We start from the raw sequence: 57,671 nt of genomic DNA, 5'->3' as shown, positions 1-57,671 counted from the left end.
TATGGGGTTAATACAAAACGGATAATTACACTTTTTGATCTTGTACTTTATTTTGTAACATCTTGATTTCATCTCTTAGTCGTGCTGCGGTCATAAAGTCAAGTTCTTTTGCTGCTTTTTCCATTTCTTTTCTTACATTTCTAATCCTTGTCTCCAACTGTTCTTTAGTATAATACGCAGTTTCTTCCTCCGCTGCTTGTAAAGAAGGTGCAGTTTCAAAAGTATACGGTTCTACTTTTTTACCAGCCAATGCATTATCCAGGGATTTTTTGATAGCGGTTGGGGTTTGACCATGTTTAGTATTGTATGCTATTTGTTTTTCTCTACGATACTCGGTTGCTTCAATAGTTTTTTGCATACTTGCAGTTATTTTATCAGCATACATAATGGCTTTTCCATTAACATTTCTGGCTGCTCTACCAACCGTTTGCACGAGAGATCTTTTGTTTCTAAGAAAACCTTCTTTATCTGCGTCTAAAATAGCAACTAAAGATACTTCGGGTAAATCCAAACCTTCTCTTAATAGATTAACTCCGATTAAAACATCAAAAATACCTTTACGTAAATCTTGCATAATTTCTACACGCTCTAGCGTATCTACATCACTATGAATATATCTACAGCGTATATCAATTCTTGTAAGGTATTTTGTTAATTCTTCGGCCATTCTTTTAGTAAGCGTAGTTACTAAAATTCGCTCATCAACATCAATTCGTTTTTGCATCTCTTCGATAAGATCATCAATTTGATTTAAACTGGGTCGAACTTCAATAACAGGATCCAATAGACCGGTAGGTCTTATGATTTGTTCTACGAATGTACCTTCACTTTTTTGTAATTCATAATCTGCCGGAGTGGCACTAATATATAATACTTGATTTTGGATAGCTTCAAACTCTTCAAATTTTAAAGGCCTATTATCCATAGCCGCAGGAAGTCTGAATCCAAACTCGACTAGATTCTCTTTTCTAGAGCGATCTCCACCATACATAGCATGAGTCTGTGGTATAGTAACATGACTCTCATCTATAATCATCAAATAATCATCTGGGAAGTAATCTAGTAAACAAAAAGGTCTTGTGCCAGGATTTCTACCATCTAGATAGCGAGAATAATTTTCAATACCCGAGCAATACCCTAATTCTTTAATCATTTCTAGATCAAAATTAGTGCGTTCTTCTAATCGTTTTGCCTCGAGATGTTTTCCAATTTCTTTAAAATATTCAACTTGTTTTCCTAAGTCAAGTGCTATTTGATCTATAGCATTATGTAAGACTTCTGGAGAAGTAACAAACATATTAGCAGGGTAGATATTTAACCGATCATATTTTTCAATTACTTTATTGGTTTGGACATCAAAAGCCTCGATTTCCTCAATCTCATCACCAAAAAAATGTACTCTAAAAGCATCATCTGCATAACTCGGGAAAATATCAACAGTATCTCCTTTAATTCTAAAATTACCGTGCTTAAATTCTGCCTCAGTTCTAGAATAAAGACTTTGTACCAAACGATGTAATAGTGCTGTTCTAGATACAAACTGTCCTTGTTCAATTGAGATTACATTTTTTTGAAATTCTGCAGGATTACCGATACCATATAAGCAAGATACTGAAGCGACTACCAATACATCTCTTCTTCCTGATAATAGAGATGAGGTTGCGCTCAGTCTCATTTTTTCAATTTCATCATTTATAGAAAGGTCTTTTTCTATATAGGTGCCCGAAGTGGGGATATATGCTTCTGGTTGATAATAATCATAGTATGAAACAAAATATTCTACAGCATTTTCTGGAAAAAATTGCTTAAACTCAGAATATAATTGTGCAGCTAATGTTTTATTGTGCGCCAAGATTAATGTAGGGCGCTGCACTTGTTCAATAACATTTGCAGCGGTAAATGTTTTTCCTGATCCAGTAACTCCTAATAGCGTCTGATATTTTTCATTAGACGTTAATCCATTAACTAATTGTTGTATGGCTTCTGGTTGATCTCCTGTAGGTTTAAATTCAGATTTTAACTCAAACTTCATGTACCTCTTACTTTTTAAGAATAAAGATACATAATACGAATAATAGATTTATAGATTTGAGTATAAACTTCCGTTAAGAATTTAGATACAAATTCAGTTTTATAAAACTAAGATTAGCATGAGATAAATCATGATCGATATTTTTTGAAAATTAAAAAGAAAGATTTATAAATCTCTCTTTTTAAGAAGCCAATATGAAAGCCTTACAAAAATGGCAGTCCACACTAGAACGATTACAACTTCATACCAATGCACGGCGTAATCTCTTTGAAAATTTTCTCCTAATTGATTAGCAGCAGATTGAATAAAGTTTAATCTACTAAAAGGCTCATTAACCAAATTACTCATGCTTTCTAGAGGGAGAAACGGTATAATTTTATCAACAAAATCTGTTTCAAATTTCCATTTAAACAACCCAGAGACTAATCTAAATAGACCTTCTATAATTTGCCAAAAGATTAAAAAACCTAATGCGAAAGCCGATCTTTTGATTAGAATCCCTAAAAACATACAGAAAGAAAAGAAGCCTACAAGTTTTAAGAAATAGGCGAAGATAAATTCTAAACCAGAAAAGATAATCGAGAATTCGTTATAATCTGAGAATATCAACCCTAGTACTAATGACACAAGAAATAAAAATATAGTAGATATCAATGAAAAAACAATAACCGTAAGAAATTTTGAAGCTAAAAACTCCTTCTTGCTTAGTCCATCTATTAGGTTTTGTTTTAGGGTACGGTTTGTATATTCGTTAGCCATTATAGATACAATCACAATAGCCAAAAACAGTTTTAGCCATGCCGCTATAAAAGCATTAAAATGCCATATATATGGGAAATTAAATATTCCTTGATCTGCCAATCGGAAATTTACACCTCCAAAACTAAATTCGTAAGAAGCAATTAATGCGATGGCAGTAATAAGTATAAAATAAGTGATAGTTAAAACCTTAGCAGCTTTATTGTATCTTAATTTTTGAAATTCTATATTGAGTAGTCGTAACATGTTTTTAGTTTAAGTTGCTGGTTAATTGTAGGAATTGCTCTTCGAGACTTTCTTTTCGTTTTACAAGATATGTAAGAACGATACCTTCCTTAAACAATTGTCTATTAAGACTTTCTTCATCTAACTCATGAGCCAAAAAGGCAATGATTTTATCTCCTTCTTCTTTAAAACTTTTAAAATCTTTGTGTTTGGTTAACCACTCTTTTAGAATAGAGTTTTGATTACTTTTTAACTCAAAGAAACCATAACTAGCATTCATTTCATCTACTGGACCGGAGTATAATTTTACACCTTTTCTTATAATCACAACATGGCTACATACTTTTTCTACTTCGTCGAGTAGGTGAGAAGCCAAAAGAATAGTAGTCCCTTGAGATGCAATTTTTTTAATGATTTCACGAATCTGATGTATCCCTTGTGGATCTAAACCATTGGTAGGCTCATCTAGGATTAATATTTCGGGATCGTTAAGTAATGCCGAGGCAATTGCTAATCGTTGTTTCATTCCTAAAGAAAACGTTCTAAACTTGCTGTCTTTGCGATCTAATAACCCAACGAGTTCTAGTTTTTCGTCAATCTTGTCAGCGGGAACCTCTTTAATTTGGCACACCAACTTTAGGTTTTGAGAAGCAGTCATATAAGGATAAAAGTTAGGGCGCTCTATAATGGCACCTACTTTTTTTAAGGCATTATGTGTTGATGTATTTCCGTCGAACCAAGTAAAATCTCCTGATGTCCGGTTTACCACATTTAATACAATCCCTAGTGTTGTTGATTTCCCACTTCCGTTTGGCCCTAATATGCCATAAACATTTCCCTTTTTTATAGTAAAAGAAAGATCTTTGACAGCAGTGATATGGTCAAATTTCTTTGTGAGATTATTTAACGTGAGTATATTTTCCAATTGTGATTATTTTTGGCAGTTATATTAAACAAGACGATCAGTATGATCTTTTGTTACAATTTCTTTTGACTTTCAAGAGGATAAAAGACAAAATATAAAGATGTTGAAAATGTTAGAACCATTGAAGCTATTAATCCTTTTGGGGTTTCATAATTGTTATTTGTAACTTGCCTCTTGAAATGATTGAAGGTTATGGAAGAAAAATTAATGTCGAAAAAAAAACCGACGTACCCTATAAATGATCAACTAGATAGGTATTTAAAAGAATGTAATCGAAAGATTAAAATTCCGGTGTTTTATGATGATTTACTTAGATTTTCGGGCTCAGTAGTTGTGTATGATAGTAATGATGAAGATACTTTATGGGTTCGACTATATTATGAGGAGCATGAAAGACCTGAGATAGAATCTAGTCTTAAAAAAGTATATACAATTCTACATTCTGATGGTAACGAGGATGCTATTGAGTTCTTGAACATTGACGCAATCGATTATTGCACTTTTGGAAATTCGAAACCATTTCGAATTAAGGTTAGAAATATTCTAAATGATAACTACACATATATTTATGTGAAAAAGGCAGATGCTTCGCGTATTTATGGTTTAGAGTTAGAGCATATGTTTTCTCCTAATCGAATTAATTTTTTGGTGTACAAAAACACACTAATAGAAGAGCATATTGCTGGTATCCCTGGAGATGTATTTATCAAGGATTTTCTTCCTGATCTTAGTGATCAGGCAAAATCACAAATTGCCAAAGAATTTGTGAAATTTAATGAACGCTGTCAAATGCGATTATTAGGAGATATGCGTTCTTATAATTATGTAATCATACCTATTCATGATTTTGATCATGTAGAATATAAGATTAGAGCTATAGATTTTGATCAACAATGTTTTGAAGGTAAATTAAAAGTCTACCAACCGCAGTTTTTTAAAGAGAATTATACCATGGTAGATATTGTAATGAATAAATTGCAACCTAATTCTATAGAACAATATAAAAAAGAAGAGCGTTCAATATTGGCAAAACGAATTTTGGCTTCTAGGTCTCGATATGAAACTTTGGTAGATTGTATGTGTTCTGATCAGATTTCTACAAAGGAAAACCTAATAGAATTGAGGGAGCATTTATATAATTTTACCTTAGATTTAAATTTTAGACGTAGTAGTTCGATGGGAGAAGTGCTAAAGACGGCTATGGACTTTGTACGACGCAACTATGAGAATGTAAACATGAAAAATTTATTGGATAAGTAAGCGTTTTGATTTTAGGTATACTATTACATCGTTGATTATAAAATCCCAATTCCAAGTAATATTGAAAAAACAATAAGTAATACCCCAACAACAATTTGGATGGTGTTGATGGTGATTTTTTTTAGGAACTTATTGCCTAAATAGGCACCTACAAATGCCATAACTGTTGCAGTAACAAGCATAGGATAATTAAGTTGATCACCTAATGAATAAATATCTTTGGCATAGACTGAAATTCTAGAAACATCAATAAAACAAGCTATAGATACTCCTGTAGCGATAAAAGCTTCTTTGCTTAATTTGGTTCGTATTAAAAAGGCAGTTCGCAGTGCTCCTTGATGACCCGATAACCCACCGAAAAAACCACTTAAAGCCCCACCTAAAGGTAGATATTTAGTGTCAATCTCTAGTCTTTTAAGTTTAGGGATAAGATCAAAAAGAGAAAAGAAAATTAATAATGATGCTATACAGATTTTAACAACAGTAATTTGATATAATTTATTTTCGATATTATACGAATACAAAGGTTTAATATTTGTTAATGATCCCAATATGTAAGCTCCTAAAAAAGCAAATAAGATAGCGGGTAACCCAAATCGTAATACTGTTTTGAGGTTAGCTTTTTTTCCTACAAGTGTTAATTTAAAGATATTGTTTAGTAAATGAACTATAGCGGTTAATGCGATGGCAATATCAATAGGAAAGAACAATGCGAATACCGGCATTAATAGTGTTCCTAATCCAAAACCAGAGAAAAATGTTAATCCCGATCCTAGTAAAGCAATGACACCAACAAGAATGTAGTCCATTGCCTATTATGTTTTTTGTTCTTTATTAAAGTATACCAAGTAATAATACATCTGTTTTTCTTCATCCCAACCTTTTTCTACAAATTTCTCTGCAGATTCGGGATTAATGAAATCCATTTTTATTTGAACATTAGTATCAAGATTGATTACATTTTTGATTTTTTTTCTAGCTGCAGTAACTGCATTATTTGCAATAGGGAAAGAAGTAAGGTCTTCGATTTGATATTTTGGTGCCTTTTCTACTTTATAATGTTTAAATTCGGGGATTAAATCTGGATTATCAATTACGTCATTTAAAAATGCCGATTCTTCAAATTCATCATTTTTTGCAAAGTGATTTACTGCACGATTCATGAACATTACCTCTTCCTTTTTATCTTCTGCGGGTAATACTACATCTTTGGCAAAATCTTGGCAAAATTTCATATACTTTTTGGTATAAAAATTTTCATCGGCAAATGCTTCTACTCCTAAGAAATTTTCTAACCAATACTTGGTGTCATATCGGTTAGAGTCTACAGATAATACTTTGTATCCCTCTTCTTTTTTATGATTAAAAATTAGACACCCTTTATCAAGCTTGTTTAGATTAACTCCTTGCTGGATTAATAACTCTATGTCTGATTCTCTTTCTTCAAATTGAAGAAAATCGTGTTTTAATTCGGATTTAAAAATCCCTAGAGCAGATACTTTTTCATTATCGATTGTTACATTTTCAAGATAGGTTACATAAACTTCTCCACTTTTGATGTGCGGGTGATTTGATTGTTCATACAGGAGAGAAGCAATTCGTTTAGATTTTTCATGTACTCCAGATGGGTTTTCAAAAATTTCTGTGACAACTTTATATAGAGGATTAAATTCAAAATCTACTTCATTGGCAAACTGAAAATAATTTTCTTCTTTTTCTCTAAAAGGTTTAAAAAAATATTCTTTTAGAATAGCAGTAAGTTCATCATTTACTTGATAAGGAGAGTCTGATAAAAATATGCTTTCCCCTTTATTTTTATTACCTACTTTATGAACAGATAACGATTCGATTTGGGTGCTATATAGGTTAATCATATTCTTGTTTTTCTTACTGTTATAATTTTATCGAAATGTTTTATTGTTTTAGTTTTTTGAATTAATTCCAATTCTCATCAAAACCTAATTCATCATATTCATCAAGATCCATGAATCCATCGTCATTTCCTTCGTCGAAATTTTCAGATTCATCAGATTTAAATTCTTTATCTGGTGCTTTATCTGGTAACTGACCATGAACGAACATAACATTAGGGTATTCCATACCGCCTTCGTACTCTGCTATTTCTGCTAATTCTACCAGGAAAGTCCACATACTCAAGAAATCGTAAACATAAATCAATTTAGGCGAAGCTTCATGTACAACATCAATCAAAGTAGTTTCATTCATTAACCTAACGGGTTGGCTACCGTCACTCATGTCAAACAAAGATATTTCTTCACCTTGGCTCCATTGATCATCACTAACATAAAAAGAAGCCATTTCTGTACCATCAAATCCGAAAGATTGCGTAATCACATTATGAAATTGTTCTAATGTTGCATCTTGTTCGATTTCGATATCTCTAAACACATCTTCTTCAGTGTCTAATATAATTCTAAAGCGATAAATCATTCTTAACTAATTTTGGAACTGCAAAGATACTATAAATGAGATGTTATTTACTAAAACGATGTAATGAAAAAGTCATTGCCCCAAGTAATAAAAATGCTACCACTTGATGTAAAACTCCCAATGTAAGAGGTACTCTGTATAGTAATGTGAAAACACCAAGTAGAAATTGAATGCAAACAGCAATTAGTAATATATTCAATGACCAGGATTGGATGTTGTTTTTTTGTATTTTTTTACTTCTGTACCAGATCAAAATAATTAATCCAACCACGAAGTATGCTAAGTATCGATGTATAAATTGTACTCCGCTTTTTCCTTCAATAAAATTTTTAATTAAAGGGGATTGTTCTATATATACAGATTCATGTATTACCGATCCATCATTCATTAGTGGCCAATGATTGTGTAATAAACCTGCATCTAATCCGGCTACAAAAGCACCGTAAACGATTTGCAACAAAAGCAATCCTAAACCCCATCGAATAAGGTTTCTAAATTTAATGTTGATTGTCTTTTTATCTGGATACATAAGATCTAGTGCAACCCATAGTGTGTAGGCAAAAGTGATAAAGGCCATAGAAAGATGCATTGCTAATCGATAGTGACTTACATCGGGCCGATCAATTAAACCACTTTTTACCATAAACCAACCTAGGAAACCTTGAAAACCTCCTAAAACCATTAATATTATTGATTTTTTTATGGTGGGCTTAGTAAGTTGTTTCCGAATTAAGAAATATATAAAAGGAATAATAAATACAATACCTATAAATCTTCCGATTACACGGTGCAACCACTCCCAGAAATAAATGTCTTTAAAATCTTCAATAGTAAATTGATGATTTATTTTTTGGTACTCGGGATATTGTTTGTACAACTCAAATGCTTCATTCCATTCTGAATCATTCATAGGAGGTATAGTGCCAGAGATTAGTTTGTAGTTAGAAATAGATAGTCCTGAATGTGTAAGCCTGGTAATTCCTCCAACAACTACCATAACGAAGATTAACATACACCCCGCAAGTAGCCAATAAATTACTTTTTTATTATCCTTTTTCATAAAGTTGTTAATCTGTTAACTCATTTTTAATCCCAGTTCCTTTCCTTTTTCTATCATAAATTGATAGGCTGCTTCATGTTCGTTAGGAATTTCTCCTTCTAGAATGGCTTCTTTTATTGCTTCTTTAATAATTCCGATCTCTCTCGACGGTTTTATGTTGAAAATTTTCATTATTTCTTCACCAGTAACTGGAGGCTGAAAATTGCGAATATGATCTCGTTCTTCGACCTCTACCATTTTTTGTCGTACAATTTTAAAATTGTGATGGTATTTTTTAAAACGTTTAGGGTTTTTAGTAGTAATATCTGCTTCGCAAAGTGTCATTAATTCTTCAATATAATCCCCAGCATCAAATACAAGTCTTCGTACGGCAGAATCAGTCACGCCACTAGCAATTACAATAGGTCGCGAACTCATTAAAACCATTTTCTGAACGAATTTCATTTTTTCATTTAATGGCATTTTTAATCTTTTAAAAAGTTTAAAAACCATTTTAGAACCCACAAATTCATGACCATGAAAAGTCCAACCTACTTTTTTGCTAAACTTTTTAGTAGGTGCTTTACCAATATCATGTAGTAATGCTGCCCAACGTAACCATAAGTCATCAGTGTTTTCGGCAATATTATCTACTACTTCAAGAGTGTGATAGAAATTATCTTTGTGGCGTTGTCCTTCAATTTCGTCAATACCTTTTAAGGCAATTAATTCTGGAAGAATGTATCTTAATAGCCCTGTGCTTTCTAATAATATGAAGCCTAAGGATGGTTGATCACTTAAAATAATCTTATGAAGCTCATCGACAATTCGTTCTTTTGTAATGATTTTTATACGATCTTTATTTTTTGAAATAGCTTTAAGTGATTTGTCTTCTATTTTGAAATTTAATTGAGAGGCAAATCTAATAGCTCGCATCATACGTAGGGGATCATCAGAGTATGTGATATCTGGATCTAAAGGAGTACGGATAATTTGCGAATTTAGATCTACGATCCCATTAAAAGGATCGAGTAATTCTCCAAAATTTTCTTGAGATAAATTTAATGCAAGTGCATTAATAGTAAAATCTCTACGATTTTGATCATCTTCTAAAGTGCCATTCTCAACAACAGGATTCCTACTGTTTTCTGAATAAGACTCCTTGCGTGCGCCCACAAATTCTACTTCAATATCTTCAGTCTTGAGCATCGCAGTACCATAAGTTTTAAAAACCTGCACTTTAGGATTATTAGGTAAAAGTTTAGAGACTTCTTTTGCTAATTGTATTCCATTACCAACGGCAACAACATCAATATCTTTAGCTTTTCCTCTTTGTAATATATGATCTCTTACATATCCTCCTATGACGTAGCAATTTACGTTTAAGTTTGCTGCGGCTGTAGTGATAGTTTTAAAAATAGGGTGTTGTAAGGCTTCTTTAAAATTTTTGGCGTCAGACATGAATCAATTTACTTCCGGATAATTTTTACGGTGCTATCATTTCCAATTTTAATAATCGAAGAGGGTTTAACACCTTTTTTTTGTAAAGGCAAATTTACGACATAGTCTACGCCTTCCAAAATGACTTCAGATATTTCTTCAAAGTTTTTTGGAGTAGGCATGGAACTAATGTTTGCAGATGTAGAAACGATTGGTCGTTTAAATTTTCGGATTAATTTTCCGCAAAAAGGATCTCGTGCTACTCGTATTGCCAGGGTGTTTTCATCTGTAATAAGGTTTTCGGCTACTCGAAGAGGTCTATCGTATATTATAGTTGTCGGTTTAGAAGCATATTTTAAAATGTCGTATGCAACTTCGGGTACTTCTTCTACGTACTGCTGTAACATTTTAAAATCACTCACTAGAGATATCATAGATTTATTTTCTGCTCGTTTTTTTAGTGCAAAAACTTTATCAATGGCTTCTGCATTTGTTGCATCACAACCAATTCCCCATACAGTATCTGTAGGGTATAAGATAATACCGCCTCTTTTTAATATTGATATAGTTTTTTCGATTTCTTCTCTATAATCTGTCATGATTTCTGGTTAAATATCAATAGATATAATCTGTTGTTTGTGTTTTAAAGATTTTGTTAATGGCGCCTGAAGAAATAAAGTATAAAACAAAGGCCAATACTTTGGTTTTACGATACTACTAAAGAAATAACGTATTTGTAAATATGTCAAAAGAATATAAAATGGTATAATGCCGTAATGCTTCTTTATAACATACATTAATGATATTTTTAATTCGGTTTTGATTGTAACAGATCTTTCTGTACTTGCTCCATGATAATGTATAAATGTAGCATGAGGCACTAGAAAAGCAAATTTGTTAATTTTTGCTAAACGTTTACATATATCAGTTTCTTCATAATACAAAAATATGTTTGTGTCGAACCCTCCAATATCATTAAAATTATCAGCTCTAAAAAACATAAAACTCCCTGCAACAAATTGAGCTTTTTGAGGGTTCGTATATAGCTTTTTGCGTTTAGGGTATTTTTTTGGATTCAACATTTCTAAGAACTTTCTTCCAAAAAATTCTCTTTTTAGAGAGGCAAAATGATCGATAGTAGGAAGAATTTTTTTGTCCTTTGTAAAGGATTGTGGAGCACAAACGCCAGCATCTTCTTTTTGATTCATAAAATCTTTAAGGACAGAAAGGCAATCACTTTCAAGTATGGTATCATTATTAATAAAGGCCAGGTATTTTCCTGTAGCTTTTTGCACACCTATCATATTACCACCACCAAAACCGGTGTTAATATTACTGCGTATCAATTCGATTGGTGCAGTTGCTGTAATAGAGTCAATATAATTTTTTAGTGTAAGATAACTCTCTTTTTTAGAGCCATTATCTACTATGAAATACTCACATGTTAATTTTGGAGAAGTATGTAGTAGTAATGACTTTATGCAATTAATAGTATACTCCTCAGAATTATAATTGATGATAATAATCGAAATATCCGGCATAGTTTAATTTTTTAGATATTGATCTACTCCTTTTTCGATATAGGTAACCTTTTTTTCTGTAGTTTCTCTTTCAATTATTTCATTAACATGAATGTGACTTTTGTCTTGTTCATGATGGTAGATGTGATATACGATCCCCTTAAATTTTAATCTTTTGCCTTTGATTCCTATATTAAGTAAACGTTGTATCATTTCACTGTCATCGATTCCCCACCCAGTTAGAGATTCATTAAAGCCATTAACTTTTAAGAAATCTTCTCTCCAGAAAGACATATTGCATCCTCGTAACTTAGAAGATCTTTTGTCTTCTTTTTTGTATCTGTTTGCCAAAAAAGGAATACGTAGTGTGCGCCCTCTTTTTTTAATGCCTTTAGATAAGAAATGAAAATGGGTTTGTTTTGTAGCGAAAAGAGTTTTTAAATAATCCTCTTGTATGTTTACCCGACTCCCATATAGATAAATTCCTTTTTCAGCCAAAGAAAGATGATCCTTTACAAAATCCTTGTGCATGATAATATCTCCATCAATCTCTACAATATATTCATATTTGGCACTGGCAATTGCCTTATTCATAATTGCCGGCTTCTGGTTTTTATTGTCTTCGTGCCAGATATGATAAAGAGGGACAGGAAAATCTTTTTGCATTCTTTTAATTAAAGTAGCAGTCTCATCTCCAGAACCATCATCAGCAATAATTACTTCATTTGGTAAATGTGTTTGCTTCTTTATACTTAAAAGTAGTAATTCTAAGGCTTCGGGCCAATTGTAAGTAGGGGTAACCAAAGAACATTTAGGATATGCTGTCATCTAAAATAATTTGTTTTGCAAAGTAACGGATTTTCGAGATAAGAATTTGATGGCAAAATTAATAATTAATGATTCTATATTTATATATCTATACAATAGTGCTCTTTATTTGAATATATTTGTAAAAATTACAACGCATGGATTACGAGCACAAACCTGAAGGATATTATGATAATATTCGTCATGAAATGATAAAATATTTACCAGATAACCCTAAGAAAATAATTGATATTGGTTGTGGAAACGGAGCCTTTGCAAATATGCTTAAGGAAAAAACAGGAGCAGAAGCATGGGGAATTGAATACATGGATGATGAAGCTCAAATAGCAAAAGAAAAATTGCATAAAGTGTTTTCTGGGAAATGTGAAGATTATCTAGACGAGTTGCCCGATGGTTATTTTGACGTGGTTTATTTTAATGATGTTTTAGAGCATTTGGTTGATCCTTATATGGTTTTAGAGAAAGTAAAACATAAGTTAACACCCACAGGAGTGGTGATCAGTTCGATTCCAAATGTGCGATACTATGGTACTTTTTTGAAAGTATTGTTTAAAAAAGAATGGAAATATGAAGGTCATGGAGTTATGGATAAAACACATCTTAGATTTTTTACAGGTAAAAGTATACGTAGAATGTATGAAGAGTTAGGGTATTCTGTGCTTACTCACGAAGGGATAAATAGAAGTAAATCTATTAGACCGTATTTGTATAATATCCCATTACTCTTTAGTCATTTAGATATACGATACCCGCAGTACGCAACAGTAGCCACATTTAAAAATTAGCGTTTCTAAAATGCAAAATAATTTTGTAGTACATCCTGATTATAGTTCAATTGAAAACAAGATAAAATCAACAATAGTTAATTTTGATGATTATTCTGAAATCCTTGGTGATCCAGGACGTAATGTAATTAAGATTGTAACGATAGATGGTAAAAAACATACTATCAAATCTTTCAAAATACCTAACGCAATTAATCAAATTGTATATCGATTTTTTAGAAAATCTAAAGCTCAGCGATCATTTGAATATGCGAATAGGTTATTAGAGCTGGGAATTGATACTCCTTATCCCGTGGCTTATGAATTACGTACAACTCCTTTTTTGTTTAAAAAGAGTTACTATGTTAGTGAATTAGAGAATGCTGATCTAACATATAGAGAGTTGACTACCGATTTTGATATTTCTGATCATGAAAATATACTTAGATCTTTTACTCGTTTCACATACAAATTGCATGAGAACGGAGTGAACTTTTTGGATCATTCCCCAGGGAATACGTTAATTAAAAGGGAGGAGAGTGGATACAAATTTTCTTTAGTTGATTTAAATCGTATGGAGTTTGGGAAAATGGATTTTGATACTAGAATTAAAAATTTCGCAAAACTCACCATACATGAATCTATGGTGCGAATCATGAGTAATGAATACGCAAAATGTACGGGTGAAGACGAGCAAAAAATATTTGATTTGATGTGGCGATATACCGAAGAGTTTCAATATCGATATTACAGAAAAATAAGAATCAAAAGGCGGATTTTTTTCTGGAAAAAGAAATATAAAAATTAAGTTGAAAAAGCTAAAGCGAAAGCCATTTTTTAAACTTCCCTATTTTTTCTATTGCTAAGAAAATGTTGTTTTCTCCAGGTGCTGGGTGTAGTGATATTTTTATTCGTGACTTAGAAGTATAATACATTTCTTCAATAGATTTTAAGTGAATTATATACTTTCTATTAATTCTAAAATAATCTGAAGGGGCTAGCTCCTGTTCTAACTTTTTTAAAGAGAAATCGACAGGTATTTTTTTTCCACTCCAAAGCATGATAAATGTCAATTTTTCCTCTGTAAAGAAATAAGCAATTTCGTCAATTTCAATAGTTTTTAAACTATTATTGATCTTTACCAAAAACCTTTTTTTATATTCTTTTCCATTGTGAAGAAATAGATTTTTATACTCCGGTAGCTGATCTTTATTAAGTTGAAAATATTTATGAATGCTTTTGGATAGTGTAGCTTTAGAAACAGGTTTTAGTAGGTAATCGATGCTGTTTTGCTCAAAAGCTTTGATAGCATACTCAGAATAGGCGGTAGTGAATATTATTGGAGTATTTATTTCGAGTATTTTGAAAATTTCAAAAGAATATCCATCAGATAAATTAATATCGAGAAAAATTAGATCAGGATTTTCTGTCGATAAATATTCTATCGACTCGTTTATAGAAGTAAGAACTTTTACAATCATTATTTGATTATTAACTTCCTGGATTAAGTTTTGTAACCTAATCGCAGCAATGCTTTCGTCTTCTATGATGATTGCTCTGGTCATATTTCGGGTTTTATTAAAGGAATTATGGCTACGTAATTATCGTTTAATACATGGAAGGTAGGGTGCTTAGAATGTATCATTTTGTATTGGTTGATCAAGTTTTTTTGACCGATACCTAAAGATTTTTCATAATCATTATTTTTTGGTTGAAAATTATTAATCACTTTAATAGTATCGCCATCGCTAATAATGGATATTTTTAATGGGGTGTTACTTGCGATTATATTGTGTTTTATAGCATTTTCAAAGAGTAGTTCTAGTGTCATTGGTGGTATTAAGAATTTTAGTTGTGATTCTTTGATTTGATTTTCAAATTCTATATTTTTTCCAAAACGAATTTTTTGCAGCGATATATATGAATGTATTAACTGCAGTTCTTTTTTTAAGGGCACAACAACCTCTTCGCTTTGGGTCAAGTTATATCGATATACATTTGATAATTCTTGTAAAAAATATTCTGCTTTTTTAGTATCCGTACTTATTAACCCGGACAAACTATTAAAACTATTAAACAAAAAATGGGGATTTAACTGATTTTTTAATGCTAAGTATTGTGCAATGGATTTTTCACTTTGATATTGAGTGAGCTTTATTTTTATATCTTGTCTTTCCTGCTGAGATTCCAGAAAGATCTCTACAAAATATACAAAAGCAATAATGGCAAAATTAACTAATAGAACCGACCAAAAGCCCAAATCGAAAAATGATTCATTAACCTCGTCATCATCATTGAAAAAAAAATGAGATAGTAATTTCAATACAAATGTTAAGGAGATGGTCTTGACTACGATAATACCTGTCCATAAACTTAAATATTGAGATCTATTTGCTGTGTCAATAATTCTGGGTGCCAGTTTTTCTTTTATATAAACCCTAGACCAGAATATGATTAGAGTATAAACAAAGCTAACTGGTAGTAATATTAAGGTTTCAGAAAGCCCCTCTTCTAGATCACTACTGTAAACTTCACTTATCAAATGAAATGCATTAAACAAAAGAATAATGAATAGATAAAAATATACTCGGTTAGTGTTCAATTTTATGAAATTTAGTTTTCTGTAATGGTGATCGTATCTTCTTCAATATCTACTGTATAGAAATATCCCAAGGCACGGTTATTTGAATTGCTTAAATTTATTAAATTTCCACGAATAGATGCAGGAGGAGGGTTACCGATTATTGGGTTACCTAGGTTTCCTGTTTGAATAAATAATTCCGTTAAGAAATCAAAATATGATTCTGATATAGACAATTGCTGGGCTTTAGCGATATCTCCAATTTCGAAAGCTATTTCATCGTTTGGGTTTACTCCTAAACGTTGTCGTCCATCAAAGAATTTGTCGGATACAATTAAAACTTCACTGTTTCCGGGATCGGGAACGATCACAAATTCGTCGTTTTTAAAAAGGCGATAATGATAAAAATTAGGAATATTGATTGGGTCTGTAGTATCAAATTTGACAAAATAACCAGCATCTGTTACCAAGGTTTCTTCTTCAAATTCGAAATAAAAATCATCAAATTGCGGTACTTCGATTAGTGTATCAAACCCTTCATAGATTTCTCCATTCCAGTTTATGGTTATAGTGTACGTATTTCCAATTTCAGGGGTGATTTCTGAATTTTGGTAAACCCCATTACCAATGTGAGTAAAGACCCAAGAATTAGTGCCATTAGTAACTGTAACCGATGCATTACTAATAAAAGGTTGATCCTCGGTAGTTAAAAATGATGCTGTAGTAGTTAGTTGTATCTGTTGCGATGTTAAAGGTGTTATAGTATTTCTTTCGAGTCCACCATTGATGACTAATCTCGGGGTAGCATCGTTTAATGTAATGTCATTAGTTACATCAGTTTCACAAGATGTAAAAAAAAGCGTTGTTATGATGATTACGAATATGTTTGCTATATTTTTCATTAGATTTTGGTTTTAAAATTTAAATTCATAAGATATACTAGGTACAATGCCAAAAAAAGATAATTTGGTTGCCTGTGTCATTCCAGTTGCTATTTCTTGATCACCAATTTCACCAACTTCATTAAAATAGATTGAAGCTGCGTTTTGTCTATTGTAGACATTTACTAGACTAAAAACCCATTTCCCATTTTTTCCTTTTTTGGGATTTAGGGTCGCAGAAACATCCATTCGATGATAAGCGGGTAGTCGATTACCGTTTCTATTATTGTAATCAGCAACTACTAATCCGTTTTGTTCATATCTTCCGGTAGGGTAGGTTACTGGTCTTCCTGATCCGAAAACGAAGTTTAATCCGAAATCCCATCTTTTATTGAGTTTATAGAATCCAACTAAGTTTATCTCGTGTAATTGATCACTGTTCGATGGGTAATATTCATTATTATTAATACCAAGAACTTTTGTTTCTGATTTGGCAAGAGTATAACTTAACCAACCGGTAAATTTCCCTTCATTCTTGGTAAGTTGAACTTCTAATCCATATGCTCTTCCTTTACCCTGTGCGATTTGGGTTTCTATTTCTTCTGTGAATAATAGATCAGCCCCATCAATAAAGTCAGTAACATCGCCTAATTTCTTGTAATACGTTTCTAGGTTTAGATCGTATTTTCCATCTTTAAATGATTTGAAATACCCAAGCGCTAGCTGATCTGAATATTGGGGCTTTAGATAAGGTCCGCTGGGAGACCATACATCAAGAGGGGTGGGAGAGGTGGTATTAGAAATTAGATGTAGATACTGATACATCCTGTTATAGCTTAATTTGAGTGAATTAGATTCATTTAACAAATATCTTACAGAGGCTCTAGGCTCTAATCCATTAAATGATTTTATGTTATCCCCAGAGCGATAATTTGTAGCGCCAATAATTTCGTTTTCTTCATAAATATCTTGTTCTGGATTGTATGTTAGCGGGGTTCCAGTTTCATATTGTCGTATTTCTTCAGCACCTAATCTATTAAAGTTAGACCATCGTAACCCATATTGAAGACTTAAATTATTAGAAATTTTTTGTTTTAAATCGACATAGACCCCGTTTTCTAATCCAAATTTATTACTGAACTCTTCTTCATTAATGCTGGATCCTCTTAGTGAGGATATTTTTCCTGGTTTGAATTTGTAGTACGTAACATCGACCCCCGTTTTAAGAGTATGATTATTATTTATAAACCAAGTTAATTTCGGTTTTATGTTATAATTGGTAATACTTGATTTCCATCTAAACTCTGAGCCCGTTCTTAAATTATCAAGGTTATATTCATAATTACTAAAAATAGCAGATGACTGTAAAAATAGTTTTTCATTAAGCACACTTGTCCAGCGTAGTGTCGCAGAGGTGTTTCCCCAAGTTGTTCCTAATAATCCATTTAACTCAAATTTATCCCTACCAAAATATCCTGAAAGAAAGAGTTTATTATTTTTGTTAATATCGTAATTAGCTTTGAGGTTAAAGTCATAGAAAAAAAGTGAACTGTCTTTAAAATCATCTAAAAGAAAGGAGAACAGATCTATATATGATCGTCTTCCTGCTAACATAAAACTTCCGGGAGCCTCTTCATTATCTCTTTTTAAAATAGGCCCTTCAATCAAAGCTTTGGCGGATATTAGACCTATACCCACGTTACCGCCGAACTTTTTTGTATTCCCTTCTTTTTGTTTTATATCTAATACAGATGATAATCTTCCTCCATAAGTAGCGGGGATTCCTCCTTTGTATAATTTAGCATTTTTAATTGCGTCAGAATTGAATACCGAAAAGAAACCAAATAAATGCGAGGCGTTATAAATGGTAGCGTCATCGAGTAGTATTAAGTTTTGATCAACAGATCCTCCTCGTACATTAAATCCAGAAGAAGCTTCATTAACACTAGATACCCCAGGTAATAATTGTAATGATTTTAATACATCGGGTTCACCAAGAATTGCAGGCATTTTTTTGATGGTTTCACCCTTTAATGATATGACACTCATCTCGGTTGATTCTATTTTTTTTCTGGCCTTATTAGAAGAAATAACAATTTCATCAAGCTCAGCTAGTTCTTCGGATAAATCGAAATCTATTTTTTGATTGCCATTTATGACAATCTCTTTTTGAATAGTTGTATAGCCTAAATAACTAATTTCGATTTGATGAACTCCTTTCTCTAGATTAATAGAATAGAAACCATAATCATTGGTTGTAGTTCCAATAGAGTTGTCAATAATAATGTTAACTCCCAGTAGCTTTTCTCCAGAGTTATTGTCTTTTACGTATCCACTTATGGTTTGTTTTTCTTGGCTAAAAATTCCAAGAGTGCATAAGAAGAAGAGGTATGCAAGTCTTTTAGTCATGTGTAGTATGATTTTGAACAATTGATATTCAAAACTATACTAGAGATGTCCTTAAATGATATGAATTAGGATAAGACTGGATAAAACCTGATAAACCATTATTTTTTTAAATAAACAATATGGATAAAGATGGTGATAAGAAGAAAAACAAAAACTATTTTTTCTTAGTCAACTCTCTTAATTTGATATATTTCAAGAATGTAAGGTTTGCGGTTTGAACACAAATAACAAAACCATTTACACCATCAAGAAAACCTAATCTTAAAAAATAAGCCTTAAAAAAAGCCCAAGAAGGATTGAATAGAATTTTCCATAGTGAAGCTTTTTTTCCGAGTTCTAAATATGATTGAGCTGATATTGAAGAAAACTTTTCGATTTGTATGTTGTAAGCACTATATGTTGGATAGTTCCAGTGAAGAATATCACCTTTCAACTTGCCACAATTTTTAGGGTCATAAAGTTTGTAAGAGTCGTGCGGATTAATTCCTTTCCATTCGCCTTTACCTTTTACAAAAGCTCTTAGTTTTTTGTCGGGATACCAATCAGAATGATTAATCCACTGCCCGCAAAAATTATTATAACGATTCATGAAATATCCTTCATGTGTCCAATTAGATTTGAGCTTGATTAATGATTTTTGTAATTCGGGTGATAAAGCTTCATCTCCATCAAGAGAAATAATATGATTATGAGTAGCCTGATGAATAGCAAAATTCTTTTGCTCTTTGTAACCAAGAAATTTTTGCTTTACAAATTTAACGTTATACTTTTTGCAAATTTCTTCTGTAGCATCTGTAGAAAAAGAATCTACAACTACTATCTCATCGACAACTCCTTGTAGTGATGCGAGGCAAGTTTCAATTTTTCTTTCTTCGTTAAATGTTATGATAACTCCAGAGAGCTTAACCATAGTTGATTGTTTTGTCTTTAAACTAGATTACCGGCAAAAATAACTAATTTTTATAGTAACTAAGGGGTAATATTAGTTTGATTAATGATTTTGTGTGATGAAGAAAAGTCATCAAATTATGTGCCAATGGGTAAAAAATGTTATTCAAAATTTTGAGCCAAATATCCTCTTAATTTTCGGATAATAGATTCTGCAGAGAATTGCTGGTATAATTCTAGAGATTGATCTTTCATTTTTTTTGAAGGACCGTCACTGTATAATTCAGGTTTTACATCTGCAAGATGAATCGAATCATGGTCTATTCCATCTTCAAACATATTCCAATCTTTTTTAATGATCCAGGGTGAAAAAATAGTGAAAGTGGATAGTTCTAAAGCTTTAGCCATATTTACAGCACCACCTTCATTTCCAATTAAAGCATTACAACAAGACAAAATAGCGATAAAACCTCTTAAACTTTTTGCGTAAACATTAAAATGTATACGTTGCTGAGTTCTAGGAAGCGTAAGGTCATATATGGTTTTCGCGTCTTTTTCTTGATCGGGAATATAGTTAAAAAGAATATTGGCTGCAGTTGTGCTTACAATTTCATCAATAACTTTGGCCATAGCATCAAAAGGAAGGGTTTTCCTTTTTTCACTACCTAAAACACTAATCATGATCAAGGGATCTTTGGTATGAATACCATTAGATTCTAAAAACTCTTTGGCTCTGGCTTTCTCTTCTTGGTCAAGAAATATTTTAGGTTTAACAATTTCTGAAGCGATACGATGTTCGGGAAGAACAAGTCGTAAGCGATTTTCAATCGCCGTACTTGCGTTGGTCAATGGATTTGCTTTTCTGTAAACAACCTCAGTATATATAAGTTGAGTATACCATTTGTAAAAAGAAATTCGTTTTGGAGCATTAGAAAATAACGATATTAAGTTACTCTCTAATTTTCCAAAGGCATCTATTACTATACTATATCTTTGTTTTCTGATTTGTTTTAAAAATAAGTAAAAAGCCTTTTTGTTATTTCTATATTCTTGTTTGAATTCTATAATATTATCAAAAAACGGATTGTTTTTGATGACAGCTTTAGTGTTAGAATATACCAAATAATCGATAGTAGCATCCGGATGTTCCTTACGCAAGGTCTCGCATATAACTGTGCTAGCGAGTACATCACCAATCATTTTTTGCTGAATAACTAAGATTCTCATATATTACTGACTATCAATTAAAAATTGAACTTATCCTTATCTCTTATAGACAAGTTCAATTCTTTTTTCATAAACTATACCGCAACGTCGTATTCACGAAGAGCATCATTCAATGAAGTTTTCTTATCTGTACTTTCTTTACGCTTTCCAATAATTAATGCGCAAGGTACATTGTATTCTCCTGCCGGGAATTTCTTGGTGTAGCTTCCAGGAATAACCACTGATCCTGCAGGAACGATCCCTTTTCTTTCAATTGGTGTTTCTCCTGTTACATCAATAATTTTTGTAGAGGCTGTTAATACTACATTGGCACCAAGTACAGCTTCTCTCTCTACTCTTACACCCTCTACAACGATGCAACGAGATCCTATAAAAGCATTATCTTCTATAATTACGGGAGCAGCTTGTAAAGGTTCTAATACTCCACCTATACCTACACCACCACTAAGGTGAACATTTTTACCAATTTGAGCACAACTACCTACCGTAGCCCAAGTATCTACCATGGTCCCTTTGTCTACATATGCACCAATATTCACATAACTTGGCATTAAAATAGTACCAGGAGATATGTACGCTCCATGACGAGCAACGGCATTTGGTACAACTCGAATACCTTTAGCTTCGTATCCTTTTTTTAATGGAATTTTATCATGATATTCAAAAATACCTGCCTCTAAGGTTTCCATTTTTTGGATAGGGAAGTATAATACAACTCCTTTTTTTACCCATTCATTTACTTGCCAGCCACTTTCTACAGGCTCTGCTACTCTTAGTTCACCCGCGTCAAGTAAGTTAACAACTTCTCGTATGGCACTTTGAGTTGATGATTCTTTTAAAAGCTCTCTATTATCCCAGGCTTTTTCTATGGTTTCCTTTAGTTGGTTCATCGATTAAAAATTTTGGTAAAGATAATAGCTTCATTCGAAAAAAATACGGATAAACCATATTTTAGGAAACCATTAATAAATAAGGTCTTTTTATAATAAAATCATATTTTTGCACAAAAAAATGAATGGCGCGGATTTTGGCAATAGATTATGGAGGGAAACGTTGCGGTATTGCAGTTACTGACGAATCTCAGATAATTGCCTCGGGATTAACAACTGTGAGGACGATGGACCTGTTGTCATGGTTGAAGAATTATGTGACCGAAGAAGAGGTAGAACTTTTTATCGTGGGAGAACCAAAAAGAATGCATGGTGAACCTTCAGAGAGTGAAAAATTGATAAAACCTTTTTTAGAAAAATTAAAAAAGGAACTTCCTGATATTCCGATTAAGAGAATTGATGAACGATTTACTTCAAAAATGGCATTTGATACCATGATTGCAAGCGGCATCTCTAAAAAGAAAAGAAGAGATAAAGCGTTGGTAGATCAAATAAGCGCAACGATTATACTACAAGATTATCTGTATAATCGATAAACCAATTAAAAACAAGTAACTAAAAATATGATTTTTCCCATTGTAGCATACGGTGATCCTGTATTAAAGAAAAAAGCTAAAGATATAGATAAAGAATACCCAAAACTTTCTGAGCTTATCGAAAATATGTTTGAAACCATGTATAATGCGCATGGCGTTGGATTAGCGGCTCCGCAAATTGGACTACCGATTCGATTGTTTGTTATTGATGCAGAACCTTTTTCTGAAGACGAAGAGTTGTCTGAAGAGGAGAGAGAACAATTAAAAGATTTTAAAAAGGTTTTTATTAATGCTACTATTCTTGAAGAAAAAGATGAAGAATGGGCGTTTACAGAAGGGTGCTTGAGTATTCCCGACATTCGTGAAGATGTTTTTCGTAATGAAACGATCAAGATTAAATATTTTGATGAAAATTTTGTAGAGCATACAGAAATATATGGAGGGCTTGCAGCTAGAGTAATCCAACATGAATATGATCATATCGAAGGTATTTTATTTACGGACAAGTTGTCTAGTCTAAAAAAACGTTTGATAAAAGGAAAATTGGCTAATATTTCGAAAGGGAAAGTCAATGCAGACTACAGAATGCGATTTCCATTAGCAAAAAAAGGAAGATAACTAATTTTATACATGGCAATGTTTGATTTTTTAAAACGAACTATAGATATTTGCCAACCTTGAAAATACAATATATGAGTTTAGATAAAATATTAGCAATTTCAGGAAAACCTGGTTTGTTCGAATTGAAAACACAAACCCGAAGTGGTTTTTTGGCAGAATCTTTATTGGATGGAAAAAGATTATCTGTAAGTATACGACACAATGTTAGTGTACTTAGTGAAATTGCAATCTATACATTTACAGAGGAAGTTCCGTTAAGAGAGATTTTTCAAAAAATCCAGGAAAAAGAAAATGGAGAACAAGCTATTAGTCATAAAGAATCTAAAGGTAAATTAGAAGCTTATTTTAGCGAAGTACTTCCTGATTATGATGAGGACAGGGTGTATGCCAGCGACATGAAAAAAGTGATTCAGTGGTATAATATTTTACAATCAAAAGGTATTACAGATTTTTCTGAACCTGAAGAAAGTACGGAAACTGAAGAAGAGGAATAACATATTTTTAAAACATTAATAAATCCTGTCATTCGGCGGGATTTACTTTTTACAAAAAATTAATTTCATTTTTTTAGTTGTTAATGGAATATGAATAAGTTCGTAAACATTGCATGGTTTTGAGTGCAACTTTTCAGTACTTCTTTGTATTTTTGCGCAAAATTTAAGCACAATATTAAAAATATTTAGTGTACATGGCTAATACCAAATATGTTTTTGTTACTGGAGGTGTTTCTTCTTCGTTAGGAAAAGGAATCATTGCAGCTTCTTTGGCAAAACTACTACAGGCAAGGGGGTACAGAGTTACCATTCAAAAATTAGATCCCTATATTAATGTAGATCCAGGAACATTAAACCCTTATGAACATGGTGAATGCTATGTAACTGATGATGGTGCAGAGACCGATCTTGATTTGGGTCATTATGAGCGTTTTTTGAATACGCCGACCTCTCAGGCAAACAATGTGACTACCGGAAGAATTTATCAAAGTGTTATAGAGAAAGAACGTCGTGGAGAGTTTTTAGGAAAAACGGTTCAAGTTGTTCCTCATATTACTAATGAAATCAAGGATCGAATCCAGATTTTAGGAAAAAGTGGGGACTATGATATTGTAATTACCGAAATTGGAGGTACTGTTGGTGATATAGAATCATTGCCATATATCGAAGCGGTTAGACAATTAAAATGGGAGCTTGGAGATGCTAATGCCTTGGTAATTCACTTAACATTAATACCTTACCTATCAGCTGCTGGAGAATTAAAAACAAAACCTACTCAGCATAGTGTTAAAACTCTAATGGAGAGTGGTATAAAGGCAGATGTTTTAGTATGTAGAACAGAACATGAATTATCTGATGATCTTCGTAGAAAATTAGCTCTTTTTTGTAATGTTCGACAAGAGGCGGTTATCGAATCTATAGATGCTTCGACTATTTATGATGTTCCTAATTTAATGCTTGAAGAAGGATTAGATAAAGTTGTACTAAAACAATTAGTACTTAGAGACGATAACGTTCCTAATTTAGAAAAATGGAATGACTTTTTAAAAAGACATAAGAATCCTAAACATGAAGTTACCATTGGTTTAATTGGTAAATATGTAGAATTACAGGATTCGTATAAATCTATTCTTGAAGCATTTATTCATGCTGGAGCAGAGAATGAAGTAAAGGTTAATGTCGTTAGTATCCATTCTGAATATATTGATGATACTACGATAAAAGAAAAAATTGCACATTTAGACGGAGTTCTTGTAGCGCCAGGATTTGGGGAGCGAGGAATTGAAGGAAAGATAAAAGCAGTACAATTTGCTAGAGAAAATAAATTACCCTTTTTTGGTATATGTTTAGGTATGCAAATGGCAGTTATCGAATATTCTCGAAATGTTCTTGGTTTAAAAGAAGCTTGTTCTGTTGAGGTTGATGCAAATGCAAAGCATCCCGTAATTGATTTAATGGAAGAACAAAAAAATATTACAGAAATGGGCGGAACCATGCGTTTGGGAGCATGGGATTGTCAATTAGTAGAGGGTAGTAAAGTATTCGAGGCGTATGATAAAGCATTAATTACAGAGCGTCACCGTCATCGTTATGAATATAATAATAGCTATAAAGAACAATTAGAAAAAGCTGGTCTTAGAACAACTGGAATTAATCCAAAAACTGGTTTGGTAGAGATTGTGGAGTTAAAGGACCATCCTTGGTTTGTAGGAGTACAATATCATCCCGAATATAAAAGTACAGTTGCTAATCCACACCCATTGTTTATTGCTTTTATAAAAGCTGCAGTAACGTATTCTAAAAGTGATAAAAGTGCCAAAGTGTCACAGGGATAGTGATTGGCGAGATAATTGACATTAGAAATTAGTAATATAAAATAGGTAAAGCCTTTCTGAGTGTATCAGATAAAGGCTTTTTACACATAAAGTACATGGAAGAAAAGAAATTTGATCTTAATTCGATCATTGGATTTGCACTTATTTTTGGAATTATCATATGGATGTTCTATATCAATCAACCAACTCCAGAAGAAATAGAGGCAGAAAAAGCCAAAAAAGAACAAGTCGAATCGCAGGTAAATGCTATTAAAACTGATAAAACAACTGATTTTGTAAAAGAAAGTGAAGCTATAATCGTCAATCCTCAAGATTCTGTAGCATTGGCTAATGCAAAATCTCAATTAGGAGCATTTTCATATGCTGCTAGTTTACCTTCAGCGAAAGATGATTTCACCAAAATAGAGAATGAAGTACTTAGTTTAAAGATAAATAATAGAGGAGGGTATATTTCTGAGGCATTATTGAAAAGTTTCAAAACATTTGATTCTGTACCAGTGTATCTTATTAAAGATGGTAAGAACGCTTCTCTTAATATTAATTTTGGAACTACAGATAATAGGATTTTAAATACAAAAGATCTGTTTTTCGAACCCTCAGTTACCAAGAGCGGAGACAATACTGTTTTATCCATGAAACTTAAAGTCTCTAGCACTCAATTTCTAGAGTACCGTTATGAGTTAAAACCAAATGAGTATATGATAGACTTTACCATTAGATCTCAAGGATTGCAACAAGTGATTAATGGTAGCCAAACAATTAATTTGGATTGGAAGCTACAAGGGATGAGACATGCGAAGAGCGCAAGCTATGAAAATCGCTATACCGAATTGTCGTATGAATATGATGGTGATAAAGATGATTATTTGGGGCAAGGTGAATTTGCAGATGATGATGAAGATAATATTTCTTGGGTTGCTTTTAAACAACATTTCTTTACTTCAATTCTTTTAACTGATCTTCCATTTAAAAAAGGATCTTTTACATCAAAAAATGTTGCTAGTTCAAGTGATTTGGATGATAAAGACATAAAAGTAACTAAAGAATTTTCTGCCACAATGCCTTTAGAATTACAGGGTGGAGAACTTAATTATGCTATGGATTGGTATTACGGTCCTACAGATTATAGAATTTTAAATACTTATGAGCGTAATCTTGATGAAATAGTGCCGCTAGGATGGGGGATTTTTGGAATAATTAATAAATATTTATTTATTCCATTCTTTGGTTTCTTAAGTGGTTTTCTTCCTTATGGTATTGCAATTATCGTAATGACTATTATAGTGCGTATTATTTTATCGCCTGTTACGTATAAGTCATACTTATCTCAAGCCAAAATGAAAGTTTTGCGCCCTGAAATTACAGAGATTAATGAGAAACATAAGGATAATGCAATGAAACGTCAGCAAGAGACTATGGCATTGTATGGTAAAGCAGGAGTTAATCCAATGAGTGGTTGTTTACCGGCGGTTATGCAGATACCAGTTTTCTATGCATTATTTAACTTTTTCCCAAGTGCGTTTCAATTAAGGCAAAAAAGTTTCTTGTGGGCTAGTGATTTGTCAAGTTATGATACAATTGCCGAATTACCCTTTGAAATACCTTTTTATGGTGATCACATTAGTTTGTTTCCAATTTTGGCATCTGTAGCGATATTTATCTATATGATGATGACGACTGGTCAAACTATGCAAACGCAGCAGCCCGGTATGCCTAACATGAAATTTATCATGTATTTATCACCGTTAATGATGTTATTTTTCTTTAATAACTACGCTAGTGGATTATCGTTGTATTACTTTATTTCTAATTTAATTACTATCGGAATCATGTTAGTCATTAAAAATGTAATTATTGATGATGATAAAATTCATGCAAAAATTCAAGAAAATAAAAAGAAGCCTAAAAAACAAGGTAAGTTTCAGAAAAAAATGAAGGAGTTAATGGAGCAGGCAGAACAACAAAAGAAACAACAAAATCCAAAAAAGAAGTAGCTTGTTTAATAAATAGAATATTATACAATTTGAAAAAGCTCCTTTTTAGGAGCTTTTTTGTATTTTGAAATACTTTTATATGTTTAAAAATAAAAATTGGTATACTTTTTGAAAATTACAAGCGTTGAAACAGTGTCCCAAATAATATGATTATGCGAAGTACTTTTTTATTAATTGTCTGTGTGTTTACATGTTTTTCAGTTCTTGGTCAAAAATACAATAAGTATGATGCTCAAGGAAAGAGACATGGAAAATGGCAAAAAAAATATGATAATAGTGACCAAGTAAGGTATGAAGGTACATTTAGTCACGGGAAAGAAATTGGAGAATTTAAGTTCTACAAACCAAGTAGTGGTGATGCTCCCACGGCAATAAAAACTTTCTCTAAGAATAACGATACTGTCCAAATAAAATATTTTACTCAAAAAGGAAAAATAATAAGTGAAGGTCAAATGGTGATCAAAGAGCGTACAGGGTTATGGAAATATTATCATAATGGATCTAATAAAATTATGATGACAGAGAATTACTTAGGAGGGAAATTGACAGGAGAACAACTTACGTATTTTGAAAATGGACAGCTAACAGAAAAAACAACTTTTGTTGATGGTAAAAGGCAAGGAGAAAGAGTCATGTATTCTGAAAAAGGTATAATGTTAAAAGAATTCACCTATGATAATGACCAGTTGCATGGGTATACAAAATATTATGATACTAATGGTGAACTTATTATTGAAGGAAAATATAAACGGGATCGAAAAGATGGATTATGGAAATATTATGTCGATGGTAAATTATCAGAACAAAAAATGTTTCCACTTAAGAATTGATAGTATTGATTTATGATATAAGGGTATAGATAAAACCATAAAGCAATACATTAGTGTTGCTTTTTTTATTTAGTACTTTTGCAAAAAATAATATAGAGCCAGATTACAGGTTCTGAAAAATAAAGGAGTTTTTTTGATGAAGAGAGTAATTGTAGGCCTTTCTGGAGGAGTAGATTCTAGTGTTGCAGCATACCTTTTAAAGGAGCAAGGGTATGAGGTTATTGGTTTATTTATGAAAAATTGGCATGATGATTCGGTAACAATTTCTGATGAGTGCCCTTGGCTAGACGATAGTAATGATGCTCTATTAGTGGCAGAGAAGTTAGGTATTCCCTTTCAAACTGTTGATCTTAGTGAGGAGTATAAAGAACGTATTGTTGATTATATGTTTAACGAATACGAAAAAGGACGTACTCCTAATCCTGATGTACTTTGTAATCGTGAGATTAAATTTGATGTATTTCTTAAAATTGCTTTGTCCCTAGGAGCAGATTATGTAGCCACTGGTCACTATTGTAGAAAAGATACTATTGTAAAAGAAGGAAAAGAAATACATAGATTATTGGCTGGGAAAGATCCAAATAAAGATCAATCATATTTCTTGTGCCAATTATCACAAGAACAATTAGCTAAGACTTTGTTTCCTGTAGGGGAGTTGTTAAAACCAAAAGTTAGAGAAATTGCTGCTACTCAAAATTTGGTTACAGCAGATAAAAAAGATTCACAGGGATTGTGTTTTATTGGTAAAGTTCGTTTGCCAGAATTTCTTCAACAAAAATTGCTGCCAAAACAAGGAGACATTATAGAGATACCATCTTCTGAAGAGAAGTATGCACGCGTGGTTCCTGAATTTTCTTCGAAAAAAGAGGAATTAGAATTTCTTTCTACCAAATATAAATACAATAGTAGTGAAGGGAAAATAGTTGGTAAGCATCAAGGAGCACATTATTATACAAAAGGACAACGTAAAGGCTTAGGTGTTGGTGGAACACCAGAACCTCTTTTTGTAATCGAAACCGATGTTGTGTCTAATGTAATTTATACAGGGCAAGGTAAAAAACATCCGGGTTTATATAGAAAAGCATTATTCATTTCACAAGAAGAATTACATTGGGTAAGAAAAGATCTTAAATTAAATGTTGACGAAGAACTTAATGTAATGGCCAAAATTAGATATAGGCAACCATTAGATAAAGCTACTTTGTATATGGTAGATTCGGGAATGTATATTGTCTTTGAGAAAGATCAAAGCGCGATTACCGAAGGTCAATTTGTTGCTTGGTATATTGATGATGAATTAGTGGGGTCTGGAGTAATTTCGTAACTTGTCCTCATTATTTAATATTCACTTCATAAAGATTTTTTTCAATTAATGAACACCATTAAAAATCTGTTTAACATCCAATACCCGATTATTCAAGGAGGAATGATATGGGCAAGTGGTTGGAAATTAGCTAGCGCCGTAAGTAATGCAGGAGGATTAGGACTTATTGGTTCAGGGTCGATGTATCCTGATGTTTTAAAAGAACATATACAAAAGTGTAAAGAGGCTACAAATAAACCTTTTGGAGTCAATATCCCGATGTTGTACCCTAATCTCGAAGAAATTATTAAAATAATTATTGACGAAGGCGTTAAGATTGTTTTTACATCTGCGGGTAATCCTAAAACTTATACAAAATATCTCAAGGATCATGGTATTACAGTAGTTCATGTGGTAAGTAGTCTAAAATTTGCTTTAAAAGCACAAGATGCTGGAGTAGATGCTATTGTTGCCGAAGGTTTTGAGGCTGGAGGTCATAATGGTAGAGATGAAACTACTACACTTGCACTAATCCCAATGGTTAAAGAAAAAATAAACATTCCTTTGATCGCAGCAGGAGGAATAGCAATAGGTGCTTCTATGTATGCAGTAATGGCTTTAGGAGCAGATGGTGTACAAGTGGGTAGTCGTTTTGTGGCGAGTAACGAGGCTTCCTCTCATATGGATTTTAAAAAAATGGTAGTCGAAGCTCAAGAAGGAGCGACTCAACTTACTTTAAAAGAACTGGCACCAGTTCGTTTGTTGAAAAATAAGTTTTATGAGGATGTAACGGCATTATATGCCAAAGGACCATCGGTAGAAGAACTTAAGACATTATTGGGACGAGCCAGAGCAAAACGAGGAATGTTTGAAGGAGATCTAGTTGAAGGGGAGCTAGAAATTGGTCAGGTTTCAGGGTTAATCCATGATATTAAACCGGCCGCCGCAATAGTAAATGATATGATTTCCGAGTTTTATACTACAAAAAATAGAATGGAAAAGCTTTCTATTTAAATATTTATGATGAATTCTAGAGAAGATCAATTAAGAGCATTTGATAGGTTATTGACCATAATGAATGAATTACGGGAACAATGCCCATGGGATAAAAAACAAACGTTACAATCCTTAAGACATCTAACTATTGAAGAAACCTATGAGTTAGGAGATGCTATTTTGGATAATGATCTAAATGAAATCAAAAATGAATTAGGGGATTTATTATTACATATCGTTTTTTACGCTAAGATTGGAAGTGAAACTAATAATTTTGATATCGCTGACGTAGCTAATGCCATCTGTGAAAAACTAATAAATAGACACCCACATATCTACGCAGATGTTAAAGTCAATAACGAAGAGGATGTAAAACGTAATTGGGAAAACCTAAAACTTAAAGAAGGAAAGAAAAGTGTCTTAGAAGGAGTTCCTAAATCGCTTCCTGCTTTAGTAAAAGCAAGTAGAATACAAGATAAAGTAGCAGGTGTAGGGTTTGATTGGGAAGAGCCACATCAGGTTTTTGAAAAACTTAAAGAAGAACTAGAAGAACTGCAACATGAAATAAATGTACAGGATCAGGATAAAATCGAATCCGAGTTTGGGGACGTTCTATTTTCAATGATTAACTACGCGAGATTTCTTGACATAAATCCAGAGGATGCCCTGGAACGCACGAATAAAAAATTTATAAAAAGATTTCAATACCTTGAAGAAAAAGCAAAAGAAAACAATAAAAGCTTAAAAGATATGACCTTGTCAGAAATGGATGTTTTTTGGGAAGAAGCTAAAAAAATATAGTTTATAAGCTTGTAAATGATTTGTAACATATAAAATCACCCATCAATACAAATAGTGTTCGATGGGTGATTTGGTATATATTAGAGTGTGATCTCAGTTAAATTTTATAGCTAATGTTTTACTATTTTTGCTACTTGATCATGACCATCTATGGTAACTCTGCAAAAATAGATTCCTGATGCTTTTAACATAGAATCATTATCCAATTTAAAGATATGGTCACCTTTATTTACAACCGAATCATAAACTATTTCTGTAACACTATAAAGGTTGGTGATTTCTATTAAAATAGTACTGCTTTTCTTTTCTGTATGCCATTGTATAACAGAATTCTTTGTTATAGGATTAGGTGTAATAAGCACTTTAGATGACACGTTATTAATGTTTATTCTCGCATCGCTAGGTCTAATATCGCTCCATGTACCGTTGTAATACCAGCCATCTCCACATCTATTAAGATCTATGCTGTGTAGAAATAAGAATCTTTATTTTTCGAAAATGATTAGGTCGCTTTTTATTTCGATTGCTTTAAACCCAAATTTGGCTGCAATCCAATTTAAGGCATCATTAGAATAGAAAAATACATGTGTTGGATCATTTTTATACCACCATGACTTAAAATTTATAGAAGAATTGTAGATGTTGGTTTTGCAATACAAAACCCCATTTGGTTTCAATAAAGAGTATAGGAGTTTAAACTCTTTTTGCGGATAAAAAAAATGCTCAATAACCTCACAGCATACAATGTAATCGTATGTTGTTTTTAAAGCATTTGTATTGGGGTCAAAAAAAGGATCATAAGTAGTAATCTTATATCCTTCTTTTCTTAAAAGTGAAGTGATTACAGGTCCGCTTCCTGAACCAAAATCTAATCCATTGTGATTGGGATCAAATACTTCTAATACAGAATTAACAATAGGTAATGCAAATTTTTGATAACCAGAATCATTTATATCATTGTCATGAAGCTGATATCGATTTTTCTCATCCTTGGCAGAGAGAAAATTATTTGGATCCAAAGAAATCCCTTTACATACAGTACAGTTGAAATATTTTCTTGCCTGTATTTCAGAAAACTCTTCAACTTCTGAAGCGCAAAGGGAACACTGCATTAGATTTACAATTGTTTAATCTTAATGAGTTTGGCTTTCCAGACCTCTAGGCTTTCTTTGTGTTTTTCGATGTTTTGCATTACTTCTTTTACCAAAGGATTGTCATCTTTGGCATTCTTAAAGAATTGAAGATTGTTTTCTAATTGACGAATCTCACTTTTAACATCATCTATTTTTTTACGTATGAAACTTTGTTCATTTCTTAAAGCTCTATCATCACTTTGGTTGGATAGAGAGCTTAATTTGTTTTCATACTTGATCATTTCTGTGTCTTTACGACTTAAATTAAGTTGTTTAAAAAGACCATCTAGTACTTTGTTGTATTCGGATTCTATATTTTTCTTTTTATAAGGAACCCTACCCAATGTTTTCCATCTAGCAATATTTTCCTTTATAACAGCCAAATCAGTTTCCGGATCGCCAGAAAGTTCTAAAGCAGTTAGAGCTTCTATATGGGCTTGTTTTTTTTCTAGAGAGACTATTTCTTCCTTATTAGCTTCATTTCTCTCGGCATGCAATCGATCAAAATACCCATTACAGGCATCCTTAAATCTTTTCCATATTCTATCACTATCTTTTCTTGGTACATGACCGATTTTTTTCCAATCAGATTGAATCCTTTTCATTAAAGGCGTAGTGGTAGCTAAGTCTTCATTATCCTTATTGTCTTCGGCAATTTTGATAAGCTCCATTTTCTTATTCAGGTTATCAAACTGCTCTTTTTTAAGGTTTTTATAAAATCCATTTTTGTTGCGATTAAAATCTCTTACAGCCGATTTGAACTCACTCCAAGTCTTTTCATTTACACTAGATGGCACTTTACCAGCTTTGAAGAATTCTTCTCTTAAACTCTCTATTTCTTTGATTTTTTGTTGCCATCCACTATGATTACTTGGTCGGTCCCCAGCTACATTAATAATCTTACTAATGATTTCTTTTTTGATCTCTAGATTTACCTCGTATACTTTATCTTGTTCCTTAAAGTATTTTTGGCGATTTTCATGAATTTGTCGAGTTAATTCACTAAATTTTTCCCATATAGGCTCTCTATATTCTTTACCCACAGGCCCTAGATCTTCTTTCCACATTTTGTGAAGCAACTGCAATTCTCTAAAAGCTCTGTTAACATCTGTCTCTTGCGCCAGCTCAGTAGCCCGCTCAATAATTTTTAATTTCTGTTCTAGATTGTGTTTAAAATCTAAATCTCTAAACTCTCTATTTAGATGTAAGAAATCATAGAAGTTTTCGGTATGATGATGATAAGTGTTCCAAACCGTATTATATTTATCTCGAGGGATCGGCCCTGCATTACGCCACCTTTCTTGAATACTTTTGAAATGATTATAAGTAGTATTGATATTCTCATCTACATTAAGAAGACCTTTTAATTCTTCAATTAATTCTAGTCTTCTTGTCAGGTTTTCTTGTAGATCTTTTTTTAGATTTTGGTAATAGGCATTACGCTTCTCTTTATAATCAAAATATACAGAATTAAATTCTTTTTTTACTGGAGTAGAATAATAAAAATCAATTATATCGCCACCATCCGCAAGAAACTCTTCCTTTTTCTGTTCAACCTCTTCATTAAATTTTTCATTAAACTCACTTCTAATTTCATCTACATGTTCTTTAATAGCTTGTACCTTTTCAACCCGAATTAGATCACGAAGCTCTTTGATAAGCTCTTCCTTAGACATGGCATGATAATCTTTCTTTTCTATGTCATGACGCTCAATTGTAGTTTCATCTTCACTATGTTCTGCAACTGCTTCATCCATTTGACTCTGAACATGGTCACCCTCTCCAGAAGTTTCTTCAGGATTAGTTTCTTTAGTAGCCTCGGTGCTTTGAGAATCGGGCTCCGTTTTGAGTTCTTCTGTAGTTTCTTCGGTTATTTCAACAGGTTCTGGTGCATCGGTATTAGTGTCTGATACATTAGTTTTTTGTTGATCATCTACATTAGAACTCTCTGATTTTTTATCTAAAGTTTCTAGTTTATTTTCCTTTTCTCCATCTGCTTTTGGCAGGTTATCCAGTGTTGACATTATGTGAACGTTTATGTTTGTCTGAGCTTAATCTAAGACTAAGATACTAACATATTAGAAAACCTCAAAGGGATTAGAGGGATTTAGGATTTACTTAAAGGTAATTTAAGTAAGAATTTTATGACAAATTGTAAGTGGATTAACTATTCCAGATTTCCCAAGCTTTTTCTGCTTGTAGGATTAACATTTGCAATCCATTAGAAACTTTTGCCCCTTTTTCTGTTCCTTTTTTCATGAAAACGGTTTCATTTGGATTGTATATCAAATCATATAATACATGATTTTTGGTAATATATTCATACGGAATGTTCGGATAATTTTCTACGTTTGGATGTGTTCCTAAGGGAGTACAATTAACAATTAATTTGTATTCATTAATGATGTCCTCGTCAAGCTCACTGTAATTTAATTCATTAAAATCCGGATTTCTAGAAACAAATGTATAGTCAATTTTTAATCGATTTAAAGAATAAGCAATCGCTTTTGAAGCGCCACCTGTTCCTAGTATTAAGGCTTTTTTTATATTAGGATTAAGAAGAGGTTTTAAGGATTCACTAAAACCATAATAATCACTGTTATATCCTATAAGTTCATGTTCATTTTTAAATTTAATAACATTAACAGCCCCTATTTCTTTAGCTATCGGATCCAGTTCATCTAAAAGAGCAATAACTTCTTCTTTATAGGGTATCGTTACATTAAGACCAGCTGTATTTTTTTGATTAATTATAGTTTTTAACTCATCAATTTGCTTAAGATCAAAGTTTTTATATACACAGTCTAAGTTTTCTTTTTCGAATTTATCCGAAAAAAAACCTCTAGAAAATGAATACCCGATATGTTTACCCAAAAGGCCGTATACTTTTGTCATTTTGAAGTTTTGATTGTTCTTTTTCCGTACCATTCTAACCATAATATTACGCCAATACCAACAAGTATAAAAAATATGCCAATATACGTTTCGAGTGAGGTTATATCTGGCCAATAACGATCGTAATTATCTAAAATTGGATTTCCTAATGCATCAATAAGCCTATTCCCATAAGAATCGAGTTTATACATTTTAATTTTCCATGGCCATACAACACCTAACGAACCCGTTATAAAACCAATTATAGAAGCAAAAGTTGCTGTTTTATATCTTTTTAACACATATCCCAAAAAATGAGATAATGTAACTAAACCTGTTAATGAGCCTATACTAAATACAACCAATACTTTTAATAATCTTATTCTTTTAGTATTATCAATAAAAGAAAAATCCCAGCGTATTAAATCGGCTATAGTATCATATAATGCATTTACAGAATCTACTAAAAGAAGAACATAATTTCCTAAAAGAATTAAAATGAAAGAACCTGATAATCCTGGTAAAGTCATTCCTGATACTCCAACAATTCCACAAAAAAAGACAAAAATTAAGTTGTCATTTTCTTTGGCTGGATCTAATAGGCTAATACTGATCCCTGCAATAGTGCCTAGGGTAATTAAACAAATGTTTCTTTTGCTCCAATCATCAAAATCTTTTATGATATAATAAATTGAGCCTAGGATCATGCCAAAAAAAGATGCCCAAACATATAATTCGTAATGAATAATTAAATAATCAAGAATTTTTGAAACACTAAAATAACTTATGAGCATACCAAGAATTAGTAGCCCGAGAAATCTACCATTAATATATCGCCAGAAACTTTTAAACCTAAAATTTATGAAAAGCTTAAAAGCTTTAAAGTTTACTTTTTGAAGTGAATAAATAAACTCTTCATAAAAACCTGCTACAAAAGCTACTACACCTCCTGAAACCCCAGGAACTTTATTAGCTGCGCCCATCGCTAAACCTTTGATAATCAGAAAAATTCTATCGGTAAAAGTTCGGGTACTTTGTTGCATAAATTAGTCTGCTTTTTTCACGGCAAGGCGTTCTAATATAAGAATTAATAAAAAACCTATCGCTACAAAGAGTAATACCCATAGTATTTTGGTGTCACCATCAAAGTGATTGGGTAGAATACTCTTTTCGACAAAAGGTACTTTTAAACCTTCAGAATTTGTTCTCCATGATAAGACCTTTTTCCATGGCCAAAGCTTATTCAAAGAACCAACCATAAATCCAGTAAGTATGGCTAGTGTAATATTTTTATGTTTTTTAAACATCCAATTCAAGACTTTAGAAAACAATTTTAATCCAGTTATGGCACCAATGGCGATAAGAGATAGTTTGATGATTACTTGAAATAATATGTCAAAGTCTAGATTAATTAATCCTTCTCTGAATTGATTGAGAATATCAATAAAGGTTTGATAAGCTCCAAGAATTAATAAAATAAATGCTCCGGAGACTCCTGGTAAAATCATTGCGATTATGGCGATAAACCCACAAAAAATGAGGTACCAATTACTATCTGGAGAGGCTAGGGGCTCTGCTATTGTTATGAAATAGGAGACTATAGCGGCTATTACGATACCGATCCATACTTTTAGATTCCAAGATGTGATTTGTTTTCCTATGTATACTATACTTGCTAGAACGAGACCAAAGAAAAACCCCCAAAGTAATAGAGGCTCATTATGCAAAAGCCATTTTATAAGTTTGGCTAGAGATAATATACTAATAGCAATACCTAGAAATAAAGTAGCTAAAAAAGAGAGGTTATATTTTTTCCAAGAATTTAAAAAGCCTTCTTTTTTCCAAGTAGAAAAGAAAGAAAAACCTAATGTATTGATGGTTTCGATTAGCTCTTCATATATTCCTGATATAAAGGCTATAGTACCGCCAGATACTCCTGGTACTACATCTGCAGCACCCATAGCAAGCCCTTTTATCGAAATAACCAGGTAGTCCTTAAGACCTCTTTGCATTTCTATTGTTTTTTGATGTTTATGATCAAAAACAAATGTATGCATTTTTGAAAAGACTCAAGGTAGAAAAAAATGAGTCTTTTGATTAATTATTTATATTCTAAGATTATATTTTTTACCAAAGTAAGATTAAAGACTTTTTCAAAAAGTTCTTCTAAAACAATATGATATTCATAATCTAGTTCAAGAGCTTTTCTAATGTGATACTCACCTTTTTCATAATCTTGGTTTTCATAATATAATCCAGCCAATCTATATTGTACCTCGGCATTATCGGGATAAAACTCTATAGCTTGAAATAAATTTTGGATCGCAGCATTTGACTCTCCTAGAAACCTTAAGATATCTGATCTATTTAACCAGGTTTCTAATTCATAATTACCAAGTTCTAATGCTTTACGATATCCTCGTTCTGCTTCTTCAAAAAAAGCGAGTTTATTATTTATTTTCGCATAGCGTTTCCAATATAAAACGTTTTCACTATCTATATTTATCGCTTTATTAGTGTAGTATAAAGCTTTTTGATAATTACGTTTACGCATATAATAATCCGTAATAGCAATCCACCCTTTGTCTAATAGGGGATCTTCATGCACGGTTTTTGAGTAATGTTGAATCGCTAGATCATCATTTCCTAATCTTTCAAAACATTTTCCTATTCTAAGTAAAGCAAAAGAAGTAGGGTCATCTAACTCTAAGGTAATTCTATAGTTTTCTATAGCTTCATTATATCGTTTTAATTTTTCTAACACTTTTCCTTTCTCAAGGTATGCTCCTATAAAATACTCATCACTTATGATAGCAAATTCAAAAGCAGCTAAGGCTTTTTCATATTCTTTTAAATCAAAATATTGTTTTCCTACTTGATGCCATGCAACTTCGCAATACGGATTTTTATTAAGAAACATATTTAGATACTCAATAGCTTCTTCGTGTTGTTCTAAAAAATCAAAACAATAAATCACATTATATAGTGCTGAGTAATCTTGATCATCTGTTTCTAGACACCTCATAAAGTTGACTTTGGCATTTTCAAAATCATCCATGAACAGATATTCCATGCCAATGAGTGAATATACATCAGCAGGATCATTTGTGTATCCCAAAGCTGTAGTCAACAGTTCTATCGCTTGAACATGACTATTTTGTTTAGAAAGTATATTGGCTTTTTGGATATATATTTCTTCATTCTCAGGTTCGATAGCGTGTAATTGTGCCAATAAACCATCTGCTTTGTCCAAACGATCTTCAAATACCAATACTTCTACTTGTAATAATTTTAAATTTACAGAAGAAGGATGTTGCGAAAGGCCTAAAGAAATAGCCTTTTTGGCTTTGGCAATCTTTCCGTTTTCTAAATAATGATGAATGATAGATTCAAACTCATCAGAATCAAAAAACTTAACATCATTGGATCTCAGCATAGACTCGTATCGAGTAATTGAGAAATTATGTTCTTCTTCTTCGTGGTTAAATTTCATACACGTTGATTAAAGATGCTCAATAAATCTTGATAGTAGTAATGTAACACTCTTTCTGTTTTCCCCAACAAAAAAGAATAATTAAAACTCCAATACTTCATTTATTTTCGCATTATTGATTTCCTCAGTATTAAAATTACAAATGAAATGGTATGTTTAAACTTCCAAAACCAATTGTTTTTAACAAACTAATTAACAAAATACGTACCATACATATAATGTGAGAGTTTTGTCATTGAATACCTGCCATTAAATAATAAAGGATTTGTGAAAAGAAGAGGGTAGTACTTAAATATACGTTTTTTTTAAATAAAATCCTAGTTTTACAAAGTGCCAGTTTCTTTTTGGATTTGATCAAGAACATCCAAAATAATTTTGCACCCCTCACTTATTTCTTCTTTAGAAATAGTTAGAGGAGGGGTTATTCGTATGGCTTTAGGCTCGAAAAGGAGCCAAAATAAAATCAGTCCTTTTTCTTGACTTTTGAGTACAGTTTTATTTGTTATTTCTGCAGAAGGAGTTAAAAAGGCTAACATAAGGCCTAGGCCTCTCACTTCTTTTATTAAAGGATGTACTAAGAGTGATCGTATTAATTTTTCTTTTTCAAGAGCCTCTGCCATTACGTCACTTTCTGTGATTTCTTGTAATGTTGCCAAAGCGGCAGCTGCAATTACTGGATTTCCGCCAAAAGTAGTTATATGGCCTAATTTGGGGTGGTCTTGAAACAGATTCATCATTTTTGATGAGGCCGTAAAGGCACCGATCGGAAGGCCACCACCCATTCCTTTTCCCATGACTACAACATCAGGAATGATATTATAATTTTGGAAACCGAATAAAGTACCTGTTCTTCCAAAACCAGGTTGTATTTCGTCTAAAATCAATAATGCTCCAACTTGATCACAGCGATCGCGAACTTTCTTTAAATAGCCTTCTCTTGGAACAATGAAACCCGCACCACCTTGTATGGTTTCTAAAATTATTGCCGCGGTATTTTCGGTAATTTGTTCAAGGCATTTTGTCTGATTAAAGTTTACAAAACGTACATCAGGAATTAATGGTCTAAAAGCTTGTTTACGTTCTTCATATCCCATTACACTCATAGATCCCATTGTGTTACCATGGTAGGCATGTTTTGCCGCAATAATCTCACTTCGTCCTGTAACTCTACGGGCAAGTTTCAAGGATCCTTCGATAGCTTCGGTTCCAGAATTGGTCAAATAGGTTTTTTCTAAAGGATCGGGAAGCTGAGCAGCCAGTAATTTTGCCAACTCTACTGCAGGTTGTTGGATATATTCTCCATAAACCATTACATGTAGATATTTGTCTAATTGATTTTTGACGGCCTGCACTACTTTAGGGTGACGATGCCCTAAACTACAAGCAGATACTCCGGCTACAAAATCTAAATATTTTTTACCATCTTTCGAATAAATATAAGAACCCTCGGCAGATGAGACTTCTAGAGCCAATGGATGGGTTGTAGTTTGAGCTTGGTATGTAAAGAAATCCTGTTTCAATCTTTTATTTATACGTTACATCATGAAGTACAATTAAACCAATATTTAAAATACGATAAACTACTATTCATTATTCGATAAACCGTTTATACTATCTTTTGATTGTTTTGCGTTTTGTAATGTTGTTACTGTTATACTATCTCTTTGTCTCGCTGTTCGGATAAGATCAAGATCTATAGATGAAGACTTTTTCTTAGTTTTCTTTTTTTCGGTATCTATTTCTTCTTTTATAATATTCTTAGGCGGCGAAATAGTATCAGGTTTTTGATCAATTTCCTTAAGCTCGGCATCTTTTAATTCTTGCTCTAGCAATCGAGAACCTTCTGATTTATTTTCTTCGAGGCGTTTTACGGTTTCCTCATCAAAGAAATCTGCTTCATCTTTTGGTAACGGAATTCCTTTAATCTTAGTTAATTTAGGAGGTGACTCACCTCTAAACAGATCTGCCTTGCTATTAATCTTTTCATCCCCTCGCCAATGAAACCCTGACAATTCTCTTGCATTTTCTGGTAAATCTATGTCTCGGTATAGTGTTCCGTCTACGTTTTGATAATAATAAACATCCTCTATTTCTTGGTTACTTAATAATAAACTAATAGAGCTGGATAGCACTTTGTTAATCCCAATCAATTTTAACTCACCTTCACTTTCTCGTTGATAAAAAATAGTCTCGGTGTTTTTATCGATATCTACTTTATATATCTCATTGTCTTTAAACAAACCATACAAGGTTTGGCCTTTTACCTGGTTATAACCAGCTTTCAAAGTATCTTCCTGCACTAAGAAAGCATTTTGATAAACAACAAGAGAGTCTAGTTTTTCTGTTTCGGTATTTGAAATAATTTTTATAGTATCTCCTGTCATTTGGTTCCTTTGAGACCAAATAATAGGTCTGCCAATCATTTTTGTATACCCAGTGGTTTGGTCCACATTAATAGAATCACTTTTGCCACTCATATTACTCTTATAGATTCTTACATCATAAAATCCATTCATAATCCTATGTTCTGGTTTTCCTGTTATTCTAAGCGTATCACTATGAATATAGATGGAATCTTTTTCTTGTAATGTCGAAGCTAATGCTCTTTTGGTAATAAAAACCGAATCTTTATCCTTAAAAACTTCAGCATAATGACCGGTAATAATAGAATTATTAGCTGTATCTAAGACTTTAATGTTATTGGTGGCTGATGCAAATTGGATAGCGCTATTGTAAAAAATACTATCTCCAAAAACTGTTCGGTTATCATAATCAATTTTCGCATTTTTTATAGCGTATCCGGTTTTAACCTTGGTGTCATAAAACCCACGTTCACAATACAAAGTACTTTCTTTACCTTTTACTGTAGAGGGGCCATAAAGATAGGCATGTCCGTTCTCGGTATAATAATCTAATCTATCTGAGTCCACAGTATTTTCTGGATTTACAATTTTTACGGTGGTGTTAAACGAATATTGTTTTCGATCCATAAAATAACGACCAATTTTACTAGTCAAGGTGTTCGAAGAATCTCGAACCGTACCACCACTACGATAATAAGCCTGTTGTCTTAATCTATCAAAAAACAAAGTATCGGTACTCAACGTATTTGATGGTGTTTCCATAAAAACATTATCACTCGCGTATGCAAATTGAGTATTACCATTGTATTCGGCATACTTGCTGGTCATTGTAAGAGTATCTCCTTGTTTTATAATCACATTTCCTAATGCTTTTACAAATTTATCTTCTCCATAATGAATGGCTTGATCACACCAAATTTCTATTCCTTCATGTTGCATATATACTTGCTTATCTACTTTGGCAAGTATTGTTGCTCCAGGAAATCGGTTTTGATCTTTTATGGTACGATCAGATTGAACTTTTATTTGCTTTCCTTCTTGAGCAATGGCTACAACAGAAAAAAGCAAGCTAAAAACGATATAGAAAAATGTATTCTTCAAGTATCTCAAATTTGTATGCAAAATAACGAAATTTGTATCTAATGATTGTTCAAATAATAAATACTTATAGGTTTATATAATGTTGCAAATCTTTTAAGTGTAAACCAATATGGTTAAATGCTGCAAATTAAGAGTTTAAGTGTTTTTTTAGATTCACTTTAGAAAATTATCTATGTTAATAAGTTAATGATGCTGTATAAACTTTAATATTTTAAAAACTAATTATACTTCTTTGACTGTGTTTTATGACGTTAAGGAGATATTAGATAGTACAATTTTTTACTTATTAAAAGAAAATGTTAATAAGTAAAAACGCTAAAAAAGTAATTTTTCGAATTTTTTAACACTTTATGTGTTTCAGCATCAGTAAATTGCAATAGGAAACAACAAAGGGAGAATGATCATTGCTATGGGGATAGCATCTTCTTAATTATTATTTATAATAGCATTCAGTATACTAGAAATCATTGATTTGATTTGTTACTGCATATTGTTTTTAATGGAGAGGAGTATTGGTCATCATACCATCAACTAAAAGGATACTAGATGTTTTTGAAAAAAAGCTTTTTGGGGCTGTTTTTTTTCTCAGTTTGGGGTACTGTAATTTCTCAAGGGGAACAATTGGAAATTACAGATCAAGAATACGTACAGTATACGGATGCAGAAACTGATGAGATATTTATAGAGAACGCAACGTACGGTTCTTTATATTCAGATCTATATAGAAAAAACAATAACACGTATAAATCAGGGGTGTCTAAAGAATATTCTGACGTGTCTGGTAAAGAAGAAGTTGAATATGCACTTTTATTAAATCTTCTTACGATAAGAAAAAATAAATCAAAAAACTTTAGTTTACATGTGCTAAATATTAATTCTGGCTTTTCCGATTATGCGCCTAGTTTTTATGAAAAAGAATTAGTATTTGCATCATCAAGAGATGTTAATAGTATTTCTAAAGCGTATGATGCTAATAGTAATCAACCGTTCTTAGATTTATATACTACTAATAATAAATCGGATAAAGAAACTATTAAAAAATTAAAAGGCGGGATTAATACAAAATTTCATGAATCTTCTGCCGCTTTTACGAAAGATAGAAAAACAGTTTATTTTACTAGAAATAATTATTATAAAAGAAAATCCAAAAGAAGTGAAGAAGGAGCAATTTTATTAAAAATATATAGAGCTCAATATATTGATGGAAAATGGGATAATGTAGAGGAATTACCGTTTAGTAGCGATGAATATTCAATTGCTCACCCAACTTTATCTCCAGATGGTAGATTATTATATTTTGCTAGTGATATGCCAGGAACTCTTGGTAAATCTGATCTATATGTAGTAGAAATAAATAGAGATGGGAGTTTTGGAAAACCTGTAAATATGGGAGATCAAATCAATACAGAAGGTAGAGAAACTTTTCCTTATGTAAGTGATCAAGGAAATCTATTTTTTGCCAGCGATGGGCATTTAGGATATGGTGATTTGGATATTTTTATGGTTTTGCCTGATGTAGATAATAATGTAGGTGTGTATAACTTAGGAGCGCCAATTAATAGCCCCAAAGATGATTTTACATTTATTATTAATGAAGAGAATAAAGTAGGTTATTTTGCTAGTAACCGAAGAGGAAGTGTTGGTGGAGATGATATCTATGGCTTCGAACAGTTGGTTTCTTTTCCAAATCATTATGATCATAAGATTAAAACTATTAAAAAAATAGAACGTGTTCTAGATTTAAAACCTAACGAAGAAGAAATTACATCATGGTAATTGTTAAATAAGAAAACAAAAAAGGCGACTACATGTAGTCGCCTTTTTTTGTTTCAGTAAGAAATAAGTTAATGATTTAACTTATTTATGAATTGTTTGTTTTCTATCTGGTCCAACAGAAACAATAGTTATTGGTGTTTCTAGTTCTTTTTCCAAAAAAGAAATGTACTCGTTTAATTCCTTCGGAAGTTGAGAAGCTTCAGTCATTTGAGTTAAATCCTCAGACCAACCTTTCATTTCTGTATAGATAGGAGTTACATTTTCTGGTTCAATATTATAAGGAAGGTGATTAATTGTTTCTCCATTGTATTTATATGCGGTACACACTTTTAGAGTTTTAAATCCACTAAGAACATCACCTTTCATCATCATTAATTGAGTAACTCCATTTACATGAACTGCATATTTTAAGGCAACAAGATCTAGCCATCCACATCTTCGAGGTCGACCAGTGGTAGCACCAAACTCATGACCTACACGTCCCATTGTTTCGCCATCTTCATCAAATAATTCTGTAGGGAAAGGACCACTTCCTACTCGTGTAGTATAGGCCTTAAAAATCCCAAAAACATCTTTAATTTTATTAGGTGCAATCCCAAGACCTGTACATGCGCCAGCAGCAGTAGTATTCGAAGAGGTAACAAAAGGGTATGTTCCAAAATCTATATCTAATAATGATCCTTGAGCACCTTCTGCCAAAATCGTTTTTCCATCTTTTTGAGCTTGATGAAGATATTCTTCACTATCAATAAAAGTTAGAGATTTTAAAGTCTTTACGGCTTCAAAAAATTCATTCTCTAATTCGGCTAAATCATATTCGATTTTTGCATCATAGAAATCGATCATAGCTTCATGCTTATTGGCAAGATTACGATAACGCTCTTTCCAATTATCAAGTTCTAAATCTCCCACACGAATACCATTTCTGCCCGTTTTATCCATATATGTTGGACCTATACCTTTTAGCGTAGAGCCAATTTTGGCTTTACCCTTAACGGCTTCGGAGGCAGCATCTAAAATTCTATGAGTGGGTAGTATTAAATGAGCTTTTCGAGAAATTAATAATTTAGATTTATAATCTAAGTCAAATTTGTCAAGGTTATCTAATTCTTTTTTGAAAATAACAGGATCTATAACGACTCCATTTCCAACCAAATTTATGGCTTTATCATGAAAAATACCGCTAGGGATTGTATGTAAAACATGTTTAATACCATCAAATTCTAGAGTATGTCCAGCATTTGGCCCTCCTTGAAATCGTGCTATAATGTCATAATCTTTTGTAAGAACGTCTACGATTTTTCCTTTACCTTCGTCTCCCCATTGAAGACCGAGCAATAAATTTACTGCCATTAGTTGTCTTGATTAGTTGATTTTTTTTTAGTTCCGTAGAAATACAAAGAGTGATTTGTAATATCTACATCAAAAATTTCTTCGATAGTTTTTTTAATTGATTGAATTCTAGGATCACAAAATTCAAGTACTTCTCCCGAATCGGTTAGGATAAGATGGTCATGTTGTCGATCAAAATAGGATTTTTCATATTGGGCTTGATTTTGTCCAAACTGATGTTTTCTCACTAATTTACACTCCAATAGCAGTTCGATAGTGTTATATAGGGTAGCACGACTAACCCTATAATTTTTATTTTTCATTTTGATATATAAAGATTCAATATCAAAATGCTCATCACTTTCGTAAATTTCTTGAAGGATAGCATATCGTTCGGGTGTTTTTCTATGACCATTCTCTTCTAAGAAGCTGGTAAACACGTTTTTAACGATATTCTGATCGTTTTGTGTAGTTGTTCTAGTACTCATACGCTTAAAAACGCAAAGTTACACTATTTTTTATTCTCGCACCACTTTATCAATACCACTTATTTTAGAAAGATTTTTCATAACCGTTTTTAAGGTATTTTTGTTTTTGACCCCAACAGTGATTTTTCCAATAAAAACACCATCGTTAGTATCAAAATTCATATTATAAATAGCAAGGTGCATATTGTTTGAAATAATTTGAGTTACTTCATTAACCACTCCTATATTGTCGATCCCGTTAAGCCTTATGACTGCTTTAAATTCTTCTTGGCTAGAGTCTATCCATTTTGCAGGCATAATGCGATATGCATAATTACTCTGTAATTGCAGTGCATTTGGGCAATTTTTTTTATGAACTTTTATCCCTTCATTAACTGTTATGAATCCAAATACATCATCCCCAGGAATGGGGTTACAGCAATTGGATAATTTGTATTCTAATTTTTCAGAATCTTTACCAAAAACTAATAAGTCGAATTTAGAAGTAATTTCTTCTTTGTTTACATCTTGAATATTTCCTCTACGAATTCTATTTTTAATAAAATTCATAAAAACATTACTTCTTGTAGTCGCAAACTCTTTGATTTTTTGATTATCAATAGTTCCGATACCTACTCTGTAGAAGAGATCGAGACTGGTTTTAAGTTTGAAATACAGCACAAGTTCGTTAACAACCTTTTCACTCATGGTTATCTTTTGTGAACGAAGTTTACGTTTCAAAATTACCTTTCCTTCTTCGGCTATTTGTTTTTTCTCATCTCTTAAAGCAGATTTAATTTTTGATCTTGCTCTGGCTGTAGTAGCATAATCTAACCAGTTAGACGAAGGTTTTGATTTTGTTGAGGTTATAATTTCGACTTGATCACCACTTTTAAGTTCATGACTTAAAGGAACTAATTTACCATTCACTCTAGATCCTCTTGTTCTTAAACCTACTTCTGTGTGAACACTAAAACCAAAATCAAGTGCGGTAGCACCTTTTGGTAAAGATTTTAAATCTCCTTCTGGAGTAAAAACGAATATTTCTTTTGCATATAAGTTTAGTTTAAATTCTTCAACAAAATCTACAGCATTAGATTCAGAGTTTTCTAAGGCTTCCTGTAATCGATTTAACCATCCATCTAGTCCCTGATCTTGAGCTTCCTCTTTATTTTTATATTTATAATGAGCGGCATACCCTTTTTCGGCAATTTCATGCATACGATCACTTCTGATTTGAACTTCTACCCATTGACTGTCTGGTCCAATAACAGTTATGTGTAAAGCTTCATAGCCAGTAGTTTTGGGTTGATTGATCCAATCACGCAAACGAATAGGGTTAGGTCGATAATAATCCGTTACAATCGAGTAGATTTTCCAAGCTATGAACTTTTCGTTTTCGGTATCAGAATCGGATTTATATATTATTCGTATTGCAAATTTATCGTATACTTCATCAAAGGAGACATTTTGTTTTACCATTTTTCTTCGAATAGAGAAAATAGATTTTGGCCTTCCTTTTATTTCATAATTTAAGCCTTCTTTATCTAGACCTTCTCTAATCTTATCCGAAAATCTTTTGATATAAAGATCTTGCTCTTCTTTGCTCTCATTGATTTTTTCTAGAATATCTTTATATACTTCGGGTTCTGTATATTTTAACCCAAGATCTTCAAGTTCTGTTTTAATGTTATATAATCCTATTCTATGAGCTAGTGGAGCATAGATAAATAAGGTTTCTGAAGCAATTTTTACTTGTTTATCAGGACGCATTGAATCCATAGTTTGCATATTGTGCAATCTATCTGCGATCTTTATGATAATTACTCTAACATCATCATTGAGTGTGAGCAACATTTTTCTAAAATTCTCAGCTTGCAAGGATATATCTCTATCCTTTTTTAATGAAGAAATTTTGGTAAGTCCATCAACAATTCGAGCCACAGTTTCTCCAAACATTTGTTCTATGTCGATCAAAGTATACTCCGTATCTTCGACAACATCATGAAGTAAGGCTGCAGCAATAGATGTAGCATCTAGGCCTATTTCACTGGCAACAATTTTGGCAACCGCAATGGGGTGAAATATGTAAGCTTCACCACTTTTACGACGTTGATCTTTATGAGCATCTACAGCTATATCGAATGCTTGTCGTATAAGCTTTTTATCTTCTTTTGAAAGATCCCGGTAGCTAATTCTAAGCAATTCTTTATATTGCTTAGCTATTTGTTTATTTTCTTCTTCTATAGCAGCTTCAGTCATAACATAAAGTTTTCTAAGAAAGCCCTATTTAAAATATTGTGTGATGTCCCCTTAGTAATATATGATAGACAAAAATTATGCCTTAGTCTATGGGTGTCTAATAGGCAGTATTCTTTGCTATATATAAATTAAAAGTACAATTAAGAATTGTAACAACCAAGGACTTTTTTTAAGGTTTTATTTCCGAAGATTTTTTATTCTCTGTAGAAGGGTAGGGTGTGAGTAATGAATGAACACCATTGCCGGATGCGGGGTTAAATTACTGAAATTGTTTTTCGAAAGTTTTTTCAAACTTTTAATCAAAGCTTCACTATTATAAGTGTTTTTGGCATAATCATCTGCTTGATATTCAAATGCCCTAGAAACAACATTCATAATTAAACCTGTAATTTCAGAAATAGGACTGTATAAGATACCAAAAGTTATCAGCCCTATATGAAAAGATGGTATTTGTACATTAAGGGCTTCAGATAGCAACGGATTAGCTATAAAAAGAGATAAGAACCATAATGTAATACCTGTCAAAGCAATTGATAGTAAAAGGTTAATTATAACATGCCTTTTTTTGTAATGACCCACTTCATGTGCCAAAACAGCTACAATTTCTTCATTTTCTAAATCTTTAATTAAAGTGTCATAAAGTGTAATTCTTTTTTCACTTCCAAATCCCGAAAAATATGCATTTGCCTTTGTACTCCTTTTGGATCCATCAATTACAAAAATATCCTTTAATTGAAATCCTACTTTTTTCGAATAATCTTCAATAGTATTTCTTAAATCCCCTGGCTCTAATGGAGTTTGTTTATTGAAGATAGGAACGATTAGTTTTGCATAAAACATATTCATTGCAACTGTAAAAATAGAAACCAGAACCCATGCGTATATCCAGAAAGATTTTCCTGTAAGTTGATAAAACCACATGATTAATGCTAGAAGCCCACCACCAACGATTATCATCATGATTGTGCTTTTTATTTTATCAATAAAAAAGGTTTTTTTAGAAGTTTTATTGAACCCAAATTTTTCTTCTATTACGAAAACTTTATAATAAACTGTTGGTGTTGAAAGGATATCACTTCCAATCATAATAATACCAAAAAAAAGAAGACCTATTACTACTGGATTATCAGAGATGCTTCTAGCAACATTATCGACCCATGCAAAGCCATCAAAAAAGAAAAACAGGAGCATTATACATAAAGAAATACCTGAAGATACTAGCTTAAATTTATAGTTAGCTCTTTTATATGCAATGGATTCATCATATTCATCTTTGGGATAAACATCAGAAAGTTCTTTGGGAATAACATCATTATAATGTCTCGCATTTAGAATGTCTAATAGAGAGTCTATCAGAAAGACAATAACAACAATAGCAATTAATAAATAGAATAAGGAAATTGGGGTCATTAGTTTATAGCAATTAGTAGTTCAGTCCTTTGGGGGTTTGTAGGATGCGGTAAGGTAATGATTTTTAATGTATTTTAAGATATAATTTTTAATCTTTTAGTCGATAAAGTCCCGTTGGCGCTTTGCTTCAAAAATCAAAATGCCAGCAGCAACAGAAACATTCATCGAATCTATAACTCCGCTCATGGGGATTTTAATGTTTTGATTAGTGTTATTTAAAATATTTTCACTAAGACCTGTAGCTTCGGTTCCTACGGCTATGGCTGTTGGGTTGGTGTAATTTTGAGTATGATAATCTTTAGAGCTTTGCAATGCAGCTCCATAAATGGCGATATCTCGTTTTTTAAGAAAATCAATAATGTCAGATGAGGAGCCTATACCAACATTATTGGTAAATAAACACCCGATACTCGATCTTATAATATTCGGATTGTACATATCTGTTTTTGGATTGGCAATCAATACAGCATCCAATTGTGCGGCATCGGCAGTACGGAGCAGTGCTCCAATATTTCCAGGTTTTTCGGGAGCTTCGGCTACCAGAATGAGAGGATTTTTGGATGGTAATACTAAGTTGTTAATACTTAAGTCCCTAGAAGTAGCTACAGCTATAACCCCTTCGGTTGTTGTTCTATAGGCAAGTTTTTGATAAATTTCAGTGGTAATCTTAAAAACATCAACACTTTCTTGATTTGTGTTTAAGATATCTATAGCCTGTTGATAGGGTAGGATAGAAGAGCAATAGTATAGTTGGGTGATAGAAAAACCACCTTGAATGGCTAAAGAAATTTCTCGCTGACCTTCAATAATAAAACACTTTTCTTTTTTGCGAACTCTAGATTTTTCTTTAAGTTGATTTAAAAATTTTATTTTACTATTCTGAAAGCTGGTTATTTGATTATGCATGAAGGCAAAGATAAGAATAGCGGCTAGAAAGCACTCTATTTTTTAAAGATTTGACACACTTAATTCTTTAATGTATTGTTCAATTTCTTTGATGATAGATGGGTAAAACTGATCGATTTTATTTAATAAGTTTTTGATTTTATCAAATTCGAAACCTTCTTTACTATGACTTTCAATTTTGCCTAAAATATCAGCTTCTGTATCTAAACCAATGGTTTTAAAACTAGATTTTAGTTTGTGGGCAACTTCTTTGGTTAGCTTATGGTTCTTGTTGGTAACAGCTAACGTTAATTTTTGATAATCTTCAGGAGTATCTTCAATAAATATCTGAAGTACACTTTGAATAATTTCTGCGTCGTTATCAAAAGTGTTTTTTAGAAATGTAAAATCACAAAATTTACGAGTAATAATCGCTATAGGTTTTTTAGAAAGATCATGTGTTTCCTTATTTGTTATAGAATTTGGATTATTGTTTGGTTTTAAGCCTAAAAGTATTTCTTCTAGCGCTTTTTCGCTTAGAGGTTTGGTTAAATAAAAATTCATACCTGATAATATTGCTCTTTTCTTGGATTCGGGAAATACATCTGCAGAACAAGCTATAATTGGAATTTGATTGATTTTTGGATTTGTCGATTTTCTAATGTGTTCAGCAGTTTCAGGGCCATCCATTACTGGCATATGCATATCCATAAGAATTAGATCGAAAGGCCGTTGTTCAACAATTTCTAGCGCTATTTTGCCATTCTCGGCAACTGAGACTTCGATATCCCAATTTGATAGTAATTGTTTAATAAAAAACTGATTCATTTTATTGTCTTCGACAACTAAGACTTTCATTCCTGATAAATCGGTAGCACTATTTTTTATGGTTGCATCTTCTTTATCAACCTCAGAAGATTTAAACATACTTTTCGAATATTGTATGGAGAAATTGAAAGACGATCCTATCCCAGGCTCGCTTTGTGCTGTAAGAGTACCTCCTTGTAATTCTATTAATTGTTTAGAAATAGAAAGACCTAGGCCTGTACCTTCGATTTTGTTTTTCCCTGGTTTGTGCACTTGATAAAAGCTTTCAAAAATATTTTTAAGCTTATCTTCGGGTATACCTGCACCGGTGTCCTGTACACAAAAATCTATTTTATATATGTTTACTGCTATTTTTTTAGCAATTACTCTAATTACTATTTTTCCTTTTTGAGTGAACTTAATAGCATTGCCGAGTAGATTAATTAGAATTTGATTTAATCTTAATTGATCACCAATAATGAATTTAGGTACCGATGAATCTATATCCATTTTATAATGTAGCCCCTTTTCATCTGCTTTAATTTTAAAGCCTCGAGATACATTGGCGATGAGTTCATGAAGATTAAAATCGGTTTTGTGCAATGTTAATTTTCCAGCTTCAATTTTAGAAAAATCAAGAATGTCATTTATCAATACCAAAAGATTTTCTGCAGAAAATTGTATGCCATCAAGATTCTTTTGATCTACTACAGGGGTACTAAAATCACTTTTTTGTAGAATACCAGTAAGTCCAAGAATAACATTAAGCGGTGTTCTGATTTCATGACTCATGTTCGACAAAAAAACTGATTTTGCTTTGGCAGATTTTTCGGCTATGATCTTGGCCTCTCTAATTTCGTTGTCAATAATTTTTTTGTTGGTGATATCTCTAAAAAAAGCATTAAAAAGATAATCGTCTTTTGTTTCTAGGGCAATTATAGTAAGCTCTATATAGACTAGGGTACCATTCTTTCTATGTACCGATGTTTCAACTCGTTTATTGATAAGTTCGTCATTTCCGGTATTAATATAGTTTTTAAAGCTCTGCTTTAATTGTTGTCTAAGTTTATATGGAACCATTGAGTAAATACTTTCACCAATAGTTTCTTCTCTTTTTAATTCTAATATATTTTCTGCCTGTTTATTCCAATTCAAAACAGTTCCTTGACTGTCTACCAAAATAACCCCATCCATTGCGGTTTCTAAAATGGTAGTTTTTAGGTGTTCGCTATATTTTAGTTCTTCTTCTACCTTCTTTTTTTCTATGATTTCTTCGGTAAGTCTTTCGTTAATTTCTTCTAGGCTGTATAACTGCTTTTGTAGCATTTTTAGCATTTGCTGCTTACTCGGAAAGTTGATTAAATCCTTAGCAAGAATTTCCTTCGGAATTACATTTAAAGTTGCGGTAAAAGCATCTAATAAATGATAAGATTGAAAATGCTTCTTATAAATAAGTAAATAAATGTTGCTGATAGCATTTATTCCTAGGCTGTTTTTTATTTTAAGAAAAATCTGATTAGAAAAGCCTAATAGCTTCTTTCTCTCCTTTATAAGATCAGTAGCTTTAAAATCATAAGAGATGTTTAAATGTTCTTGAATCTCTATAATTTCAGGATCATTAGAACTACCAACAAGTTCAGATGATTTTTTTAAGATTTGAGAAAGGAAAATTTTACATATAGTTAATTCTTGTTCTTCTAATGGAGAAAATATTAATTTGAAGTTTTGATATTTTAATAAGTTGTTGAACTTATCAAGTATTTTGCTTCTTATTTGTTGTTTGTTGCTTCTTACATTACTATTTCTTTGTATGATATATTCTTCTAGAAATAAATATATTTCAGGTAATGATTCTATTTTTTTGTTTAGAGGGAACGCTTCAAAAGTTTTAATTTTTGTTTCTAAATTAGAATCAATTGCTGGTATCTCGATATTCTTCCTCAAAAAAATCACGAGTTCAATAATTTCATGATCCTCATGGTTCTTTGGGAAGTTGGCTTTTTTAGGTAACAGTATTCTTTTAAGCCTATTGATCATTAAGTGTTATATTTTGCTTGCTTTGTAAATTTTGTAAAAACCTAGAGCAGATAATCCCCAGGTAAGAATTAACGCAACAAACCAGATATAATTACCCACTATGTCACCAAAAATATTTTTGAAAATATTATAATTAAAAATATGAGCGATTTGCATATGGAGATGACCAAGCGCCATCACTACAAATCCCCAAGCAAGTAATGTCATACCCGATCCAAATTTTCCTCCTTTTAATCGCGTAGCTGTTAAAAAACTAAATACAAGGGCAATAGCAAGAAATGGCATTTCTAAAAGCCCAAATATTTGCTCAGCTCCCATGCTAGTATTGGTAGATGCGCTGTGATCTTGAGCAAAAAGTGTTTGATTACTTAGTAATACCCCGGATATAAGTAAGAAGTAGCGTTTTTTCATTTCTATCTAGTTTTTCTAAAAATAATGAAAAAATACAATCTTTTTAAGTTTTTAACAGACTAAAAACCATTTTTATCGATGAAATACTGTTTTGTTGATACCTAGAAAAGAAAAAACCCGCTTTTAAAGCGGGTTTTTTATATAAGTGAGATTGTTTTGTTTTTACTAAAAGATTACTTTACTTTTTCTACAATCGCTTTAAAAGCTTCAGGATTGTTCATCGCTAAATCTGCAAGAACCTTACGATTCAATTCAATATTATTAGCTTTAACTTTCCCCATAAATTGAGAATAAGACATGCCGTGTATACGGGCACCAGCATTAATACGGGCGATCCATAAAGCACGGAAAGTTCTCTTTTTGTTTCTACGGTCTCTATACGAATATTGCATCGCTTTGTCAACCGCATTTTTTGCTACTGTCCAAACGTTTTTACGACGTCCGAAGTAACCTTTTGCTTGCTTAAGAACTTTTTTTCTTCTAGCTCTTTTTGCAACAGAATTTACTGATCTTGGCATAATTTTAAATTTTTTAGTAGTAGGCGGTTGATCATCAACACTTGGTTTTTTTTAAATAGATTTACAATTGTAAATCTAAAATGCAAAAGCCTAACTCCTTGGTTTATATTAATTTTAACCTTATTAAAAAGTTATTACTTTAAACGTAATTGCTCTTTAATACTATTTTCATCGCTTTTATGCACTAATGTTGAGTGCGTTAAAGCAAGCTTACGCTTTTTAGATTTTTTTGTCAAAATATGACTCTTAAAAGCGTGCTTTCTTTTGATTTTACCAGTACCGGTAAGCTTGAAACGCTTCTTAGCACTGGATTTTGTTTTCATTTTAGGCATTGTATCCTTGTTTTATAATCTCACTTATTATCTTAATAATTCTTGAATTTTTCAGAATTATGTTTTTTATTTTTTTGGAGCGATAAACATAATCATTCGTTTACCTTCCAATTTTGGCATTTGTTCTACTTTGCCATATTCTTCAAGTTCTTGTGCAAGTCTAAGTAACAGTATTTGTCCTTGATCTTTGTATATAATAGAACGTCCTTTAAAGAATACATAAGCTTTTAGTTTGGCACCCTCGCTTAAGAATTTAACAGCATGTTTTTTCTTAAACTCATAATCATGCTCATCAGTGTTTGGACCAAATCTAATTTCTTTAATAACAACTTTAGTAGCTTTAGATTTCAAAGCTTTGTCTCTCTTCTTCTGTTCATAAAGGAATTTTTTATAATCCATTATTTTACAAACAGGTGGCACTGCTTTCGGTGAAATCTCTACAAGATCTAACTCTTGCTCTTCAGCAAGTTGTAGTGCTTTTTTAGTTGGGTATACTCCAACTTCTACATTATCACCAACAAGACGTACTTCATCAACACGAATTTTGTGATTGATTCTATGGGCATCTTCTTTAATTACTCTTAGTGGTTTCTGAGACCTTCTTCTTCTTATTGCTATGACTTAAAATTTTAAATTAAACTTATTTTTTATTAACCGTTAAACGGTTTCAATGTGTTGTTAATTTCTTTAGACACTATTTCTGAGAACTTTTCGATGCTTATAGCTCCTAAATCTTCTCCTCCGTGTTTTCTAACAGAAACAGTGTTATCTTTCTCTTCTTGTTCGCCTACGATTATAATATACGGAAATTTATTCATTTCTGCTTCTCTAATCTTTTTACCAATCGTCTCATTTCTATCATCCGCGAGGGCGCGAATTTCGTTATTTTCTAACAAATTTAAAACTTTTTTAGAGTATTTTTCATATTTCTCACTGATAGAGAGTACGATAGCTTGCTCTGGCATTAGCCATAATGGGAAATTTCCTCCTGTATGCTCTAGCAAGATAGCAATAAATCTTTCCATACTTCCAAAAGGAGCTCTATGAATCATTACTGGTCTGTGTGATTCATTGTCACTACCTTTATAGGTTAGGTCAAAGCGTTCAGGTAAGTTGTAGTCTACTTGTATGGTTCCTAGCTGCCAACTTCTACCAAGAGCATCTTTAACCATAAAATCAAGTTTTGGACCATAAAAGGCCGCTTCTCCAGTCTCTACTACATAATCTAACTCCTTATCCTTTGCTGCATTAATGATAGCATTTTCGGCTTTTTCCCAGTTCTCCACATCTCCAATATATTTTTCTGGGTTATCAAGATCTCTAACAGATACTTGGGCTGTAAAGTTTTCAAAACCTAAAGAACCAAATACATATAGAACGAGATCAATAACTTTTTTAAATTCTTCATCTAATTGATCGGGAGTACAAAATATATGTGCATCATCTTGAGTAAAACCTCTAACTCTAGTTAGTCCATGTAATTCTCCACTTTGTTCATACCTATATACGGTACCAAATTCGGCAAAACGTTTTGGTAAATCTCTATATGACCAAGGTTCACTATTGTATATTTCACAATGGTGAGGGCAGTTCATTGGTTTTAATAAAAATTCTTCACCTTCAGCAGGAGTATTAATAGGTTGAAAACTATCCTCTCCATATTTGGCATAGTGACCAGATGTTACGTATAGTTCTTTTTGGCCAATATGTGGAGTGGCTACCATTTCATACCCCGCTTTTTTCTGAGCTTTTTTCAAAAACTGCTCTAATCGTTCTCGTAACGCAGCTCCTTTTGGAAGCCAAAGAGGTAATCCTTGACCTACTTTTTGAGAAAAAGTAAAAAGACCTAATTCTTTTCCTAGTTTACGATGATCTCTTTTTTTAGCTTCTTCAAGAAGTTCTAAGTATTCTTTTAACTCTTTTTGTTTTGGAAACGAAGTTCCGTATACACGAGTAAGTTGTTTGTTATTTTCGTCACCACGCCAATATGCACCAGCAACACTCATTATCTTTACAGCTTTTATAATTCCTGTATTAGGAATATGTCCACCTCGGCATAAATCTGTAAAAGTATCATGATCGCAAAATGTTATTGTACCATCTTCAAGGTTCTCGATAAGTTCAACTTTATATTCGTTACCTTCTTCTTTATATTTGGCTAATGCATCTGCTTTAGATACTGATCTCATGCTAAACTCATGTTTTCCTCGAGCAATTTCTAGCATTTTATCTTCGATCGACTTAAAATCTTTTTCAGAAATCGTTTTGTCTCCTAAATCTACATCATAATAGAATCCGTTATCTATAGCTGGTCCTATAGATAATTTTACTCCTGGGTATAATTCTTCTAATGCCTGAGCCAAAACGTGAGAAGTAGAATGTCTAAAAGCTGTTTTACCTTCGTTATCTCTCCATGTGAATAAAATTAGATTACCATCGGTGGTTAATTCGGTAGCAGTTTCGATAGTAGTACCGTTAAATTTTGCTGAAATTACATTTCTTGCAAAACCTTCACTAATATCTTTTGCGACATCCATAGCGGTAATTGTGCTATTGTATTCTCTAACCGAGCCATCGGGCAATGTAATCTTAATCATGTTTTTCTTATTATAAGGGGCAAAGATAATACGTTAATAAAATCCATACAATAATATATGACATATTTAATGTATTAATTATGTATTCGTTATAAAGCCTTGTATTATAAGGACCCGGGGCTAGATAATATCTGGGCCACGGTTTTTATGTTATCATATATAATATAGTATATGTCTATATATAGACACTGTTGTAGTTGGGGTTTCTATTTTTTTTAGATTTTAAATAGTATGTAATCAATATGTTATAAGAACTTTAAAAAATAGTTTAAAAAAGGTATTGTGGAATGGATTTTTGGTTATATGTTTGCACCCGCAAAACGGGGTTTAAGTTTTGTTTAGTT

At 32.2% G+C, this 57,671-nt stretch carries 51 protein-coding genes; 13 read left to right on the top strand and 38 right to left on the bottom strand.

Annotated elements, in window-relative coordinates; all coding sequences use genetic code 11:
- Window positions 1-25 precede the first annotated feature (25 nt).
- The 3 genes from uvrB to DK508_RS00560 all read right to left on the bottom strand — a co-directional run bounded on the left by uvrB (window position 26) and on the right by DK508_RS00560 (window position 3,941).
- Complete coding sequence (uvrB, locus tag DK508_RS00570) at window positions 26-2,032, bottom strand: excinuclease ABC subunit UvrB (protein WP_109298791.1); 2,007 nt, start codon at window positions 2,030-2,032, stop codon at window positions 26-28.
- A gap of 165 nt (window positions 2,033-2,197) precedes the next feature.
- Entirely contained in the window at window positions 2,198-3,037 is an 840-nt protein-coding gene (locus DK508_RS00565; RefSeq protein ID WP_109298790.1) for an ABC transporter permease, read from the bottom strand.
- Between the two features lie 4 nt (window positions 3,038-3,041).
- Complete coding sequence (locus tag DK508_RS00560; protein ID WP_109298789.1) at window positions 3,042-3,941, bottom strand: ABC transporter ATP-binding protein; 900 nt, start codon at window positions 3,939-3,941, stop codon at window positions 3,042-3,044.
- A gap of 192 nt (window positions 3,942-4,133) precedes the next feature.
- Here DK508_RS00560 and DK508_RS00555 point away from each other — a divergent pair, with 192 nt between their 5' ends.
- Complete coding sequence (locus DK508_RS00555; RefSeq protein ID WP_109298788.1) at window positions 4,134-5,201, top strand: hypothetical protein; 1,068 nt, start codon at window positions 4,134-4,136, stop codon at window positions 5,199-5,201.
- Window positions 5,202-5,236: 35 nt separating this feature from the next.
- On the opposite strand, the gene DK508_RS00550 is transcribed toward DK508_RS00555, so the two are convergent.
- From DK508_RS00550 to DK508_RS00515, 8 genes are all read right to left on the bottom strand, one after another.
- A complete protein-coding gene (locus DK508_RS00550) occupies window positions 5,237-6,010 on the bottom strand; it encodes a sulfite exporter TauE/SafE family protein (protein WP_109298787.1) in 774 nt (257 codons plus the stop codon).
- A gap of 6 nt (window positions 6,011-6,016) precedes the next feature.
- Entirely contained in the window at window positions 6,017-7,075 is a 1,059-nt protein-coding gene (locus tag DK508_RS00545; protein ID WP_109298786.1) for a nucleoid-associated protein, read from the bottom strand.
- 61 nt (window positions 7,076-7,136) lie between these two features.
- A complete protein-coding gene (locus DK508_RS00540) occupies window positions 7,137-7,652 on the bottom strand; it encodes a hypothetical protein (protein WP_109298785.1) in 516 nt (171 codons plus the stop codon).
- Between the two features lie 43 nt (window positions 7,653-7,695).
- A complete protein-coding gene (locus DK508_RS00535) occupies window positions 7,696-8,712 on the bottom strand; it encodes a COX15/CtaA family protein (protein ID WP_109298784.1) in 1,017 nt (338 codons plus the stop codon).
- A 15-nt stretch (window positions 8,713-8,727) separates the two neighbouring features.
- Window positions 8,728-10,152, bottom strand: coding sequence for a CCA tRNA nucleotidyltransferase (locus tag DK508_RS00530; RefSeq protein WP_109298783.1), 1,425 nt, complete (start codon window positions 10,150-10,152; stop codon window positions 8,728-8,730).
- Window positions 10,153-10,160: 8 nt separating this feature from the next.
- Window positions 10,161-10,730, bottom strand: coding sequence for an L-threonylcarbamoyladenylate synthase (locus DK508_RS00525; protein WP_109298782.1), 570 nt, complete (start codon window positions 10,728-10,730; stop codon window positions 10,161-10,163).
- A gap of 9 nt (window positions 10,731-10,739) precedes the next feature.
- Window positions 10,740-11,672, bottom strand: a complete 933-nt coding sequence (locus DK508_RS00520; protein ID WP_109298781.1) for a glycosyltransferase family 2 protein — start codon at window positions 11,670-11,672, stop codon at window positions 10,740-10,742.
- A gap of 3 nt (window positions 11,673-11,675) precedes the next feature.
- Window positions 11,676-12,479 carry a glycosyltransferase family 2 protein gene (locus DK508_RS00515; protein WP_109298780.1) on the bottom strand — a complete coding sequence of 268 codons (804 nt, stop codon included), beginning with the start codon at window positions 12,477-12,479 and terminating at the stop codon, window positions 11,676-11,678.
- 137 nt (window positions 12,480-12,616) lie between these two features.
- On the opposite strand from DK508_RS00515, the gene DK508_RS00510 reads away from it, so the two are divergent.
- A complete protein-coding gene (locus DK508_RS00510) occupies window positions 12,617-13,264 on the top strand; it encodes a bifunctional 2-polyprenyl-6-hydroxyphenol methylase/3-demethylubiquinol 3-O-methyltransferase UbiG (protein ID WP_109298779.1) in 648 nt (215 codons plus the stop codon).
- Between the two features lie 10 nt (window positions 13,265-13,274).
- Window positions 13,275-14,051, top strand: coding sequence for a lipopolysaccharide kinase InaA family protein (locus DK508_RS00505; RefSeq protein ID WP_109298778.1), 777 nt, complete (start codon window positions 13,275-13,277; stop codon window positions 14,049-14,051).
- A gap of 10 nt (window positions 14,052-14,061) precedes the next feature.
- On the opposite strand, the gene DK508_RS00500 is transcribed toward DK508_RS00505, so the two are convergent.
- From DK508_RS00500 to DK508_RS00470, 7 genes are all read right to left on the bottom strand, one after another.
- On the bottom strand, window positions 14,062-14,808 hold the full coding sequence (locus DK508_RS00500; protein WP_109298777.1) for a LytTR family DNA-binding domain-containing protein: 747 nt from the start codon (window positions 14,806-14,808) through the stop codon (window positions 14,062-14,064).
- On the bottom strand, window positions 14,805-15,845 hold the full coding sequence (locus DK508_RS00495; RefSeq protein WP_160114503.1) for a sensor histidine kinase: 1,041 nt from the start codon (window positions 15,843-15,845) through the stop codon (window positions 14,805-14,807). The genes DK508_RS00500 and DK508_RS00495 overlap by 4 nt, the downstream gene beginning before the upstream one ends.
- Before the next feature lie 11 nt (window positions 15,846-15,856).
- The gene (locus tag DK508_RS00490; RefSeq protein ID WP_109298775.1) at window positions 15,857-16,726 is read right to left on the bottom strand and encodes a DUF4249 domain-containing protein; all 870 of its coding nucleotides are present in this window, start codon (window positions 16,724-16,726) and stop codon (window positions 15,857-15,859) included.
- Window positions 16,727-16,738: 12 nt separating this feature from the next.
- A complete protein-coding gene (locus tag DK508_RS00485) occupies window positions 16,739-19,114 on the bottom strand; it encodes a TonB-dependent receptor (protein WP_109298774.1) in 2,376 nt (791 codons plus the stop codon).
- A 154-nt stretch (window positions 19,115-19,268) separates the two neighbouring features.
- On the bottom strand, window positions 19,269-20,024 hold the full coding sequence (locus DK508_RS00480; RefSeq protein WP_109298773.1) for a glycosyltransferase family 2 protein: 756 nt from the start codon (window positions 20,022-20,024) through the stop codon (window positions 19,269-19,271).
- A 140-nt stretch (window positions 20,025-20,164) separates the two neighbouring features.
- The gene (locus DK508_RS00475) at window positions 20,165-21,229 is read right to left on the bottom strand and encodes a glycosyltransferase family 9 protein (RefSeq protein ID WP_109298772.1); all 1,065 of its coding nucleotides are present in this window, start codon (window positions 21,227-21,229) and stop codon (window positions 20,165-20,167) included.
- 74 nt (window positions 21,230-21,303) lie between these two features.
- Window positions 21,304-22,119, bottom strand: a complete 816-nt coding sequence (locus DK508_RS00470; RefSeq protein WP_109298771.1) for a 2,3,4,5-tetrahydropyridine-2,6-dicarboxylate N-succinyltransferase — start codon at window positions 22,117-22,119, stop codon at window positions 21,304-21,306.
- 125 nt (window positions 22,120-22,244) lie between these two features.
- Between DK508_RS00470 and ruvX the strand changes: the two genes are divergently transcribed.
- From ruvX to mazG, 9 genes are all read left to right on the top strand, one after another.
- Window positions 22,245-22,655, top strand: a complete 411-nt coding sequence (ruvX, locus tag DK508_RS00465; protein ID WP_109298770.1) for a Holliday junction resolvase RuvX — start codon at window positions 22,245-22,247, stop codon at window positions 22,653-22,655.
- 27 nt (window positions 22,656-22,682) lie between these two features.
- Window positions 22,683-23,273: a peptide deformylase gene (def, locus tag DK508_RS00460; protein WP_109298769.1), complete on the top strand. Its 591-nt coding sequence runs from the start codon at window positions 22,683-22,685 to the stop codon at window positions 23,271-23,273.
- A 74-nt stretch (window positions 23,274-23,347) separates the two neighbouring features.
- Window positions 23,348-23,770 carry a DUF5606 domain-containing protein gene (locus DK508_RS00455; RefSeq protein WP_109298768.1) on the top strand — a complete coding sequence of 141 codons (423 nt, stop codon included), beginning with the start codon at window positions 23,348-23,350 and terminating at the stop codon, window positions 23,768-23,770.
- Between the two features lie 194 nt (window positions 23,771-23,964).
- The gene (locus DK508_RS00450) at window positions 23,965-25,605 is read left to right on the top strand and encodes a CTP synthase (RefSeq protein ID WP_109298767.1); all 1,641 of its coding nucleotides are present in this window, start codon (window positions 23,965-23,967) and stop codon (window positions 25,603-25,605) included.
- A gap of 95 nt (window positions 25,606-25,700) precedes the next feature.
- The gene (gene yidC / locus DK508_RS00445; RefSeq protein ID WP_109298766.1) at window positions 25,701-27,599 is read left to right on the top strand and encodes a membrane protein insertase YidC; all 1,899 of its coding nucleotides are present in this window, start codon (window positions 25,701-25,703) and stop codon (window positions 27,597-27,599) included.
- Window positions 27,600-27,751: 152 nt separating this feature from the next.
- A complete protein-coding gene (locus tag DK508_RS00440; protein ID WP_160114502.1) occupies window positions 27,752-28,429 on the top strand; it encodes a toxin-antitoxin system YwqK family antitoxin in 678 nt (225 codons plus the stop codon).
- Between the two features lie 136 nt (window positions 28,430-28,565).
- Entirely contained in the window at window positions 28,566-29,753 is a 1,188-nt protein-coding gene (gene mnmA, locus DK508_RS00435) for a tRNA 2-thiouridine(34) synthase MnmA (protein ID WP_109298764.1), read from the top strand.
- A gap of 48 nt (window positions 29,754-29,801) precedes the next feature.
- The gene (locus tag DK508_RS00430) at window positions 29,802-30,746 is read left to right on the top strand and encodes a nitronate monooxygenase family protein (protein ID WP_109298763.1); all 945 of its coding nucleotides are present in this window, start codon (window positions 29,802-29,804) and stop codon (window positions 30,744-30,746) included.
- A 9-nt stretch (window positions 30,747-30,755) separates the two neighbouring features.
- Complete coding sequence (mazG, locus tag DK508_RS00425; protein WP_109298927.1) at window positions 30,756-31,529, top strand: nucleoside triphosphate pyrophosphohydrolase; 774 nt, start codon at window positions 30,756-30,758, stop codon at window positions 31,527-31,529.
- 110 nt (window positions 31,530-31,639) lie between these two features.
- On the opposite strand, the gene DK508_RS00420 is transcribed toward mazG, so the two are convergent.
- The 9 genes from DK508_RS00420 to DK508_RS00380 all read right to left on the bottom strand — a co-directional run bounded on the left by DK508_RS00420 (window position 31,640) and on the right by DK508_RS00380 (window position 42,493).
- Window positions 31,640-31,903 carry a T9SS type A sorting domain-containing protein gene (locus tag DK508_RS00420; RefSeq protein ID WP_160114501.1) on the bottom strand — a complete coding sequence of 88 codons (264 nt, stop codon included), beginning with the start codon at window positions 31,901-31,903 and terminating at the stop codon, window positions 31,640-31,642.
- A gap of 111 nt (window positions 31,904-32,014) precedes the next feature.
- Window positions 32,015-32,641, bottom strand: coding sequence for a class I SAM-dependent methyltransferase (locus tag DK508_RS00415; protein WP_109298761.1), 627 nt, complete (start codon window positions 32,639-32,641; stop codon window positions 32,015-32,017).
- A gap of 5 nt (window positions 32,642-32,646) precedes the next feature.
- Window positions 32,647-34,686 carry a DUF349 domain-containing protein gene (locus DK508_RS00410; protein ID WP_109298760.1) on the bottom strand — a complete coding sequence of 680 codons (2,040 nt, stop codon included), beginning with the start codon at window positions 34,684-34,686 and terminating at the stop codon, window positions 32,647-32,649.
- A gap of 139 nt (window positions 34,687-34,825) precedes the next feature.
- Window positions 34,826-35,557, bottom strand: coding sequence for a shikimate dehydrogenase (locus DK508_RS00405; RefSeq protein ID WP_109298926.1), 732 nt, complete (start codon window positions 35,555-35,557; stop codon window positions 34,826-34,828).
- Window positions 35,554-36,579: a DUF368 domain-containing protein gene (locus DK508_RS00400; RefSeq protein WP_235016235.1), complete on the bottom strand. Its 1,026-nt coding sequence runs from the start codon at window positions 36,577-36,579 to the stop codon at window positions 35,554-35,556. The genes DK508_RS00405 and DK508_RS00400 overlap by 4 nt, the downstream gene beginning before the upstream one ends.
- A 3-nt stretch (window positions 36,580-36,582) precedes the next feature.
- Window positions 36,583-37,548 (bottom strand): DUF368 domain-containing protein, encoded by a 966-nt coding sequence (locus DK508_RS00395; protein ID WP_109298924.1) that lies wholly within the window; start codon window positions 37,546-37,548, stop codon window positions 36,583-36,585.
- 89 nt (window positions 37,549-37,637) lie between these two features.
- Complete coding sequence (locus DK508_RS00390) at window positions 37,638-39,029, bottom strand: tetratricopeptide repeat protein (RefSeq protein WP_109298759.1); 1,392 nt, start codon at window positions 39,027-39,029, stop codon at window positions 37,638-37,640.
- A gap of 323 nt (window positions 39,030-39,352) precedes the next feature.
- The gene (locus tag DK508_RS00385; protein ID WP_109298758.1) at window positions 39,353-40,549 is read right to left on the bottom strand and encodes an aspartate aminotransferase family protein; all 1,197 of its coding nucleotides are present in this window, start codon (window positions 40,547-40,549) and stop codon (window positions 39,353-39,355) included.
- A 63-nt stretch (window positions 40,550-40,612) separates the two neighbouring features.
- The gene (locus tag DK508_RS00380; protein WP_235016234.1) at window positions 40,613-42,493 is read right to left on the bottom strand and encodes an OstA-like protein; all 1,881 of its coding nucleotides are present in this window, start codon (window positions 42,491-42,493) and stop codon (window positions 40,613-40,615) included.
- A gap of 546 nt (window positions 42,494-43,039) precedes the next feature.
- On the opposite strand from DK508_RS00380, the gene DK508_RS00375 reads away from it, so the two are divergent.
- Window positions 43,040-44,269 (top strand): TolB family protein, encoded by a 1,230-nt coding sequence (locus tag DK508_RS00375; RefSeq protein WP_109298757.1) that lies wholly within the window; start codon window positions 43,040-43,042, stop codon window positions 44,267-44,269.
- Between the two features lie 81 nt (window positions 44,270-44,350).
- On the opposite strand, the gene DK508_RS00370 is transcribed toward DK508_RS00375, so the two are convergent.
- The 11 genes from DK508_RS00370 to thrS form a co-directional block, all read right to left on the bottom strand.
- On the bottom strand, window positions 44,351-45,622 hold the full coding sequence (locus DK508_RS00370; RefSeq protein ID WP_109298756.1) for an adenylosuccinate synthase: 1,272 nt from the start codon (window positions 45,620-45,622) through the stop codon (window positions 44,351-44,353).
- Window positions 45,622-46,089, bottom strand: a complete 468-nt coding sequence (locus tag DK508_RS00365; RefSeq protein WP_109298755.1) for a Fur family transcriptional regulator — start codon at window positions 46,087-46,089, stop codon at window positions 45,622-45,624. The genes DK508_RS00370 and DK508_RS00365 overlap by 1 nt, the downstream gene beginning before the upstream one ends.
- A 30-nt stretch (window positions 46,090-46,119) precedes the next feature.
- Entirely contained in the window at window positions 46,120-48,330 is a 2,211-nt protein-coding gene (locus tag DK508_RS00360) for a bifunctional (p)ppGpp synthetase/guanosine-3',5'-bis(diphosphate) 3'-pyrophosphohydrolase (RefSeq protein ID WP_109298754.1), read from the bottom strand.
- 177 nt (window positions 48,331-48,507) lie between these two features.
- Window positions 48,508-49,740, bottom strand: coding sequence for a M48 family metallopeptidase (locus tag DK508_RS00355; RefSeq protein ID WP_109298753.1), 1,233 nt, complete (start codon window positions 49,738-49,740; stop codon window positions 48,508-48,510).
- A gap of 96 nt (window positions 49,741-49,836) precedes the next feature.
- Window positions 49,837-50,646, bottom strand: coding sequence for an RNA methyltransferase (locus DK508_RS00350; protein ID WP_109298752.1), 810 nt, complete (start codon window positions 50,644-50,646; stop codon window positions 49,837-49,839).
- A 42-nt stretch (window positions 50,647-50,688) separates the two neighbouring features.
- Window positions 50,689-53,469, bottom strand: coding sequence for an ATP-binding protein (locus tag DK508_RS00345; protein ID WP_109298751.1), 2,781 nt, complete (start codon window positions 53,467-53,469; stop codon window positions 50,689-50,691).
- 6 nt (window positions 53,470-53,475) lie between these two features.
- Window positions 53,476-53,880, bottom strand: a complete 405-nt coding sequence (locus DK508_RS00340; protein ID WP_109298750.1) for a hypothetical protein — start codon at window positions 53,878-53,880, stop codon at window positions 53,476-53,478.
- A gap of 173 nt (window positions 53,881-54,053) precedes the next feature.
- The gene (gene rplT / locus DK508_RS00335; RefSeq protein ID WP_109298749.1) at window positions 54,054-54,398 is read right to left on the bottom strand and encodes a 50S ribosomal protein L20; all 345 of its coding nucleotides are present in this window, start codon (window positions 54,396-54,398) and stop codon (window positions 54,054-54,056) included.
- 134 nt (window positions 54,399-54,532) lie between these two features.
- A complete protein-coding gene (rpmI, locus tag DK508_RS00330; protein ID WP_027394180.1) occupies window positions 54,533-54,730 on the bottom strand; it encodes a 50S ribosomal protein L35 in 198 nt (65 codons plus the stop codon).
- A gap of 66 nt (window positions 54,731-54,796) precedes the next feature.
- Window positions 54,797-55,306: a translation initiation factor IF-3 gene (gene infC / locus DK508_RS00325; RefSeq protein ID WP_255411279.1), complete on the bottom strand. Its 510-nt coding sequence runs from the start codon at window positions 55,304-55,306 to the stop codon at window positions 54,797-54,799.
- Between the two features lie 74 nt (window positions 55,307-55,380).
- Entirely contained in the window at window positions 55,381-57,327 is a 1,947-nt protein-coding gene (gene thrS / locus DK508_RS00320; protein WP_109298747.1) for a threonine--tRNA ligase, read from the bottom strand.
- Window positions 57,328-57,671: the final 344 nt, after the last annotated feature.

Origin of the sequence: Aquimarina sp. AU474, from assembly GCF_900312815.1 — a bacterium.
Classification (GTDB): domain Bacteria; phylum Bacteroidota; class Bacteroidia; order Flavobacteriales; family Flavobacteriaceae; genus Aquimarina.
This window is presented reverse-complemented; position numbering and strand designations above follow the sequence as displayed.

What these genes read in the sequence shown, in the direction of transcription:
- DK508_RS00390 (WP_109298759.1), bottom strand. Translation starts at nt 39,029, where the DNA reads ATGAAATTTAACCACGAAGAAGAAGAACATAATTTCTCAATTACTCGA.
- DK508_RS00345 (WP_109298751.1), bottom strand. Translation starts at nt 53,469, where the DNA reads ATGATCAATAGGCTTAAAAGAATACTGTTACCTAAAAAAGCCAACTTC.
- DK508_RS00550 (WP_109298787.1), bottom strand. Translation starts at nt 6,010, where the DNA reads ATGGACTACATTCTTGTTGGTGTCATTGCTTTACTAGGATCGGGATTA.
- DK508_RS00510 (WP_109298779.1), top strand. Translation starts at nt 12,617, where the DNA reads ATGGATTACGAGCACAAACCTGAAGGATATTATGATAATATTCGTCAT.
- DK508_RS00340 (WP_109298750.1), bottom strand. Translation starts at nt 53,880, where the DNA reads ATGAAAAAACGCTACTTCTTACTTATATCCGGGGTATTACTAAGTAAT.
- DK508_RS00530 (WP_109298783.1), bottom strand. Translation starts at nt 10,152, where the DNA reads ATGTCTGACGCCAAAAATTTTAAAGAAGCCTTACAACACCCTATTTTT.
- yidC (WP_109298766.1), top strand. Translation starts at nt 25,701, where the DNA reads ATGGAAGAAAAGAAATTTGATCTTAATTCGATCATTGGATTTGCACTT.
- DK508_RS00395 (WP_109298924.1), bottom strand. Translation starts at nt 37,548, where the DNA reads ATGCAAAGAGGTCTTAAGGACTACCTGGTTATTTCGATAAAAGGGCTT.
- DK508_RS00365 (WP_109298755.1), bottom strand. Translation starts at nt 46,089, where the DNA reads ATGAGTACTAGAACAACTACACAAAACGATCAGAATATCGTTAAAAAC.
- DK508_RS00505 (WP_109298778.1), top strand. Translation starts at nt 13,275, where the DNA reads ATGCAAAATAATTTTGTAGTACATCCTGATTATAGTTCAATTGAAAAC.
- DK508_RS00375 (WP_109298757.1), top strand. Translation starts at nt 43,040, where the DNA reads ATGTTTTTGAAAAAAAGCTTTTTGGGGCTGTTTTTTTTCTCAGTTTGG.
- DK508_RS00410 (WP_109298760.1), bottom strand. Translation starts at nt 34,686, where the DNA reads ATGTCAACACTGGATAACCTGCCAAAAGCAGATGGAGAAAAGGAAAAT.
- uvrB (WP_109298791.1), bottom strand. Translation starts at nt 2,032, where the DNA reads ATGAAGTTTGAGTTAAAATCTGAATTTAAACCTACAGGAGATCAACCA.
- DK508_RS00475 (WP_109298772.1), bottom strand. Translation starts at nt 21,229, where the DNA reads ATGAGAATCTTAGTTATTCAGCAAAAAATGATTGGTGATGTACTCGCT.
- DK508_RS00360 (WP_109298754.1), bottom strand. Translation starts at nt 48,330, where the DNA reads ATGACTGAAGCTGCTATAGAAGAAGAAAATAAACAAATAGCTAAGCAA.
- rpmI (WP_027394180.1), bottom strand. Translation starts at nt 54,730, where the DNA reads ATGCCTAAAATGAAAACAAAATCCAGTGCTAAGAAGCGTTTCAAGCTT.
- DK508_RS00545 (WP_109298786.1), bottom strand. Translation starts at nt 7,075, where the DNA reads ATGATTAACCTATATAGCACCCAAATCGAATCGTTATCTGTTCATAAA.
- DK508_RS00470 (WP_109298771.1), bottom strand. Translation starts at nt 22,119, where the DNA reads ATGAACCAACTAAAGGAAACCATAGAAAAAGCCTGGGATAATAGAGAG.
- DK508_RS00350 (WP_109298752.1), bottom strand. Translation starts at nt 50,646, where the DNA reads ATGCATAATCAAATAACCAGCTTTCAGAATAGTAAAATAAAATTTTTA.
- DK508_RS00540 (WP_109298785.1), bottom strand. Translation starts at nt 7,652, where the DNA reads ATGATTTATCGCTTTAGAATTATATTAGACACTGAAGAAGATGTGTTT.
- DK508_RS00500 (WP_109298777.1), bottom strand. Translation starts at nt 14,808, where the DNA reads ATGACCAGAGCAATCATCATAGAAGACGAAAGCATTGCTGCGATTAGG.
- rplT (WP_109298749.1), bottom strand. Translation starts at nt 54,398, where the DNA reads ATGCCAAGATCAGTAAATTCTGTTGCAAAAAGAGCTAGAAGAAAAAAA.
- DK508_RS00355 (WP_109298753.1), bottom strand. Translation starts at nt 49,740, where the DNA reads ATGACCCCAATTTCCTTATTCTATTTATTAATTGCTATTGTTGTTATT.
- thrS (WP_109298747.1), bottom strand. Translation starts at nt 57,327, where the DNA reads ATGATTAAGATTACATTGCCCGATGGCTCGGTTAGAGAATACAATAGC.
- DK508_RS00405 (WP_109298926.1), bottom strand. Translation starts at nt 35,557, where the DNA reads ATGACAAAAGTATACGGCCTTTTGGGTAAACATATCGGGTATTCATTT.
- def (WP_109298769.1), top strand. Translation starts at nt 22,683, where the DNA reads ATGATTTTTCCCATTGTAGCATACGGTGATCCTGTATTAAAGAAAAAA.
- DK508_RS00485 (WP_109298774.1), bottom strand. Translation starts at nt 19,114, where the DNA reads ATGACTAAAAGACTTGCATACCTCTTCTTCTTATGCACTCTTGGAATT.
- DK508_RS00450 (WP_109298767.1), top strand. Translation starts at nt 23,965, where the DNA reads ATGGCTAATACCAAATATGTTTTTGTTACTGGAGGTGTTTCTTCTTCG.
- ruvX (WP_109298770.1), top strand. Translation starts at nt 22,245, where the DNA reads ATGGCGCGGATTTTGGCAATAGATTATGGAGGGAAACGTTGCGGTATT.
- DK508_RS00415 (WP_109298761.1), bottom strand. Translation starts at nt 32,641, where the DNA reads ATGCAGTGTTCCCTTTGCGCTTCAGAAGTTGAAGAGTTTTCTGAAATA.
- DK508_RS00515 (WP_109298780.1), bottom strand. Translation starts at nt 12,479, where the DNA reads ATGACAGCATATCCTAAATGTTCTTTGGTTACCCCTACTTACAATTGG.
- DK508_RS00440 (WP_160114502.1), top strand. Translation starts at nt 27,752, where the DNA reads ATGCGAAGTACTTTTTTATTAATTGTCTGTGTGTTTACATGTTTTTCA.
- DK508_RS00525 (WP_109298782.1), bottom strand. Translation starts at nt 10,730, where the DNA reads ATGACAGATTATAGAGAAGAAATCGAAAAAACTATATCAATATTAAAA.
- DK508_RS00370 (WP_109298756.1), bottom strand. Translation starts at nt 45,622, where the DNA reads ATGGCAGTAAATTTATTGCTCGGTCTTCAATGGGGAGACGAAGGTAAA.
- DK508_RS00535 (WP_109298784.1), bottom strand. Translation starts at nt 8,712, where the DNA reads ATGAAAAAGGATAATAAAAAAGTAATTTATTGGCTACTTGCGGGGTGT.
- DK508_RS00555 (WP_109298788.1), top strand. Translation starts at nt 4,134, where the DNA reads ATGGAAGAAAAATTAATGTCGAAAAAAAAACCGACGTACCCTATAAAT.
- DK508_RS00565 (WP_109298790.1), bottom strand. Translation starts at nt 3,037, where the DNA reads ATGTTACGACTACTCAATATAGAATTTCAAAAATTAAGATACAATAAA.
- DK508_RS00520 (WP_109298781.1), bottom strand. Translation starts at nt 11,672, where the DNA reads ATGCCGGATATTTCGATTATTATCATCAATTATAATTCTGAGGAGTAT.
- DK508_RS00480 (WP_109298773.1), bottom strand. Translation starts at nt 20,024, where the DNA reads ATGGTTAAGCTCTCTGGAGTTATCATAACATTTAACGAAGAAAGAAAA.
- DK508_RS00430 (WP_109298763.1), top strand. Translation starts at nt 29,802, where the DNA reads ATGAACACCATTAAAAATCTGTTTAACATCCAATACCCGATTATTCAA.
- DK508_RS00490 (WP_109298775.1), bottom strand. Translation starts at nt 16,726, where the DNA reads ATGAAAAATATAGCAAACATATTCGTAATCATCATAACAACGCTTTTT.
- DK508_RS00400 (WP_235016235.1), bottom strand. Translation starts at nt 36,579, where the DNA reads ATGCAACAAAGTACCCGAACTTTTACCGATAGAATTTTTCTGATTATC.
- mazG (WP_109298927.1), top strand. Translation starts at nt 30,756, where the DNA reads ATGAATTCTAGAGAAGATCAATTAAGAGCATTTGATAGGTTATTGACC.
- DK508_RS00455 (WP_109298768.1), top strand. Translation starts at nt 23,348, where the DNA reads ATGAGTTTAGATAAAATATTAGCAATTTCAGGAAAACCTGGTTTGTTC.
- mnmA (WP_109298764.1), top strand. Translation starts at nt 28,566, where the DNA reads ATGAAGAGAGTAATTGTAGGCCTTTCTGGAGGAGTAGATTCTAGTGTT.